The following is a 55831-nucleotide window of genomic DNA, read 5'->3' as shown; positions in this document are numbered from 1 at the left end:
TGTCGCCCGCGTGTCACCGAGCGGGCGGGCAGGGCTCGCTCCATCGCCGTCGGCCCGCACCGGGTCACCGCGGACGAGCCGGTCCCGGTCGGCGGCGACGTCGGGCCGAACCCCTTCGAGTTCGTCCTCGCCGGCCTGGGGACCTGCGGCTCGATGACCCTGCGGATGGACGCGGACCGCCATGGGTGGCCGCTGCGCGACGTCCGCGTACGGCCCCGGTCCGACGGTCCGGCCGTCGTCGAGGTCTCCTGGAGGGGGACCTCGACGACGAGCAGCGACGCAGGCTCATGTCCGTTCCGAGCGCTGTCCCGTTCACCGGCTGCTGAGCTCGGCGGTGCCGATCACCACCGTGTCCGCCCGGATCGGCAGACCGCCGAAGCGGCGGACACCATGCAGAACCAGCGGCAGCCGGCCCGGTGCTCCGCGGGGCCGCCCCAGCCGCACCCCTTGGAAGGCCGACGCCCATGATGCGCCGGATCGTCCTCGTCCGGCACGCGGCGACCGCCCGGAACCGGTCCCGCATGAACTGCATCGGACATCACGACCTGGCCTGACGCCCGGGTGAGAGCGAGGCCGCCCGTCACCGCACGGGCTGACCGCGCTGGCTCCCGGCGCCTGCTGAGGCAGGGATGTGGTGCCGGCGACCCACGGCGATCTGATCCGAATCCTGACCGCCCGGTGGCTCGGCCTGCCCGCCGTCGCGGGCGCGCACCCGGCTCGGCGCACCGCCTCCATCGGGCGTCGCGCGATGTACGACGCCAGGCCCAGCCTGCTGGAACGGGACTTCAGCCCGGCATACGACGTGCTGTCCGCGCCCGGACGTTCGCCGCGCCGATGAGGGTCGGCGACCTGGGTGAACTCCTGGGGCCTTTGTTGAGTTGTTCCCCCGTCAGCCCGGTCTCCTCGGCGTGGAGGCCCATGGGACCGACGCGCAAAAGCGTCTTGTCGAGGCGTACCGGGCCGGTTACAGCCGACCGCGCGGGCGAGGACAGCCGTGCAGGGGAGCCCTCACGTCGGGGTGGTCCCCGCACTCCGCGCACTCCCCCGCTGGACGTCACCAGGGCGGAAGGCCGCAGGTCCCCATGACTCCGTGCTCCGCGATGGGGGGGTGGCGACGCGTGGCGGCGCATCCGTCCGCCGACGGCCTCCCCCCAGTGGTGGATCCAAGGCTGGATCCAGGTGCTGGTCCGCGTGGTGCGGGCGGGCATCCACGTCGCCGAGCAGCCGGTCCGCCAGCCCGGTGAGCATGACGACGCGGCGTACCGCGGCACTCGCCGGTGCCACGTGGAAATCCCGTCCCTGCCTGTGGCAGAGCGCTTGCGCGTCCGCAAGCGGACGGACTCCCGCCGCGTCGATGAAGTGAAGTCCGGCCGCGTCCACCGTTATGCATCCGGGCTGCCCGACGCACAATGCCAGTACGGACGTCAGGGCGGGAGCCCCGGCGACGTCGAGCTCGCCCTCAAGCCGGACCAGGGCACCACTGTTGCCGCTCGACAGGGTGATCCGCAAATGGTCCGGGATCTGGACCGGGACCGGCGACGACTTTCCGTGCACCAGGTGTGAGGGGTGCGGAAAGCCCGGGAGCAGGCCGGGGAAAGTGTCGATCGCGGTGGGGCGCACAGAAAACCTCTGGGTATGTCGGCTTGTTCGGCGGCGCTCTCGGGTGTGGCCGCGCACCTGTCCCAGCCTTCTTGCTCTCCGACCGCCAGGCATCGGCCGCTCCGCTGATTCACCGGTTCACTCGCGAGGATGAGGGCCGTTCAGCGCCTCCGCCGGGGTGTCCTGCCGGGCGGTCATCCGATGGCGACGCGTTCCCCCAGGGGAAGCATCGCGCGGACGACGAAGCCTCCTTCGGGACGTGGGCCGACGTGCAGGGTCCCGCCCACTGCGGCGACGCGCTCGCGCATCCCCGCCAGGCCGTGCCTGCCGCCGACCGGTAGTGCGGTCGTCTCTCCACCGGCGGATCGTCCGTCGTCGCTCACGGTCACCGTCAACGCGTCGTCTCCCCAGCAGAGGGCAACGGCCACGCGGGTGAACCCTGCGTGCTTGAGGCTGTTGGTCAAAGCCTCCTGCACGATCCGGAAGGCGGTGAGTCCGATTCCCGCCGACACCGGACGGGGTGTGCCCGCCGAAGTCCACTCCACGCGCAGCCCGGCCTCGCGCACGGCGCCCAGCAGGCATGGAATGTCCGCGATCCCGGGTTCCCGCGTCTCCTCCGGTCCAGAACTCTCCTCGGCGCGAAGAACATTCAGCAGACGGCGAAGTTCGACGACGGTGGACCGGCCTGTCTCCTCGATGGTGTCGTGCAGTGCGCGGATCTTTCCGGAGTCGCGCTCCCGGACCCGCCGCGCGGCCGCGGCCTGGATCACGATGAGGCTGACGTTGTGGGCCACGATGTCGTGCAGCTCTCGGGCGATCCGGGCGCGCTCCTGCGTGACGGCCGTGCGCGTCCTCGCCCGCTGCTCCCGTTCCGCGACGGCGTACGCAAGCGCCCTCGCCGTCATGGCCCGGCGCACCCGCAGTGGACATCCTGCGACCCATCCCGCCGCCGCGCCCAGAGCCGTCACGATCAGGCCCAGAGACGTGGTGGCGTATCCGAGCGGTCGAGACAGCACGAGCACGGCGGCAGCGCCCGCCAGGGACAGGGCGAGCAGTGCGGCGACGGTGGGAGGGGGCACGCGCCACCGTGCGAGCGCGGGCCGGCCACTAGTCTCGTCCGGCACGAACGTGGTCTCGGAGTCGGCCGTGGACCCCGCCGTGGAGTCGGTCATGGTGACGTTTCCTTCCCGCGCCGGAGCTTGTCCCGGTCGAATTCCGGGCTACGCCTCGCACCGCTCGGCACTGTTCGGGAAAAGCCTCGACGAACTCACCAGATTTCCAGACAGAGGCATCTCTACCGGATCCGAGGCAATGACGGCCGGATACGTGTGGCAGTCCCCGATCCTCAGCCTCCGGGGCCGGTCCCGCGCTCCACGGTGTGGGCGGTGCGTGTGGTGCGGAACCGCGCACGGTAGGCACCCGGGGTGACACCGAGTCCGCGCTGGAACGCGCGGCGCAAGGTCTCCTCGGAACCGAACCCGGAGCGCCGGGCGACGACGTCCAGAGGGTCGCTACCGGACTCGAGCAGCGCCTGGGCCGCCTCGATCCTGATCTGCTCCACGAAATGAGTGGCGGACGTGCCGAGTTCACTACGGAAGAGGCGCGTGAGCTGGCGCACGCTCACTCCTGTGCGACGGGCCAGGGCGTCCAGGCTGTGGTCGCCGGCCGGGTCTGCGGTGACCGCGTCCAGAGCCGCCCGCAGCGTCCCGTGCCGGGGCTGCCGCGCCGCTTGGCGGACGCTGAACTGGGACTGCCCTCCGGGGCGGGCCATGAAGACGACCAGATACTTCGCCGCCGCTCGTGCCACCGCGGGCCCGAAGTCCTCCTCGACGAGGGAGAGGGTGAGATCGATGCCGGAGGTGACGCCCGCCGACGTGATCGTCTTGCCGTCCCGGACGAAGATCGAGTCGCGATCGACGTCGATCGCGGGGAAGTGTTCCGCGAGTTCCGCCGCGAGGCACCAGTGCGTGGCCGCCCGGCGTCCGTCGAGCGCTCCGGTGGCGGCGAGCGGGAACGCGCCGGCGCACACCGAAGCGACCCTGCGGGAGGGCTGCAGCAGGCGGCCGATCCCGGCGATGAGTTCACGGTCGGCCACGGCCGCCCGCCAGTCGAACCGCCCGGGGACGATCAGCGTGCCGATCCGGCCGGAGACCTCTTCGAGGGCCGTGTCCGCGACGAGCCTGGCCCCGGCCGTGGTGTGCACGTCCATCCCTCGGCAGGAGGCGGTGAGCAGCCGGTAGTCCGCGCCGTGATCGTTGGCCGAGGCGTAGACCTCCAGGGGGCCGGTGACGTCGAGCAACTGGACCCCGTCGAAGAGCACCATCACCACCATGTGCGGACGACGCCGTCCCGCCCGACCTTCCATGACCACAGCCTCCGCCCGCTGCCTCCTCGGGGCAAGGCGGGCACGGCTGCCGCAGCCAGGCGTGCCGTTGCCGACCGTCAGGAGCCAGCGGCCGGGCGTGCCAGGCCGGTGTCGTAGGCGAGGATCACCGCCTGTACCCGGTCTCGCAGTTGGTACTTGTCGAGGATGTGCGCGACGTGCGTTTTCACGGTGGCCTCACTGACGTGCAGTTCCCGGGCGACCTCGGCGTTCGACAGCCCCCGGCTGAGTGCCCGCAGCACGTCCAGTTCCCGGGCGGTCAGCGCGTCGAGGGTGGGCGGAACGGCGGGCGGGGACTGGTCGGCGAGGCGCGAGAAGCGGTCGAGGAGCCTGCGGGTGACCCGCGGGGAGATCACCGCGTCGCCCCGGGCGACCGTGCGGATCGCCTCCACCAGGGAATCGGCGGGACCGTCCTTGACGAGGAAGCCGCTCGCACCCGCCCGCAGAGCGTCGTGAACGTGTTCGTCGAGGTCGAACGTGGTGAGAATGATGATGTGGCTGGCCGAACCTGATTCGACGATGAGCCGGGTCGCCTCGACACCGTCCAGACGCGGCATGCGGATGTCCATCAGCACGACGTCGGGCTGAAGCGCACGTGTGTCTTCGACGCCGGCCTGTCCGTCCCCTGCCTCTCCTACGACGACCATGTCGGGTTCGGCTTCGAGGATGAGCCGGAAGCCGGTCCGGATCATGGGCTGATCGTCGACCAGAAGCACGCGGATGGCGGTCATGGGGCCTGTTCTCCTTCAGTGGTGCCACAGTCGCCCTCGGCGGGCACCGGGACGGTGGCGTGAACGCAGAATCCGCCGCCGGGGCGCGGCCCGACGTGCAGGGCACCGCCGACGGCGGCGATGCGTTCGCGCATGCCCACCAGTCCGTGGCCGGCGTCTTTGACCGCCACTGTGGGCGTCGGAAGGGTGTTGCCCGGTCGTCGGCCCTCGTCGCACACGCGCACAGTCAGCGAGCGGTCCGGCCCCCAGTCCAGGCTGAGGCGCGCGCGGGTGTGCCCCGCATGCCGGAGTGTGTTGGTCAGCGCTTCCTGGGCGACACGGTAGACGGCGAGCTCGGAGCCGGCCGGCAACTGCGCCGGCTCGCCTCGGGCCGCGAAGTCGATGTCGAGCCCGGCCGTGCGCACCGACTCCACCAGCCGGGGGATCTCCTGCAGCGTGGGCTGCGGCAGCTGCCGGCTCGGGGCGCCGTCCTCGTTCTCGTCCGCCCGCAGAACGTGCAGCAACTGGCGCAGCTCGCCCACGGCAGCCCGGCCGGTCTGTTCGATGATGTGGTGCAGCTCGTGGGTCTTGGCGGCGTCCCGGTCCTGCACCCGGTCGGCGGCGATGGTCTGCACGACCATGAGGCTGACGTTGTGGGCGACGATGTCGTGGAGTTCACGGGCGATACGAGCACGCTCCTGGGCCACGGCAGCGCGGGCGTTCGCATGCTGTTCCCGCTCCAGGGCGGCGGCTTTGTGCACCGCGTCCCGGGCCTGCGCCTTGCGAGCCCCGGAGAGCCGGCCCAGCGCCCAGGCCGCGACCAGCAAGATCATCATGGTGGTGGCGTTGGCCGTGCGGAAGCCGGGCTCCGTCAGCGCCGCGACGACGGCGACGGCGGGGATCACGGCCGTGACGACGATCGTGGAGACGCGCCGCGAGGACCGAACGGCGGTCAGGAAGACGGCTGCGGCCGCGCCCAGGTGAGGAATCCCGATCCAGGTGCCCGCCGGCCCCACCAACGGAGGAAAGTAGTAGCAGGCCTGAAGCGCTGCGACGGCCGCGACAACGGTCAGCAGCGCGGGCAGCGGCCACTTGCGGTGGACGGCCAGCGGGAGCCCCGCCAGCAGGGACAGCAGCAGCCGCCACGTATCGGGATCTCTCAGCGGCGGCCCGGGCGGGAGGCGATCCGGGCCGGCCAGCACCGCAGACGCGACCAGCACGGCCAGGACCATGTCGACGACAGCCTGCGGCACTCGGCGCCGCGCCATCGAGTCGAGATAGGTCATGTATGTCACCGTAGACGCGCTTCGTGCCCACGCCCTCTGCCACGAGAGCGAGCCCTGAGCGGCTCCCTGGTCCTTGTGGCTGTCATCCCGGATGAGGAGGGCCCCGCTGTCAGCGGCGGCGCTGACCTGCGAGTCCTCCGCCCACCGGCCGATGCCCGCGCGAAGGCTCGCTCCGTCGGCGGATCCGCTGTGTCACCGCCTCGGCCGAGGAATCGGCGATTCGTCCGGCATCCACTGGAAAAGCGGTCCCGCCCGGCGCCCGACCGCCTCCCGACCGGATGAGGAGACGACCACATGAACGGCTGGAAGCGACAGCTGCACAGGACCACGAGCGGCACCGCGACCGCGGTTCGGCTGCACGAGGTGACCAAGCGGTACGGGAAGGGCCCGCAGGCTGTCCTGGCCCTGGACCGGGTCAGCGCGGACATCACACGCGGCACCTTCACCGCGGTCATGGGACCCTCCGGGTCCGGCAAGAGCACCTTCCTGCATTGCGCGGCCGGGCTCGACCGGCCCACCAGCGGCTCGGTGCGGCTGGGTGCCACCGAACTCGCCCGGCTCAACGAAGCACCGCTGACGCGGCTGCGCCGCAGCAGCATGGGGTTCGTCTTCCAGGCCTTCAACCTCGTGCCGTCGCTCACCGTGGAGCAGAACATCACCCTGCCTCTGCGGCTCCAGGGCCGCAGGGCCGACCGGGCGTGGTTCGGGGAGATCGTCGCCAGGGTGGGCCTGGCCGACCGTCTGCGTCATGTGCCCTCGCAGCTGTCCGGCGGTCAGCAGCAGCGTGTCGCCATCGCCCGCGCCCTCGTGAACCGCCCGGAGGTGATCTTCGCCGACGAGCCGACGGGCAGCCTGGACCCCGACACCGCGAACGACATCCTCGGACTGCTGCGCCAGGCCGTCACGGACCTGCACCAGACCGTGGTGATGGTGACCCACGACCCACGCGCCGCGGCCCGCGCCGATCGGGCCGTCTTCCTCGCGAACGGACGCATCGCGTCCGGCATGACCTCCCCGACCGTGGAGCGCGTCACCGCCACCATTGCCGGGCTCCGCGGGGCCGCCTGATGCTGCGTCTGGCCCTGCAGAGTCTGAGGGCGCGCAAGGGCGGCTTCGTGGGTACCTTCGTGGCCCTGCTCCTGGGCTCCGCCGTCCTCAGCGTGTGCGGCGTTCTCCTGGAGTCGGGGCTGCGTGCGTCCCAGCCACCCGAGAGGTACGCGTCCGCGGACGTCGTCGTCGCCGGCCACCAGCAGGCCAAGAGTTCGGGCGGCGTCCGGGGGTCGACGGCCGCCCTGCCGCAGCCGCTCGTCGAGCGCGTGCCGGTGCCGGCGGACGTCGAAGGTCGTATCACCGCGGTGGACGGTGTCGCTGCCGTGGTCGCCGACATCGGCGTTCCGGCACAGGTGATCGGTCCGAGCGGAGGCCCCCTGCCCGGCGCTCACGGCGTCCCGTCCACGGGGCACAACTGGTCCAGCACCCGCATGGGCGCCTACCGCCTCGCCCAGGGCCGCGCGCCGGCCGGACCTCACGAGGTGGTGCTCGACGCAGGTCTCGCCGCGCGAGCCGGGGCGACGGTCGGCGACTCCGTGTCGCTGACGACCGGGTCGTCCCCCGAACACTTCCGCGTCGCGGGGGTGGTCGCCCTCGCGGGAAGCCCGTCGCCACGCCGGTCGGTGGTCTTCTTCTCGGACGAGCTGACCCGCCACATGGCAGCGCGAGACAGTGCCGTCGACGCCCTCGGCGTCCTGGCTGTTCCCGGAACCGACACGAGGAAGCTGGCCCGGGACGTCGCACAAGCGCTCGGAAAGCGGGGACTCGACGTGCGCACGGGTGACGGCCGGGGCGAGGCGGAGTTCCTCGACGTGGCCGCATCAGGCTCCACGCTGCTCCTCCTGGCGTCGGCGGTCGCCGGGAACGTATTGCTGGTGAACGTCTTCGTCGTCGCGAGCACCATGTCACTCGCCGTCTCACAGCGACGGCGCGAAACGGCGCTCCTGCGCGCCCTTGGGGCCACCCCGGGCCAGGTGCGCCGCATGCTGACGGCGGAAGCCCTGATGGTGTCCCTCGTCGGCGGGGCGCTCGGCTGGCCACTGGGAGTGGCGGTCACAGGCGCGTTGAGAGACCGGCTGGCCGGCTACGGTCTCCTCCCGGCCGACTTCCAGCCGTCGATCGGGCCGCTGCCCGCGGCCGCCGCCGTGCTGACCGCTGTGCTCACCGCCTGCACGGCCGCCCTGGTCTCGGCCCGTCGCGCGAACCGGATCAGGCCGACCGAGGCACTCGGCGAGGCCGCCGACGAACGCACCGCGCCCGGCCGGGGACGCCTGATCACCGGAATCCTCCTCGCGCTGGCGGTGGCCGGCATGTTCGCCACGGGCCTGACGCAGGAGGGTGACATCGCCCTCCTGACGGGGCTCGCCAATTCCCTCGTGCTCGTCACCGTGATCACCGTGGCCGTTCTGGGCCCGTTGCTGTCGCGGCCTGTGATGCGCGTGCTGGGCCCCCTGCTGCGTACGTCCCGGGCCACCGGGTACCTGGCCGCGGCCAACCACACGGCACACCCCCGCCGCCTCGCCGCCGCTGTCACTCCGCTGATCCTCGCCGTGTCCTTCGCCGCGACGGTGGTCTTCGCCCAGACCACCGTTCAGCGTGCTTCCGACGACCAGATGCACCAGGGCCTCAGGGCCGACCACGTCCTTTCGGCAGCGGGAGGCCTGGATCCGGGCGTCGCGGCGGAGGTCCGCGGTCTGAACCAGGTGCGGCACGCAGCCGGCGTGGTCACATCCACCGTCGTCGGCACGGCCGGCACCGACGGGGCCGGCCGCGAACAACTGGTGTCCCTCAGCGCTCAGGGTGTGGAACCCCGGCGTCTGGACGACGTCATGGATCTGAAGCCCTCGCGAGGCAGCCTGGCGCGTCTCGGGGCCGGCTCCGTGGCACTCAGCGCCGACGCGGCGTCCCGACTGGGACGTGGGCCCGGCGACACGGTGCGTCTGCGCCTGGGGGACGGATCCCCGGTCACCGCGACCGTCGTGGCCGTCTACGAACGCGGCCTGGGATTCGCGGACGTCACCTTCGAGCACCGCACGCTGCTCGACCACACGACTTCACGTCTGGACGCGTCCGTCCTCATCCGCACCGCGCCGGGCGCGGTGGGCACCGACGCGGCGCTGAAGGAGCTCGTCCGGCGCCATCCCGGCACGGTGCTGCACGACCGGGCAACAGTGGGACCGCACCGACAGCAAGAGGCCAACGCCTGGGTCAACTACCTACTGGCCGGCCTGATCCTGGCGTACGCCGGGGTGACGGTCGCGACCACGCAGGCGATGAACACCACCGCACGGCGCAGGGAGTTCGCTGTGCTCCGACTGGCGGGCACGACGCCGGCCCAAGTGATGCGGATGATGCGCTGGGAGAGCCTGGCGGTGGTCATGGCCGGGGTGGGCGGCGGCTTGCTGGCCTCGGCGCCGGCGCTCGTCCTGGTCTCCCTGGCCGTGACCGGCAGTCCCTGGCCGGCTGTTCCGCCCCTCGTCTGTCTGGCGATCGCGGGGGCCACCGCGGCGCTCGCGGCGCTCGCGGCACTGGTTCCGGCACGGATCGTGCTGCGCGCCCGTCCGGTCGAGGCGATCGGCACCAGGCAGTAACGCTCAGCGGCCACGGTTCGGCGGCGGACAAGCTCCCCGCCGAACCGTGGCCGACGCATGCGGTCAGGGGCAAGCGGACCTCCGCCGCGAGACTCCTTCACCCAGCCCCTGCCGCGGGGGGCACGGTGAAGGCCTGTCAGCAGCGATTCCGCACGCCTCACCGACCGAATCCCCGCGCGTGGTACCGGATCCGGCGAAGCGCCGAGGCGACGCCCCGTCGTCCCGCGGCGACATGGACTGCAGGACGGGTTTGTCCCAAGCACGGTTGCTGCTACGTCATGGATGCTGAGGACGGCTCTGCGGCGCAGTGGTTTCGGTCCGCACCGCACCCCTGCGACCGCGCACCCCGGTGATGCCGGTTGTGCAACAGCACGGGGGCGTGGGACGACGGGAGCCAGGCTCGGGCCGAGTGGGGAAAGAACCGTGCGCGGCAGCCGCCTCGAACAGTGGAGCCCGGCTCCCTCGGTGAGGGAGCCGGGCTCGGTCGCGGGATGCCGAACGGCTTGTGTCACCTGCGGACGGACTCGGTGTACCGGTCCTGTTCCGGAAGGTGAGTCGCCACCGCGGGACCGGCGCTCTCGCCTGCCCCGTGCAGCTTGCGGCCCTCGACATCGACATCGGGCAGAACCCTGCGCAGCCACGACGGCAGCCACCAGGCCGCCTCGCCGAGGAGCGCCAGCACAGCGGGCACGATCGCCATGCGCACGACGAAGGCGTCCAGGAGTACGGCGACCGCGAGTCCGAGACCGATCATCTTGACCGAATCCTCGCCTGACGCGATGAAACTGCCGAAGACCACTGTCATGATCACCGCGGCCGCGGTCACCACCCGCCCGCCGTGGTGGAATCCGGCGACGATCGCCTGGCGTGCTGTCTGCCCCGCCGCATGAGCCTCGCGCATCCGCGTGACCAGGAAGACCTCGTAGTCCATGGCGAGACCGAAGACGATGCCCACCATGAAGATCGGCATGGTGCTCACGATGGGCCCGGTCTGCTCCACACCCAGGGCGTCGGACAGCCAGCCCCACTGGAAGACGGCGACGACCGCGCCGAGTGCGGCCCCGATGGACAGGAGGAACCCGAGTGCTGCCTTGAGCGGGACCAGTACGGATCGGAACACCAACATCAACAGCAGGAACGCCAGGCCGACCGTGATGCCCAGATAGGGCAGCAGGGCCCCGTTGATCTTCGTGGAGAAGTCGACCTTCATGCCCGTCTGCCCCGTGACGAGCACCGGGGCACCCGTGGCGTCACTCAACTCCGTTCCCGCATCGCGGATTCGGTGCACCAGGTTCTCGGTCCTGGCGCTGCCCGGCTTGGTGCTCGGCACTACCGTGATCACCGCAGTGTCGTGGGCCGGGTTGAAGGTGGCCCTGCCTACGGTGGCCACACCGTCCAGGGCCCGTACCGTGGCCCTGACCTGCCGTGCCGCCGCGTCGGCATGATGGCCGCGGTGGGCGTCGACGACCACCGTCAGGGGGCCGTTGACCCCGGGTCCGAATCCTTCGGAGATCAGATCGTAGGCCTTGCGCTGCGTGCTGGCGGTCGGCATGGCACCCTCGTCGGGCAGGCCGAGCTTGAGGAACGCGGCCGGTACGGCGAGAGCGCCGAGGCCGATGACCGAGGCGACCAGCACCGCTACCGGCCGCCGCAGCACGAACCTCGCCCAGCGAGCACCGACGGTCGACCGACCACCCGCCTGCTGCGCCAGCGCCCGGTGGCCCGTCTGCTGCGCCAGTGCCCGGCGGGCCCGCCGGCCGACTATCCGCTTGCCCGCGATCGCCAGCAGTGCCGGGAGCAGGGTGAGCGCGACGATCACGGCGAGGGCGACCGTACCGGCCGCCGCCAGACCCATTTTCGTCAGCACCGGGATGCCGACCACGGACAGGGCCGCGAGGGCGATCACCACGGTGAGGCCGGCGAACACGACCGCCGAGCCCGCCGTCCCCGTGGCACGGCCGGCGGCCTCCTCCCGGTCCCGCCCTTCGGACAGTTCGGTCCGGTAGCGAGTGACGATGAGCAGCGCGTAGTCGATGCCGACCGCCAGGCCCAGCATCATCGCCAGGGTGGAAGTGGTGTCGCCGAGATCGAGGGTGTGGGCGAGCGCACTGATCGTGGAGACCCCGATCCCCACGCCCAACAGCGCGGTGAGCAAGGGCAGACCGGCTGCCACCAGCGACCCGAAGGTGAGGACCAGGACGACCGCGGCGATCGCGATACCGATGGCCTCTGCCCCCGAGTCCTCCTTGTTCTGCTGCACGGCACTGCCTCCCACCTCGACGGCCAGGCCATGGGTACGGGCCTTTTGCACCGTGCTCAGCAGCGCCTCCTTGTCCGTCTCGCTCAGAGCGGCCGCGCCGACCCTGTAGGTGACCGGCGCAAAAGCGGTGGACCGGTCCTCACTCACGGTTCCGGCTCGGAACGGGTCGGCGACAGCCGCCACTTGGGGGGAACTCCGCTTGACCGCGGCAAGGGTCTTCTCGATCGCTGCCCGGGTGCCCGGTTCGGTGATCTTGTGGCCACCCGATGCCTTGAAGACCACACGGGCCGTCGCGCTGTCGGCCCTGGCATCGGGAAAGCGTTCCTTGAGCAGATCGACGGCCCGCTGGGCCTCCGTCCCTGGCATGGAGACCGAGCTCGGGGTGGGGGGCGTTGCCGCGGACGCCCCGAGGCCCCCCAGGACGAGAAGCGCGATCCAGGCCACGACCACGCCGAATCGGTGCCGGAAGGCGAACCTGCCCACTCTGTAGAGAAATGTAGCCACGCGGCTGTGCTCCGCTCGCAGTCGATGTACTCAGGAAGGGGAAATGCCCGCTGGTCAGGGCACTCGTTCAGTCTTGGGCGCCTGATCACCCAGTCCTTCCGCACTCACGACGAACTTCGGCCTCAGCCTTAGGAGTGAGCTGCCTTCGAGGTCATCCAGCAGGCCGACGTCGTCCCCGGCAGCCCGTGGTCAGCGGGGCGCTCGCACAGACCTGGACGGCACTGCACGGACGCCATCCGTCTGCCATCGTCTGAGTCACATGCCCCACCCCATGAAGAGGGGACGCGGGATCGCACTCCTGACGCGGTGGTCTGCAGCGCGCGGCGCGGGTGTGGGGTGGCTGACTGATGGCGCGAGTGAGCCGCATGCTCTGCGGAGGCCGGTGTCTCAGGTAGGCCGCGGCCGACGCATTCCGTCATGACACCGCAGTTCGTGGCTTGACACCGGCACGGTCGCACCCCGCCTTCGGGAGACAGCCGCGCGATCGCATGTCAGCAGCCCGCCGGGCCGTCGCCGAAGGCGAGGAGCACACCGGTGCAAGGTCAAGCGCCGGAGGAGCTAAGAAGGTCCGCGAAAGTGCGGTGGGACGGAGCGCAGCGGGCAACGCCCGCTCCGGCGTGCCTCTCGGCCTCGCGGGCGCCGCAACGTGCTCGAATAGGGCATGGCATCGTCCTGGATCGGCAGACGGGTGCGCCTACGCGCTATCGAACCCGACGACTGGACAGCGTTCGCGCGCTTCGCCGACGAGGGCGGGCGGCGAGGGAACCGGCTGGATCTGCCGCGGTCCGCCGAGAGTTACCGCGCTTGGGCGAAGGAGCAAACCGTCGCCAAGTGCGACGACGACCGCTTCCGGTTGGCCATCGAAACGACGGACACGGGAGAGCTGGTCGGCACGATCGGATCACATCGCACCGGCCTTCGTTCAGGCTGGTTCGAGTTCGATGTCACGGTCGGCGCCGACCACCGGCGCAAGGGCTACGCGACAGAAGCCCTCGTGCTGGTGCTGCGCTTCATGTTCGCCGAGCGGCGCTATCACAAATGCCTGGCAGTGATCTTCGCTCACAACGAGGCGTCGCTGGCGCTCACTCGTCGGGTCGGCTTCACCGAGGAGGGGCGCTTGCGGGAACACGTCTTCTTCGCCGGCCGGCATCACGACCTCGTGATGATGGGCATGCTCGCCGAGGAGTTCGACCAGAGACACACGATGAGCCAGTCATGAGCCGGTCGTCCGAGCGTGTGCGCAAAGGCAATCGAACTTGATCGATGCTCGCCGTTCGCGGGTGAGGCAGCCCATCACTGAGATCAGGATTGCCCTCAACCGCGTGAAGTGGCACGCAGGCGCAAGCCGGCAGTTGCGAGACCTTCGAAAGTGGTGACCTGGAAGCTGGGTTCCGGTCCGGGCGGCTCGCTCAATCGGTAGCGGCGGGCGGTGTGCGCAGTCAGGAGGGTCAGCATCGCCATGGCCAGAGCGACTCCCTCGCAGCCGTGCGGCCCGGTACCGAAGGAGAGGAAGACCCCGGGTTTCGCCGACGAGCCCGAATCGTCGAGCCAGCGCTCGGGCTGGAACCGGTCCGGCTCGGAGTGTTCCCGTGCGTCGCGGTGGGCGGTGTAGGGACAGACGAGAACAGTGGAACCGGCGTCGATGGTGTAGCCGGCGAGCTCAGTCCGTCGCGTGGCGCGCCGGGTCAGCAGCCAGCTCGGAGGGTGCAGTCTGAGCACCTCGCGCACCAGTGCCTGGGTGTACTGGAGGCTGTCGAGGTGGGTGTTGGTCGTCGCGGCCGGGTCCGCGGGGAGCATGGCGGCTTCGGCCGACACGCGGTCCGCTGCCTGGGGGTGCCGGGCCAGGTGGAGCAGGATCCATCCGGCTGCCCGGGAAGGTGTCTCGAAGGTGGCTACGGTGATTCCGGGCAGGGTGTCGAGGACGGCCTCTTCCGACAGCAGGCCGTAGCGGGATGCGGGCCGGAGCATCTGTCCCAGCAGGTCGTCACCGAGCAGCCCCGATGAACGGCGCCGGCGGACGATGGGCCGCAGAGCGTTCGTGAAGGCGACCTGCTGCCGTGTGCGGAACCGCCGGGCCGGTGTGGGGATCCAGCGCGGCAACACCCAGCGCGACGGGCGTACGAGTATCTCCCGGGCCAGGAAGAGCTGTGAGGCGAAAGGCAGCAGGGTGGGAGCGTCTTCGGAGAAGAGGTAGTGCACGCCGATCTCGGCCAGGGCATGCCTGACCATGGGCAGAACCTCGACGTCCTGGCTCGTGGGCCACTGGTCGGCGAATCGAGCGGCCCTGGGAGCGATCTCGCCGATCCGGGCTGCGACCGCATGTGCGCGTAGCCCACGCATGCGGGCGGTGTGAGCGTGGGCGCGTTCCTCAAGCGTCGGTGCGTTGCTCGACCCCTTCAACGGTGGGAAGAGAGGCGAGGGCGCCTTGGGGAACTTCTCTGCGTTGCGCAGGACCTCTTCACACGGCCCGGCCGCGGCGGCTACGTAGACGCCTGGCTCCAGCTGCCAGACGTCCCCGCACTCGTCAGCGCCACGGCGCGCCACGGCCAGCCGGTCGCGGCTCCAGGCCGCGAAGCCGCCTTCGGGCAACCGCGGCGGCTCGTTCGTTCGGCCCATGAGTTCGTCCCTGGCTCTCGTACCGGCCACACCCCCGATGTCGTCGGCGGTGTGGCTGGGAGTCGGCGGGCGCCCGGGGGCTCCCGCCGACAGAGTGGTCAGGCTGAGTCGGCGCCGGCGTACGCGTCCCATTCGTGTTCGCCGTACGCACCGTAGTGGCGGGTGAAGGACAGCTTCCCGAGCAACCTGGCGATCATGATGTACTCCTCTCGCCTGTTTGGGTTCTCCCCGCTGAGGGTTCGCTGATGAAGCTCCCATCAGCATTAAATGCCACGTTTTCCATGGTGCCACATCTGTCAATTCGGCCTACTCATGCTTCAGTCGCGCGCATGGATATAAGGCGCGCCCTTTCGGGCCCACCGCCCGCGGCAAAAGCGTTTGCCAGTGCGCCGGGGATGTGAACGTGGAGGGCCTGACGGTATGGGGCACCGGGCCGGGCCATGGGTGAGCACCGTGAAGAGTCGAACTCTTGTGTCAATGCCGAACGTTCAAATTTCGACCATGAATGGCCGGGACTTTGCGGCAAATCATACGCAGTTCATTTGGTGACGCACAGCCTCTCTTTGCGCGATATTTACCCATCGGTTGGCCGCAAAGAATTGGTCAAGGATGTGTCGACGTCCGCTGCCCTCGGGCCCCACGTTTCTCCGTGACCAGTCGGTGACGCTCAACCAGTCATCTTTCGCCCTTCCCCGGAGAAGGAGATATTCGTGGAACGTCGCAACTTGCTGCGCGGTGCGGTGATCGGTGCCCCTGCCGCCGCCTTCGGCGGCACCCTCATGCACGGCGCGCGGCCTACGCGGCCCCCGCTCCCAGAACGGCACCAGCCCCTGCGGTGGCCTGCCGGCCGCCGACGGGATCGTGCCGCCGTCCGGCTTCACCAGCCGCGTCATCGCCCGCTCCGCCCAGACCGTCGCCGGCACCTCGCACACCTGACACAACGCCACTGACGGTGGCGCCTGTCACCCGGACGGGTCGGGCCGGATCTACCTCTCCAACTCGGAGATCAACCCCTCCGGCGGCGCGAGCCAGCTCGGAGTGTCCGTACGCGGCGGTCCTGTTGCGGGGGCGCTTGGGCCACTTGGGATCGTCGCGGTCGAGGGGCCGCCCATGCGGTGGCCGGCGCTGCTGACGGTGACCACGCGCGACGCGAGTGCGGGCGGCAAGAGATCCCGCGGCAGTGCGGTGAGGGCGAAGTGCCCGAGGTGGTCGGTGCCGAGTCGCAGCAAGTCGAAGCCGTCGGCCGTGGTGCGGTACGGGGTGTACAACACAGAGGCGGCAGCTTCTTGCCGGTCGGGCCGATTTGTACGGCCGTATCCAGCTGCGGGCAGGCTGAGCCGCAAACCGCTTCGGTCACCAGGGGCCTCAGACCCTTTGGATCAGGCTGTTGAGCTACCTCCGGTTGGTCCGAGGCGCTTGCTCGACAGTCTTCGGGAGTCGGATGCCCGGAGCGCGAAGAGCGAGTACTGCCATGTCGTCGTGTCCGTCGCTGGGGTGCTCGTCGATCAGCACGCGAACGAGGTCGGCCAAGGGCAGGTCAGCGTGAACCTGCGCGACGGCGGCGAGGCGTTGCAGACCCGCCTCTAGCGAGTGGTCTCGGTGCTCGACGAGCCCATCGGTGAAGAGGACAACCGTGGCATCGACGGGAAGGGGACGAGTGTGGGTGTGGCGTCGTGCGGTGGTGTCGATACCGAGGGGCAGGTCGGGGTCGGCGGGCAAGTAGCGGACCTCGCGATCGGGGGTGATCACCAGGGGCGGAAGGTGACCCGCAGTGCTCCAGCGCAACGTCCAGCCGGCCGACGGAGCGGGTTCGATCCGGGCAAGGCACGCGGTGGTCACGGGGTTGTCCGTGATGGCCTGGAGGGTCCGGTCGAGGTGAGCGAGCACGGCGCTGGGCGAGGTGCAGCGATCGTAGAGCAGGGCGCGCAGCATGTTGCGGGTCTGGGCCATGGAGGCGGCCGCCTGGAGGTCGTGTCCGACGACGTCGCCGATGACTGCGACGCAGGCCCGGTCGGGAACCAGCAGGGCGTCGTACCAGTCCCCGCCCACGTGGTCGGGGGTGCTGGCGGGACGATAGGCCGCAGCAGCGTCGAAAGGCTCCAGGTGATCGGGCAGCCGTGGCAGCAGGAGGCGCTGGAACCGTTCGGCGTCACACCGGGCCTGCTCATACAGGCGAGCATCGTCGATGGCCAGGGCCGCGGCGCCCGCCAGGGCCACGATCAGATCTTCGTCGCGGCCGTCGAACGGGCGCCCGTCGCTTCGCTCGGAAAGATACAGATCCCCGTAGATCTTCCCGCGGATGGTGATCGGGGCGCCCAGCAGGGTACGCATGGGCGGGTGACCGGGCGGGAAGCCTGCCGAGTCCGGGTGGCTGGAGATGCCGTCGACGCGCAGGGGCACAGGATGGCTGATCAGATGCCCGAGCAGGCCGCGCCCATGAGGAAGCTCCACCCCGGCCAGGTCGGCCCTCTCCTGCTCCGACAGGCCCACCGGCAGGAACAGATCGAGGCGCTCGCCCTTCCCGTCCAGTACCCCGAGCGCACCATAACGGGCACCGACCAGTTCCATCGCGGTGGAAATGATCAACTCCAGGACGACGGACAGGTCCACCTCCCGGCTCAGGACGGCCTCGTACAGGTCGTGCAACTCGTCCTGGGCCCGGGCCAGGGCCCTGAGCTGCTCGGCGATCCGCTCCAGTTCGACACCCAAGCGCAGTCTGGGCGCAGACTGGAACTGGGGTTGTTGAATGTGCTCGCTCATCACGGCCGCCCGACAGTGCACGGTGCACCTCACCGATCATTCTCCCCCAAAGCGGGACACCGCACCCCGGCGCAGCACGGTTGCCGACCGCGGGCGCCTGCCAACCCGCATTCCGCCGTGGAGGACGAGTGTCGAGGTCGCTACGCGCCGGCACGGCTGCTGATGGCCGCTCAGTTCGCCATCGACGCGGTCTCCGCACGCTCATGCCCTACCTGGCCGATCGCCTCGCCCACGGGCTCGGCCTCGCGGCCTGGACACGCCGGATGCCGGCCCCTTCCTGAGGCCGGCACCGGCGCTCGGCGTGGCTGGGATCAGTGGCCGCCGCCACCTCCACCGCCGTGGCCGCCGCCACCGCCACCGCCGTGACCACCGCCGCCACCGCCGTGACCGCCACCGCCACCGCCGTGACCGCCACCGCCGTAGCCGCCACCACCGTGGTCGCCGCCGTAGCCGCCACCACCGTGGTCGCCGCCGTAGCCGTTGTCGTTGTCATAGCCGCCGTGGCCGTATCCGCAGTCGCCGTTCCAACCGTTGTCACAATCGTCGTCGTTCCAGGAACTGCTGTAACTGGAGTTGTGGTTCGAGCTCGCCGAAGCGGTGCCCGCCGTACCGATCGCGGCACCACCGGCCATCAGCAGACCGGCAGCCGACATCACGAAGACGCGCCTGGCGCGTTGTGATCGCATGGGAAAACGCCTCTCCATCGTCTCTCGCGGCGCCACATAGGACTGACGCGAGGTGGATGGCCGCCGCCGCAGAAGAAGGAAGAAGGTGCGGCGCGGTCTATGGGCTTACCGCGGCATTCTCATGAGCACCGCCCTGCCGCCGATGTCTCCAGAAACCCCTGCGCCAGGTTGCGCAGTGGCCACTGTGACCGGGTTCCCGCGGTGACGGAACCTCGTCGGACGCTATGCCGCGCATCGCGGCATTTCATCCATAAAGTGTAGCGCGCCACGCAACATCTCCAGAGCGACTCAGGCATCCCGCGCCGCGGCCGCCGGAGGGTCTCGTCGGTGATCGTCGACGCACGGTCCGTGGCGCCTGCGCTCGATGCCGCGCTCGAAGAGTGAGTGCTCGGTCTGTACGGCGGCGAGCGGGTGGAGGGCGTGGGCCCGCCGGATCTTCCGGGCGGACGTCTCGCACACACCGGTGTGGCGACCATGGTCCTCTCCGCGACCCAGGCCTGGTTCTGGGCCGACGAGAGCGGGCAGTCCTGGTCACCGGAGCGGCTGGCTCAGCACCGCTCGGCGGTCATCGAGGGACACCCACCCGTGGCCCGGGCGACACACACTTCGCGTTTTCAGCATGCGGTGCCACTACTCGGGCCAGTCGGAGTCCTTGATGACCTCCACGAAGTCGCCGCGCACGAAGCCGGGGGAAAAGTGGGCCAGCACGTCCGCCTTGACGTTGCCGAACGTCGTCCCGGCGCGATCCTTGATGCCTTCGGTGAAGGCGGCGAGGATCCGGTTCTTGAAATCCGGGCGGGGGTGGGCCGCGACGACGGCCGCGCGTTGTTCGTCGGAGATGGCGTGATAGCCGATGCCCAGGACGTCCAGTTCCACGCCACGGGTGACCAGGGCCACTTCGGGTGCCATGTGCAAGGGGATCTCCGGGGTGGTGTGCAGGGCGACGGCCGTCCAGACCCGGTCGGCCGGCTCGCCGGTGATCCCGTGGGCATGCAGGAAACGGCGGGCCTCGTCGGCACCGTCGATCTCGAAACGCTGGTCGGTACGGCGCAAACGCTCGGTGAGTCCCAGGTCGTGGAACATCGCGCCCACGTACAGCAGCTCCGGGTCGAAGTGCAGCCCCTGTTCCCGGCCCCGGAGCGCCCCGAACAGAAACACCCGCCGGGAGTGGTCGAACAGCAATGGCGAGGCAACATCCCGTACCAGCTCGGTCGCCTCCCGCGTCAGCACGCTGTCCGGGATCCGCACGCCCGCAATCGATTCACCCATGATGACCGCCTTCCTCTCCATGCTCGGTCACTGACCTCCTACAGACTCGTCGCGTGGCGTAGGCTGATGCCATGTCCTTCCTGCCACACAAGCCACAGATTCAGACATGACACATCGTGTCGCCTTCCTGGTGTTCGACGGTGTGACCCTGCTCGACGTCAGTGGTCCCTCGGAGGTGCTGCATCAGGCGGGACGCCTCGGCCACCCCTACACACCGGTACTGGTCTCCCCCAGCGGCGGCTACGTCACGACCTCCTCGGGCTTCGCGCTGGCCCAGACCGTGGCGGCGGCCGACGTCGGGCCGGTTGACACGCTCGTGGTCGCCGGAGCCGACCGGCTCGCCGAGCGCCCCCGGGATGAGGAGCTGCTGGGGGCGGCCGCCCTCCTCGCCGAAGGGGCCCTGCGGGTCGCATCGGTCTGCACCGGCGCATTCGTCCTCGCCGAGCTGGGCCTGCTCGATGGGCGCAGGACGACCACACACTGGCGGCACGCCAAGACGCTCGCCCGCCGCTACCCCCGGGTCCACGTCGAGCCGGACGCCCTCCACGTCCGGGACGGCCGGTACGTCACCTCCGCAGGTATCAGCGCGGGCATCGATCTGGCCCTGGCACTGGTCGAGGACGACCACGGAGCGGCCGCGGCCCGGGAGGCCGCCCGCGAACTGGTCGTCTTCATGCAGCGGCCAGGCGGGCAGTCGCAGTTCTCCACGGCTCTGGCGACCCCACCGGCCCGCAGCGACCTGCTGGGCTCGCTGACCGCGTCCGTGCTCGCCGACCCGGCCGCCGACCACAGCCTGCCCGCCATGGCCGCGTCCGCCGCCGTCAGCACCCGGCACCTGACCCGGCTGTTCCAGACCGAACTGAACACCACACCCGCACGCTGGGTCGAGCGTGTCCGCCTCGACCGCGCGCAGCAGCTGCTTCTCGACGGGCACAGCGTGACCTCGGCCGCGCAGCACAGCGGGCTCGGCAGCGACGAGACCCTTCGCCGCGCCTTCGCCCGTCACCTCGGCACCACCCCGACCGAATACCGCAGACGCTTCGCCACCACACGTCCCCAGGATTCACCGCAGTGATGCCGAACCCGTGGTGCAACGACCCTGCGCTGCGGCTGCCTTCGCTTGAGGCCGACGCCGGACCGCTCCCCTGCGCATCACACACTCGGGCACTCGCACACGACATCGCCGGCCTCGGCCCCCATGTGCGGCGCGAGCGCCGCCCTTGTCGGGAGCGGCTGGCGGGCCGGCAGCGCGCAAGACCGGGCTGAACCTCCAACCGCCGAAACGGCCACCGACTTTCCCACAGGGTCGGTCGGCTGGCGTTTCGTCAGCTCCATGCTCGCTTGCTGTCCCGTCATAGGCCAACTGGGCGTCCGCGAGGCGGGTGGTGGGAATCGAGAAGATTACAGGCCCGCCGCGTCGCGGACTCCGTACGGCATGACCGGTTCGATACTCATCTGCATGCGCGTCGAATACGACCCCGAGGCCATGGGCAGGGCCACCTTCTACAGGTTCCTGACGTCCGTCGTTATTCCTCGCCCGATCGCCTGGGTCTCCACGATCACCTCGGACGGAAGCACGGAGAACCTCGCCCCTCACTCCTTCTTCAGTATCGCCAGCACCGACCCCCCGATCGTCCAGTTCACCTCGATAGGGCGCAAGGACTCCCTGCGCAACGTGGAGGACACCGGAGAGTTCGTCGTCAACTTCTCGTCCGAGCCGCTACTGGACCTGATCAACGCCACCGCCACCGACTTCCCCCGGTCCGTCAGCGAATTCAACATCGCCGGCATCCAGCGCGAAGCCAGCAGGTGCGTGCGCCCACCCAGGGTGGCCGCATCTCACGTGGTCCTGGAGTGCCGTTCGCACACCACCTTGCGGATGGGCAACTCCACCCTCGTCTTCGGACGCGTGGTCCACGCCGCAGCGGACCAGGAGTACCTCGCCGACGACCGTCCCAGCAGCAGCCTACTGCGCCCTCTCACCAAGCTCGGCGGCGACGAGTGGGGCACCCTGGGCGAGGTCATCCACCTGAGCCGCATCCCGTACGAGGAACCCGCCCCCGACTGACCCCGCCTCCCCTACGACCCAGGCACCAGCAGACGGCTTCGCACGCAAGCCTCCGCGCACCGGTTCGACTCCACTACTACGACCCGCACCATGGTCAGCGGACATCGTCCGGCAACATGCGGCGAGGGTGTGCGTCGAGGAGGGCGCCGTCGTGTCCCGGCCTTCGGCTGGTCCGTCAGCCCGTGCCGAGCGGACCTTGCGGGGAGATCAGGCCGCTCTCGTAGGCGAGTACGACGGCCTGTACGCGGTCCCTCAGATCGAGCTTCGACAGGATGCGGCCGACATGTGTCTTGACCGTGGTCGGGCTGAGGAAGAGGCGGTCCGCGAGTTCGGCGTTGCTGAGGCCGGTCGCCAGCAGGCGCAGCACTTCCAGTTCGCGCGGCGTCAGCCCGGACAGGTCGGCGTGGGCACCGACCCGCGGGGGCTCCTGGCGGTGGGCGAAGCGTTCGATCAGTCTGCGGGTGATCGTGGGTGCGAGCAGGGCGTCACCGGAGCGCACGAGGCGTACAGCGGCCACCAGGTGCTCGGGGGTGACGTCCTTGAGCAGGAAGCCGCTCGCTCCGGTGGTGAGCGCCGCGTACACGTAGTGGTCGAGGTCGTAGGTGGTGAGGATGATGACCCGGGTGCCTTCGGAACCGTCGGGTCCGCTGCCGAGAATGCGTCGGGTGGCCTCGATGCCGTCCATCCGCGGCATCCGGATGTCCATGAGGACGACGTCGGGCCGGGTGCGCCTGACGGCGTCGACCGCTTCCGCGCCGTCCGCGGCCTCGGCCGTCACCTCGATGCCGTCGGCGGCGAGGATCATGCCGAAGCCCGTACGGACCAGGGCCTGGTCGTCCGCGATGACGGCGCGCAGCGCGGGCGCGTTCACACCGCCTCCCACGGGATTCGGGCCGTGACCCGGTAGCCGCCGGTGAGGGTCGGTCCGACGCTGAGCTCGCCGCCGTAGAGCGCGAGCCGCTCGCGCAGCCCGATCAGTCCGCGGCCGTTGCCGCCCACGGCCGGCGAGTCCCGGACGGCCCCCGTGTCGGTGACCTCGATCTCGAGCCAGGATTCGGCGAAGCCGATCGCCACGGTCGCAGCGGCGCCCGCCGCGTGCTTGATCGTGTTCGTGAGTGCCTCCTGGACGACGCGGTATGCCGTGAGTTCCACCCCGGGCGGCAGCGGTCCGGCAGGCAGCGACACCGTCAGGTCCACCGGTGTCCCGGCGGCCCGCACCCTTTCGGCGAGGGAGTCGAGTTGTCCGAGGCCGGGCTGGGGTTCCAGGCCGTCCGCGGGAGTGTCGGCGCCCGTGTCCGGGCTCGCGAGCAGGCCCATCACATGGCGGAGTTCGGCCATGGCGGCGCGTCCCCCGGCCTCAACCGCCAGCAGTGCCTGCTTCGACCGTTCCGGGGCCGCGTCCATCACCTTGCGCGCCGCGCCCGCCTGAATGACCATCACGCTCACATTGTGGGTGACGACGTCGTGGAGTTCGGCGGCTATCCGGGCGCGCTCTTCCTCGACGGCCCGGCGCATGGCCTTCTCCTGGGCCTGTTGCAGGTCCGTGAAGCGTTTTCGGCTGGCTTCCAGGCGCAGGCGCCCGAATCGGACGAGGCTGGCCAGCACCCCGACGACCAGGAGCACGACGGCGGGGCTTGACCAGCCGGGGAGCACGGGGTCCGAATCCCGGAAGGCGACGCCCGCCAGCACGGCGGCGACGATCAGCGCGGCCATCGCCCGGGTCCGGTAGCGGCTGTGCGCGACGGCTCCGTACGCGCCGATGCTGCAGGTCAGTACGTTGATCCAGGAGACGCTGTCGCCTATGGCCAGTGCGGCGGCGGCGACCACCCCGAACGCGAGCAGCGGGTACCTGCGCCGGGCCCCGAGCGGCAGCGCCGAGAGTACGACCAGGACCCAAGGTGCGGAGCGCGCCGGTTCGTACACCACCCCTGGACGGGGAATGGCCGGCGGGGACGGGATCGTGCCCCGGTTCTCTGTGACGGCTCTGGAGCTGATGCGTACCGGCCCGTCGCCGGGATAGCGCGCGGCCACGATGAGCGCGACGACGGTCAGCAGAACCGCCAGCACCACGTCCACGCGCACCGCCCGCCGTGACAGCGGGGCGGGCTCCCCCTCCGGCCGCATCGCGTCGCGGGCGTGTGCCCACCACGTGCCCGGCCGCAGCACGTCGCCGGCCCGCTCTCGCCATGTGCCCGCCCACGACGCGTCGCGCGGCCGCCCGTACGGGTCCTCCTTCTCCATCCGCACATTGTGTGGCCCCCCGGCACACCTCCGCGTCCACCTGTGTGACCGCGCACCTGTCCGCCAGGAGTACTCCTCGAGGACGACCCCGCCGCCAGGTCCTCCGCGAGGAGGGCCGTATGTCGGTGCCACGGCCGACGCGCCGCCGCGGCGTTCGCCCGTACGTTCACCGGGCCCGCACAGGCATCGGCTTCCCGACCACGAAGGACGGACTCATGACTCAGGTGATCGAACTGGAGGGCGTGGCCAAGCGGTACGGCGGCGCCGACGCCGCGGCGCTCGGCCCGGTCGAACTCTCGGTGGCCGAGGGCGAGGCCCTCGCCGTGACGGGTCCGTCGGGCAGCGGCAAGTCCACGCTGCTGAACCTCGTCGCCGGTTTGGACCGGCCGACCGAAGGCGCGGTGACCGTGGCCGGGCAGCGCGTCGACCGGTTGAGCGAGCACGCGCTGGCCCGGTTCCGCCGCGAACGGATCGGTATGGTCTTCCAGTTCTTCAACCTGCTCGACGACCTCACTGTCGCCGACAACATCCAGCTTCCCGCCCAGCTGACCGGGACCGCCCGGCGGGCGGCGGTATCCCGCGCCGGGGAGCTGATGGAGGTGCTGGGAATCCAGAAGCACGCTCGCGCCTACCCGGGGCGGTTGTCCGGCGGCGAGCGCCAACGGGTCGCTGTGGCACGGGCCTTGGTGAACCGGCCCGCTCTGCTGCTCGCCGACGAACCGACGGGCGCGCTGGACACCGCCTCGGGGCAGGAGGTACGTGATCTGCTCGTCGACTTGCACCGCGGCGGCCAGACCGTTGTCCTCGTCACGCACGACCTGGAGCTGGCCCGGGCGTGTGCGCGGCGCACGATCCATCTCGTCGACGGCCGCGTCGCGGTCGACACGCACGTGGAGGCCGTCCGATGAGCCGTTTCGGCAGCGGTGCCTTGGGGAGGGTGGTGCGTTCCGGGGTCGGCAGGCGACGCGTCCAGACGCTGGTGATCGCCGTGGCGACGATGATGGCGGTGGCCTCGGCCGTGGTCGCCGGGTCGCTCATGGTCGCCACGAACGCTCCCTTCGACCATGCCTTCGCGCGGCAGCACGGGGCGCACCTCACCGCGGAGTTCGACCCGGACCGCGTGAGCGCGACACGGCTGGCGAGCACCCGTCGCCTGCAGGGGGTCACGGCGAGCGCGGGACCGTTCCCGTCCACGACGATCAGACCGGTGGGCCCGGACGGCGGGCACCTGCCCGCGTTGACGCTGGTCGGACGGCCCGGCCCGGGAAAGGACGTGGACGAACTGGACCTGAGGTCGGGCCGGTGGGCGCGCAAGCCCGGCGAGATCGTGTTGTCGTCCGAATTCTCCGGCCAGTTCCTCAAGCTCGGTTCGACACTGAGGAGTTCCGACGCCGCAAACGCGCGGACGCTGACCGTCGTCGGCTTCGCGCTGTCGGCCGGCAGCAGCGCCGAGGTCTGGGCGACCCCCGCCCAGGTCAGGTCCCTGGCCACCGGGGACACAGGCCTCACCAGCCAGATGCTCTACCGCTTCGACTCCGCGGCAACGAAAGCCCAGATCGCGGACGACCGCAAGAAGCTCACCGCCGCCCTGCCCAAGGGGGCGCTGGTCGGTACCCAGTCGTGGCTGGACACCAAGCGCGCCGCCGATCAGGGTGCGGCGGCGACGATCCCCTTCCTGTTCGCCTTCGGAGTGCTCGGCATCGTCATGTCGGTGATCATCGTCGGTAGCGTGATCAGCGGCGCGGTCGGCACGAGCCTGCGCCGGATCGGCATCCTCAAGGCCATCGGATTCACCCCGGGCGAGGTCGTACGGGCCTACGTGGCCCAGGCGTTGATCCCCGCCGCGGCCGGCATCGCGCTGGGGGTCGTCCTCGGCAACCTGCTGGCCGTACCGCTGCTGGAGGACACCGAGTCCGTGTATGGAACGGTCTCGCTCTCGGTGGCCTGGTGGGTGGATGTCGTGGTGCCCGCCTGCGCGCTGCTCGTGGTCGGTATCGCGGCGCTGGTGCCCGCGCTGCGGGCCGGGAGGCTGCGGACGGTCGAGGCGATCGCCGTCGGCAGGGCACCGCGCACCGCGCGCGGTCAGTGGGCGCACCGCGCGGCCGGGCGGCTCCCGCTGCCCAGGCCGGTGACATACGGTCTTGCCAGCCCCTTCGCCCACCCCGTGCGCGCCTTGGCCATGGTGCTGGCAGTGACCTTCGGAACGGTGGCCGCGACGTTCGCGGTGGGACTGACGCAGTCCCTCGACGCCGTGGCCGGCGCGCAGGATCCCGAGAACCGCGCCGATGTCACCGCCATCATCGGCGGACCCGACTCGGGCCGCGGGCCGCGCCCGGTGGAGCAGAGGCAGAAGCCGTCCGCGGCCGGCTCCGAGCGCGCGCCCGCAGCATCGGCGGCGAACCAGGAGCAGCCGTCGGCCGACCCGGACAAGGTGCGTGCCGCGATCGCGGCGCAGCCCGCCACCGCCACGTACTACGGCACGGCGATGGGGGACGCCAGGGTGTCCGGGATCTCCGGCACCGTCCGCGCCATGCTCTACCAGGGTGATTCACGCCCCGGCAGCTACGAGATGATCCACGGGCACTGGCTGTCCGGGCGGGGCCAGGTCGTGGTGCCCACCCGCTTCTTGGAGAGGACGGGCACCAGGGTCGGCGAGAGCGTGCGGGTGACGTTCGAGAAGGAGACCGTGAGCCTGCGGATCGTCGGCGAGGCATTCGACACGTCGGACGACGGCATGCGGGTCCACGCGGATCTCGACAGCTTCGCCGAGGCGCAGCCGGAGGCCTTCCACATCCAGGTCGAGCCGGGGATCTCCCCCGCCGACTACGCGCAGAAACTCAGCCAGGCGATCAAGCCCCTGGGCGGCGACGCGTTCGCCGAATCCGCCCCGGAGGGAGAGAACATGATCGTGCTCCTGGAGGCGATGGCCGCGCTGCTCACCCTGATGCTGGTCTCCGTGGCGGGCCTCGGAGTACTCAACTCCGTCGTCCTCGACACCCGCGAGCGCGTCCACGACCTGGGAGTGTGCAAGGCACTCGGCATGTCCCCGCGCCAGACGGTGGGGCTCGTACTCGCCTCGGTGGCCGGGATCGGTGTCGTCGGCGGGCTGATCGGCGTCCCGGTCGGGTTCGCGCTGCACGGCTACGTGCTGCCGGTCATGGGAGAAGCCGCGGGCACCGGCCTGCCGCCCTCCGTCCTCGACGTCTACGACCCCACGCAACTGCTGCTGCTCGGCCTGGCCGGCGTACTCGTCGCTGTGTCGGGCGCGATGGTCCCGGCAGGATGGGCTGCCAAGGTCCGCACGGCCACAGCGCTGCGCACCGAGTGACCGGCAGGCGATCGGCACCCTGCGGTGCTCCGAGACATGCTGGGTGGTCCGCACCGCGCGGTGCGCGCGGAGACGCGCTGTGTGCTCCGCACCGTGCGCTGCCTGCCGGGACGCCGCCGCCTGAACCGTACCGGTCCTGTTGTCGGTGCCCGTGCCGGAACAACTCGGCCACCCGGACCCTCAGCTCGTTCTTCGTCCCCAGCCGGCGTCCAGGAGCGACCAGCGGCGCAGCCGAACCCGTCGGAGCAGCCGCACCCGGCAGAGGCACAGCCTTGGCCGTAGTGCAGCTTGTAGTAGGTGATGGCGTGGAAGCACACCGGATCATGGCACCGAGCAGTCCTTCAGACAGACCACCCGTTTCCGTGCGCCAACGGTCCGCCGCCAGAGTCCTGGGTGACCGCACGTTTCGGCTGTCCTCGGGGCAACGCGGTCGAGGCGAGGAAGTCGTCGAGCATCGCGATCTGTACGTCCTCGGGGAATCGGCCGGGGTCGAAGAGCGCCTGGACCACCAGTCCGTGTGTGAAGGCGACGGCTGCGGCCGCGAGTTGCTCCGGGTCCACGGTCGCGGGGAGTTCGCCGAGATCACGTGCGGCCTCGATGTGCGGGCGGATCGTCGAGCGCAGCCGGGTGTAGCGGTCGGCCTGTTGGGTGGTCAGCTCGCCATCGGCGAGAGAGAGGTCCCAGGAGCTGACCCAGATGCGATTGCGGGCGATGTCGCCCGGCGTCAGCGGCAGGATGTCCAGGAGCATGGCGCGCACCGTGGCGAGGCCCGCGCCGGGACGCGCGCGGCGGGGCCTGTCGGCGGTGCGTTGCTCCAGCAGGTGCAAGGCGTGCGTGATCAGGGCCCGTTTCGTCGGGAAGTAGTGCATGAGCATCCCGGTCGAGACGCCCATCCCTGTGGCGACGGCACGCAGGGTCAGCCCGCCGAACCCCTTCTCGGCGAGGACCTGCCATACGGCCTCGGATACGTCTTTGCGACGGGCTTCACGGTCTCCGGGCGCGGGCGGCATGGTGCTAGCTTACGTACCGAACGCTTGTTATGCACCTAGAGAAGGGGCCTCCATGTTCATCCTGCCGCTCGGCGCCCATGCCCAGCTCCGTCCGCTGGAGCCCTGGCAGGCACCGGAGTTCCTCGCCCATATCGATCGCGCCCGGGCCACGGTGGACCCGTGGATCCCCTGGGCGACGTTCAGTACCGACCTCGAATCGGCCACGGCCACCCTGCAGCGCTACGCCGACCGTCTGGCCGCGGACACCGGCCGGATCTACGGCATATGGCTGGACGGCGACCTGGTCGGCGGCGTCATGTTCACCCGATTCGACAGCGCCGCCGGCGTCTGCGAGATCGGCTGCTGGCTGGAGCAGTCCGGGGAGGGGCGAGGCCTAGTGACCCGAGCCTGCCGGATGCTGATCGACTGGGCTTTTCGGGAACGCGGAATGAGCCGCGTCGAATGGTGGGCGGCCGCGGGCAACACCCGCAGCACCGACGTCGCACGCCGGTTGGGCATGACCCGCGACGGCGTGCTCCGGCAGCGTTATCCGCATCAAGGTGTGCGCCAGGACAGCGAGGTCTGGTCGGTCCTTTCCGAGGAATGGCCCTCTGCCGAGGAAGAGTCCAGGTCAGACGTCCTGGCCGAGTTCGACCGGCTGATGAGCGTATTCATCGGCGCCTTCACCAACACCGGCGACCGCGACCCCGACCTCAGCGTCATCCGCGACGTCTTCGTCCCACAGGGAAGGATCATCGCGAACGTCGGGAACGAACCAGTGATCTACGACCTCGACGCGTTCATCGAGCCACGGCAGAAGATGCTCACTGACGGAACGCTGACAGAGTTCTCCGAATGGGAGGTCTCCGAGCGGACCGAGATCTTCGGATCGATCGCGCACCGGTTCAGCGAATACCGCAAATCCGGCTACCGGCACGGCAAGCGGTTCGAGGGCTCCGGCTGCAAGACCACTCAGTTCCTCCGGACCCCGTCAGGATGGAAAATCTCCTCGCTGGCCTGGGACGACGGGCCCACCACCGTCACCGGATGACCGGACCGCTGCCCCGGAAGACGGGTGTCCGGCAGGTCGAGCGTCGGCGTCCTGCGCATGACTCAGGGGGCCTTCTACGAGGAACGGCCGGGCCCGGCCGCCGGTGGCCGTGTCCAAAGCTCCGCGAACGCCGGCAGCGGGCTGTCGCCCCCCAGGCCCGATCGTCTGATCCTCAACGGCGTCGCGACACGGCCTGGATCGCTGCCGGGGTCAGCGCGGGGCTCAGGAGCTGAGGACGCCGACGATCCGAGCGGAGCTGGGCCTCAACGGCCGGATGGGGAGGGTGAGATGGGAGGTTCGGGAGGAGGAGTGAGCCGTATCGTGCCGCCTGGTTCGGTGCAGCCGTGCGCGCCGGACGTGAGGACGGTGCAGGCCTTCGCGTCGGACGGGGTGTCGGCCGCGACCATCGGGCTGTAGACGTCGGTGTCGTAGTGCACTGTGCCCTGGCGGATCGCGCCTTTCGCGGGCACCACGCGTGCGATGTCGCCCACGCCTCCCCAACTGATGCGCGCCCAGGCCGCCTTGCAGGAGTCGCTGTAGCGCAACTCGACGTATACGCCTTGGACCTTGGTGAGGGCCGAGGTCCAGGGGTCGCCGCATCCCTCCGTCTTCGGATCCTTGCCGGCACAGCTCTGCTCGAAGCAAGTGATGTCGAGCTGATTCCCGCCGGAGCCGCCTGTGCTGGAAGGCCGATGTGTGTCGGCCGAACCCCTGAGAGGGTGCGTCACCCGGAGCGCGACGGTGCCCCCGCCGATGACGAGCGCCATGGCGGCGGACAGCACGATCCAGCGGCGGGCGGCCCAGCCGGTCCACGACTCAAGTGGGAGCCTTCGGCGCCGCAGGCCCGTGGTCGTGTCGGTCGGCAACCGCGCGTCATCGGTCGCCGCCGAGGTCGCGGAGGACGGACCCGACTCATCGGGCTGAGGGGATGCGACGTGCTCGCGAGCCTTGGCGGGCTTGGGTGCGGTGCCGGGGGCGGGCCCTTCCCGCTGCTCCGAGGAGCCCTGTCGGCTCCAGGCTCGTGCCGCCAGCTCCCACAGCGCGGCAAGCCGCGCCTGATCCGCGCTGACCATCCGCGCCAACGCGTCCGCGGCCTGCCGGGGTGGCAGAGACTTGCCGTTCAGATAGCGCTCCCATGACGACTTGCTGTACAGCGTGCGCTCGGCCAGCGCGGCCAGACTCAGACCGCTGCGGTCCTTGAGGCGCCGCAACTGTTCGACGAGGGCGCGCACGTCCGGTTCGAGCGTGTCGGGAAGCGGTTTCCGGTCAGCCATGTTCCACCTCGGTGGCTCTCACCCGTCATGGCTCCCCACCCTGCTGGAAGCGCAGTCCCGAGCAGACCCGCTGGGGGCCGGATCGAGCCAAAACGATGACGGGGTGTCAGGGATCGGGGTATGACGGGTTTATGAACTCGCCTGGCTGCGTCGGCCGACGGGCGGCCCTGTCGGCCGCCGTCTGCTCGGTCGTCTTCGCTGCGACCTGTGCCGCGAGCGCGCCGTCCGCCGATCACGCGACGTATGTGACCGGTTCCGGTGCCTTCGCCGACGACTGGAGCGAGGAACCTCTCTTGGAGGCGGGACGGACGCCTCGCAGCGATCTGGTCGGGCTGTGGCAGGCCATCTTGTGGGCGGACGGCTATGTGTCCAGCTCTGGGATCACATGCGCGTTCGACACCGCCACGAGCAGGGCGACCCAGACATGGCAGACCAACCACGGCCTCGGCGCCGACGGAGTCGTCGGCGCGGCAACGTTCGGCTTCGCGGCTCGAAGACTCGTCTCGGCGCCGCCGTGGACGGCGTACCGCGGCGAGAAGTACACCCTGCCCCTGCTCCGTGGCCGCGGTGGGCTGTACGAGGTGTATGACGGGGGCCGCCTCCACGGGCTGCGGACGAATGAGGTCACCCTGACGAGCTGCCGCCGCTGACCGGTCGGGCCCAGCTGTCGTGCTCCGTCACACAGAGCTGGTGATCGAGGGACTGATCGGCCGCGCCGTCCGAGCCGTCCCAGCGGTCCGAACGGTCTCGATTCGAGACGACGACGCAGGCCAGCGCTCCCCGCGGAGTTGCGACCGTCATCGCGGTGCGCGAGGCGCCGGGACGTGTGTGCTGGGTTGCGACGCCCTGGGCGGCGACGAGCAGCCGCTCCGTTCCACGGGCCGGTCCCGCCTCGGCCCAGACCGCGTGACAGGCCTGGCTGTACCGCAGGGTGAGGACGGTCCCGTAGGTGCGCAGCGCGTGCACGACCGTGCTGAAGCGGTCGCACCGCTCCCGGTAGGGGTCCTGCCCCTGGCAGGAGCGACCATGGCAGCCCACTCCCGCAGACCCCGCGTCCGACGACCGCAGCGGCCACGGCCACGCCGGCGCGCCCGGCGGTGCCCCACGCGGCACGGGCGCTCTGCCGGGACCGCCGCTCCAGAGGTGAACGAGGGCCAGAACGGCGATCAAGGCGCCGGCCCCGATGACGGCACCGACAGCCACCCCTCTTCGGCCGACGACGACGGCGGCTGTCCCAAGACCGCTGCCTGAAGGAGGCGTGGATCCGGGCGGGCCAGGGGGTGCCGGGCCGCTCTTCGGCGGCCCGGGAGGAGGCACGTCCCCTTCGGACCCAGCGAGTTGCATGGTCCCGTCCTGCCAGGCCACCGCAGCCGACTCCCAAAGGACGCGTAACCGCCCCTCGTCCGCGTCGGCCAGCCGGCCGAGCAGCTTGACCGCCCGCCACGGGGGCAGCTTGCGTCCGTTGAGGTAGCGGTGCCAAGACGTCGTGCTGTACGCGGTCTCGGTAGCGAGTGAGGCCAGGCTCAGCCCCGCACGATCCTTGTACAGCCGCAGCTCTTCGACCAACCGGCTTGCCTGGTCGGGGAGCTCAACCCGCAACGGCCGCCATCGGCTCATCAGCATCCCTCGCCCCGACCTCGTCCTCCCTGCCCCGCCAATGTCTCACCGCGCGTCCCACGCCGTCCCGGCACCGTGTCAGACCGCACCGTCTTTTCACAGGTCAGCACGTGGGGCGTCCCGGTCTTTTCCCCACTGCCCGGGCTCTCTTGTGAGATCCAAGGCCGGCCCGGCACGGTCGATGACGCAAGGACACGAGCCGGGCGGCAGGGTGCACACCCGACACGGGAAGCCGGACCGCCTGCCAACACGGGGAGGTAGGCACCAACATGTACTCACGGAAGAACACCGCACGAAAGAGGATCGTCCTCGCCGCAGCCGCCACGGCGCTCGGCGCCGGCCTGGCCCTCGCCCCCTCGGCGAGCGCCTCGACGGACGGCATGAATCCGCACGCCGCTCCGTTCAGCGGCCCGTTCAAGGCGTGGACCGCCTCGCACCACGCTTCGGACATCGCGGGGGCGTGGGCACACGGCCACAGGGGCCCCCTCGACAACGGCCGAATCATGGTGGACGGAACGCTGTACGACACCAAGTACGACCACAAGGCGGCCTGCGTGCAGATCCACGCCAAGTACGCCGACGGCGGCACTCGTGACGAGTGGGTGTACACGAGCAGCAAGAACGGAAAATCCATCGGTCCCGGTGGTGGCTACACCTTCGCGTCGAGTGTACGGACGATCTGGGTGCGTGAGGGCCTCGGCAACGGAGGTCACTGCACGAGGATGGCCAGGGGCGTGCACACCATCTATCAGCGCTGAGGATTCAGCAACGGACGCTGAGCGCGGCGTGCCGCCAGGCCGAGGCGACGAGCCGCCCGGTGCTCTCAGGTGACACAGTCGAGAGTGCGGAACGGGGCTCGCGGTGGAGGGGGAAGCCGCGAGCCCGTTCCTCGCAGCAGTCGGATGCTCCGGCCCTCGTCGGTCACGAGGGCCGGCCACCCCCGAGCCCGGTGACCGGAGATGGGCCCGGCCACGTCCATCCCCGCACCGGCGTACGAGAGTTGCCGGCTCCACCGTCGACGACCCAGTGCCGTCTCCTTTGCCGTAGGCGTACTCTGCTTGGCAGTGGGTGCCGGGGTCCGAGAACATCGACGACGATCAGTGACCGGGGGCGATCATGAGCGTCGGGTCCGCGCAGCGGCCTATGCGTGTTGCCGTCATCGGAGTAGGCGTCCTCGGCGCCTGTGTGGGCTGGAACTTGTCGCGGCACGGGGCCGATGTGATCTTCATCGACGCGGGCCGGCCAGGCGAAGGCGTCACCAACTGGTCCTTCTCGTGGGTCAACGCCAGCAACAAGACCGTGCGCAGGTCCTACTTCGACCTGAACGTCGCGGGCATGGCGGCTCACCGTGAGCTCGCGGAGACCATCGGGCCGGACTCGTGGTGGTATCCCAGCGGCCATCTGCGCTGGGCCGGCGATCCCGCAGCGGAGGCGAAGTTCCTGGAAACAGCCGAGCTGCTGGCCAGTTGGGACTACAGGGTCGAGGTGCACACGGGAGACGAGGTGCGCCGTCGCCTCGAACCCGCTCTCACCGTGCCCGGCAGGACTCCGGTCCTGTTCTACCCCGACGAAGGGTGGGTACACGGTCGCCATCTCGTCGGCCGCCTGGTCGACCGAGCCGTCGAGTCCGGTTCCGAACGCCGGTCCGGCGCCGCGGTCCGCGACATCGGCATCCGCGCCGATGGGAGCATCCGGACAGTGGCCCTGTCGGACGGGAGCCGTCTCGACGTAGACGCCGTCGTGAACTCAGCGGGACCCAGCGCCTCCCAGGTCGCCGGGCTCATCACGCGTCCCCTGCCAATGCGCCGGGAACCGGGCGTCGTCACCCGGATCGACTGTGCCCAGGTCCCGGTTCACCGGGCCCTGCACGCGCCCCACATCGAGATCCGCCCTGACGGAGATACTTCGATGGTCCTCCACAGCCGCGAAATCGACGCGCTCATCGACACAGGTGAAGACCCGGCGGAACTCTCCCGGATGCTCCACGAATCGGCGCAGCGCGTCATTCCTGAACTCGGCAACTCCCGCATCGCACAGGCACGGGTGGCCCAACGGCCCATCCCGGCCGACGGATTCCCCTCGGTGGGAGCGGTGCCCTCTGTGCCCGGCTATTACGAGGCCGTCTCCCACAGCGGCATCACGCTCGGGCCGGTGATCGGCCGACTGCTCGCTTCGGAGATCCTGACCGGGAAGAGAGACACCCTGCTTGCGGACTTCCGCCCGGAGAGATTCTCCCCGTGACTGCGTCGAAAGGCGCCGGGCGTATCTGGTACGAACAAGACTGCCTGTCTCTCCTCGCCATCGCGGACCGGGAAAGGAACGAGCCTCGCCACCGTGCGTCTGGCAGTGCTCCAGAGGAACGATGTTCCCCTCCCGGCCGAGCCCTGTCCCGGCCACCCGAGAAGAAGTTGACCCCGGACGTGCCATGTCCGCGGTCGCTCAGGGCCTCGGTCCTGACCTCGTAACCGATGGACACGACGGAACAGGGACGCGATCGGCGTGTGGCGCCCTGCGACCGGAAGCCGCCGATCGCCAGTTCCGGATTGTCGGGCATCCCCGATGCGGAAAGACCTGTCACGCATGGATGCTGGTGCAGGCCAACAGAAACGGAGCGTCAGTGGAAGCGAGCACAACCCGCAGCGTGGTACGGGCACGGACGGGATCGGCTTTGGCCATCACTGTCCTTCTGCTGCCCCTCTGTGGGTACGGACTGGCCCGGACCGGGGCAGTCCCCCAAAGCACACCGATCATGCTCGGCCTGCTGTCCGGGATCGTCGGCTTCGTCCTCCTCCCTGCACTGTGCGAGGAACGAGCCCCGTTCCGGCACTCGTCGTCGCGTCTGGCTGCGCGCACCCTGACCGGCGAACGATCCATCGACCTGAACCGGATCGCCACCGTCCGACTGATGACGACCTTTTCGTACGGCAAGACGTACCGCACCCTCGTAGTACGTGACACCCACGGTGTTCGCCTGGGCATCACGACCGAGAGAAGCCGCAGGAAGCTGCGCCGGGCGGTCGAGAAGGCGGATGCCGACGCCGCGCACGGTGCCCCGGGACCCCGAGTCAGCCGTGCGGCCCGGACATATCTGGGCCTCGCGCCCGAGCGAGGGCTCATCGTCCACACGGTTCTCGCCTTTCTGCTGGTGACGGCGTCCGCGAGTCTGTACGTGATCGTCGCGCTCCGACTCGGCGGACAGTGAGCCCACCCGTGATGAAGGACCACCCCCTCACAGCCTTTGCCCCAGGCTCAACCATGCCGGGCACCTGTGGGCCTTCGCCTCGTCGAAGGCCGCTCCGGGCGCGAACGCCCACTACCGCCGACGGCGCGAGCGCGGTGACTGGCATGCGCATGCCCAGCGGCATCTGTTCAGCGCCGAATGACCGGCCAGCTCTTCCACTGCCTCCACCGAGGGGAACTGTCCGACGAACAAACGGCGTTCCCCTCCCTTCTCGCGGAGTCAGCTTGACGCTTGGCTCCGTGAGATGTCTTTGTCAGGGCTTCTTGTGCGGCTCTTCGCCCACACGGTCCACCACGGCGCGCTGGAGTACCGCGGTCGTCTGTATCACGCTGCCGGCCTTGCCGATCACCGTGTCCTCCCGCGTGACATCGCGGAAACCGAGGAAGGCGTACGTCGACTTGTCGAAAATCCACTCCTGGCGGTCTTCGGCCTGACCGTCCAGCGTGATCGCGACGCCGTGCCGGCCTACGGCGTCCACCGCGTCGGGGATCACCCTGGTGCCCGGGATCTGGGCGGCGGCACGGTAGAGGAACGCCGTGGTCTGCGGGTCCACGGACTCCTGGAGCATGCCGCCGAGATACTCGAAGACCCACGGCATGCTCACGGCGGGGCGCATGTTCCCCTTGGTGTTCTCCGCGTTCTCCATCTGCCTTCGCCAGTCGGCCTCGATCGCCCGAATCGCCGCGGCCGGGTCGCGAGGCAGGCCGGCCAGGTCCTCGAAGGGGCTCTGCGTGTGCCCGGGGCCTCCGACCGTCCCCTCCCCGGGGCCGGGGAAGTCGAAGCGTTCAGGGGCCTTGTCGCCGTACGCCTGGGCGCCGCCCTGGCTCCGGGACCAAGGAATCCACTCCCGAAGAGTCTGCAACTTCGTGAGTTTTCCAGCGGTCTTGGAGTACTTCTTGTGCACATGGCCGTGCTTGTCGGTCCACATCGCCTGGAGGGGGTTGTCCCTTCCGGCAGACACGCTGCGGATGTACACGTACTGGTGGTGGCCGACCTTGACGGCGGGTTCGCGGGAGACCACGGCGGCGGCGTTCTCCAGGAGCGTCGACGCCTTGGAGGGGGCGGACTGCACGGTGTCGGGGTGCCGGCCGTGGTGGTCGACGCCGGTGATGAGGACCGCGGCCGCTACGGCGGCCGCGGCGAGCGGGGCGACGACCGGCACCCAGCGCCTACGTCGACGTCTCGGCGCCGTCACGGCGTCCGCGGCGGCCTCGGGGGCGGTCGCGGGTACGGACTGACGGATCTCGCTCAACAGGTGCTCCTTGAGGACGCGCAGGCGGTCATCGGGCAGATCCCGGGCAGCCGGGGTCGGCAGCATCCGGGCCGCGTCCGCGCGCTCGGCGGACTCTGTTGCGTCGAAGCCGTCGTGAGCCGTCTTGGCGTTCATCGGTTCTGCTCCTGGATCGACCGGGCCGCGATCGTGCGGCCACCCTGTTGCTGTCCGGAACCGGGCGCCGGTTCCGTCCTGCCGGAAGCGAGTTCCTCGTCTGTCAATTGCCGCAACCGGCGCCGGGCGCGAGAGAGGCGGGAGCGGACCGTGCCGATCGGCACGTCCAGCGCCTCCGCTGCCGCCGCATAGTCGAGGTCCGCCCACACGCAGAGCGCGAACACCTCCCGCTCGCCGCGACGGAGCCGCCGCAGTGCCCGTTGCGCTGCGGCCAGTCGCCCGGCGTCCTCCATCCGTTCGACGACCTCGTCCGCGAAGTCCGGCGCGGTGTCGTGCGGCGGGACGCGGCTGAGTGCGGCCTGGTGGCGGCGAGCGGCCCGCGTGGTGTTGCGCAGCACATTGGTGGCGATGCCGAGCAGCCACGGCAGCAGGCCGTCGCCGTCGGGCCGCACCGTCGCGCGCAGCCGCCACGCCTCCAGAAAGGTCAGCGACACCACGTCCTCGGCCGTCGCCCAGTTCCCGGTGACCCGGACCGCGTACCGGTGCACTGTCCGAGCATGTTCGTCGAATATCGACCCGAAGGCTTCCGGATCACCGGAGCGCAGCCGGGCGCGCAAGGAAAGTTCCACACCTGATCCTGTCCGCACGCGCCACCGGGTTCCCGGAGATCTCCGTGACTCAGGTCACAACTGTGGACTGTAAGAAGGGCGGTGCAACTCCGGTCACCAAAAGTGCGCTTGTCACCAGTGCGGACTTGGCGATGGGGGCGACGGTTCATCGAGGAGTTCGTCTCCGGGGCCCGGCCCGAGCGCCTGGAGGTCTCCGGCCTGGCCCCGCACCGTAGACGTCTGCACAAGCGGCTACCGGTGGGCCCTGCTCGCCCTCGCCGCCGCCTGCGGCCGGGCCTTCGTCGCCTCGGTCAGCCGTGGCCCCGACAGCTCGTCAGCTGACCCCGTTCAACGCCAGGAGGGGCATTCCTTTTGCAGCGGAGGTCTTCGCGCAGCCGTAGTCCGCCGTTGGGATGTCGGTATTGCCGTAGCGGCGCAAGGGGGACACGGGCCCATCGCACGTTCGCCGGTGGATTCGGATCCCCGGCCCGCGCGTCGAGCGCACGCACACGATCCGTTTCGATGCGCGCCGGCACGAGGCCCACCACGCGGATTCCGCGCGGCCCTGTTCGTCAGCGAGGATCTCGCGTAACCGGCCGGAGCGGGCCGCAGGCATTCGAGAAGGTGAGGCCCGGGATCGGCTCGTTTCGGTTCCCGGGGTTTCGCCGGTGCGATCAAGGCCTGGCCGCGCGATCCGGGCCTGCCAAAAACGACCTGGTCGACCCAGAGACGACCTGGTCGACGCCGCAGTGGCATGCGCTCCAGCCTGGTGGGCCGAATCAGGCGCCTGCCTTGAGCTGCGTGCGTGAAACTCCCACCCGTGTGGAAGCCGGCGGATGAGGGCGTATCGGCTCACCGTCTGCGAATCCTCCGGCGCGCCGTCGATCAGAGATCGCCGGCTGCCGGCACTTCCTGGATCCCGACCGGGCGCTCGGGCATGAGGCCGAGGAGGCCCACCTCCAGCTCCTGCCCCGCATGAACGAGGGAGTTTCTCGCCATGCGGTGGGGCTTCGCGACGGACCGAACCGGCGCACAGGACAGGTCCGGGCCTGGTCCCGCAGGAGAGTGCGGTCACGACGGACCTACGGGGACCCAAGGCCCCTTTCGGTCCCGTTCCCGCTGGTCAGAGCTTTCCGCCGATCTCGCATGCCTGGCACGGCGGCCGGCCGCAGGTGCACTGCGTGATGGCCTCAAGGACCTCACGGTCGTGGTAGAGGCACTCGTCCTTGCAGGTATGGCGCGGGATGAATCCCGCCGGGATCTCACCGGGCCACGGCTCGTGACCGTCCCTGCAGCGGACGAACCGCTCGGGGTCGTTCGAGTGCAGGTCGTGCATGCTCGTCCGCGCCTCGTCCTCCAGCTCCCGCACTCGCTCCACCAGGCTCTTCAGCTCGGCGGCGATGCTGGAGTACCGGTCGGCGCCGGTCCGGACGTGTGCGGCCCGCAGCGCCATGGCTGCGTTGCCCAGAAATCTGCCGGCATCCTGAAGATCGGTCACGTGATGCATCTGAATGCCGTTCACGCCCCGTACCCACACGGCGTCCATGCTGCTCACTGAACCACCTTCCCGGCATTCGCCTTGGTCAACTTGCGAAACAGTATGCGCGGCGCCAGCGCCTCCGCATAGGAAAATCTGTCTATTAAGCAAGCTAAAGGTCCCGATCGCTCCTTGCTAGCAGATTCGGAGTGAATCGGGTCACGACAGGCGTGGGCTCTCATCAGGCATGACACAGCCGAAGGTCCATTGCTCCACTCATGGATCTTCGGCTGAATCTTCCAATCGATCTTCTGTTGATTTCTTGTCCGCTGTCCGACGACTGCTACCAGCCGGAATTATTGGAGTGCCGACGGTCAGGCCCGGGGCGAACTGTCACCGTCGTCCGGCGGCAGCCAGCCGCGCCGTTCCGACTCACACGCGCTATCCGGCGACTGTGTAGGAACGCGCTCCCGTTCCGGCAAGCCCTCCGCCGTCGACGATCAGGTACTCCGAACGGATGGGGCGCCCGTCGAACCAGCATTCCAGAATCTCGCGGGTACCGGCCGCGTAACGGGCCTGTGCCGAGAGGGTCGAACCGGATACGTGCGGAGTCATCGCCTCGGACGGCATGGTGCGCCAAGGATGATCGGGCGGGGGCGGCTGCGGGTACCAGACGTCGCCCGCGTAGCCGGCCAGCTGGCCGCTGTTGAGGGCCGCCACCACGGCGTCCCGGTCGACGATGAGCGCGCGTGCGGTGTTGACGATGTACGAACCGCGCCTCATGGCCCCGATCATGTCTTCGTCGAAGAGGTTCTGCGTCTGCGGATGCAGCGGCGCGTGGATCGACAGCACATCGACCGAGGCGGCGAGCGAACGTGCGTCAGGATGCCAGGTCAGCCCAAGTTCTTCCTCGACCTCCCTGGGGAGCCGGTGCACGTCGGAGTAGTGCAGATTCACCTCGAAGGGCTTGAGGCGGCGCAGTACGGCCTGACCGATGCGGCCGGAGCCGAGGACGCCGACGTCCATGCCTTCGATGTCGTAGGCGCGCGCGACGCTGTCCGCGATGTTCCAGCCCTTCTTGCCGGTCACCCAGTCGTGGGCGGGCACGAAGTTGTGCACCAGGATGAGGATCTGCATGACGGCGTGTTCGGACACGCTGATGCTGTTGCTGAAGGTCACCTCCGCCACCGTCATGCCGTGGGCGATCGCGCTCGGCAGGTCGACATGGTCCGACCCGATCCCCGCGGTGATCGCGAGTTTGAGCCGGGGTGCGGCGGCGATCCGCTCAGCGGTCAGATAGGCGGGCCAGAAGGGCTGCGAGATGACCACGTCACTGTCGGGCAGCTCGCGGTCCAAAGTGGATTCGGGTGGTTCCTTGTCACTGGTGACGACATAGGTGTCGCCCCGGTCTTCCAGGAACCGGCGTAGTCCCAGTTCTCCCGAGACGCTGCCGAGGAGCTGCCCCGGAGTGAAATCCAGGCCTTGTGGGGTCGGCGTCGTCTGACCGCCCGGATAGCCGGTGATGGCCGGGATTTCGTCGCGGGCGTAGTCCGGAGGATAACCGTCCACGGGGTCGGGATAGAGCACCGCAAGGATCTTTGCCATGGTCGTCCTCCATCGGTGGTTCCGCTGTCTCCGGCGAGACCGGTCGGGTACCGATGATCTCCAATTTTAATTGAGCTGGCGGTGATGCTGCAATCCCCACGCCTGATGGGGGGTTGGGCCAATGGATAGGGATGCAGCCATTTCGATGAGGCCTATGTCAGGAGTCCGGGCGACAGCGTCCACGCAGCCGAACTCCCGTAAGGAGGAGCCGAACCCTGCTGCCGTGCTGACGTTATGCGCACGGATGGCGCCGGGGTGTGCCGCCCCTGAGGTCGCACCCGTCCGTGTGGTCCGCCGCCCGCGGATCTCCGTGGGCCGGTCCGCAAGCGGCGGCGGCCGATCTTGTCCGAGCGGCTCGACGGCTTGTCCGATGAGGGTCGTTGCTCGCCGGGCGCACGAGGCCGGGCTGTCCGGAGCAACCTGCCGGCTCGACGACCCCGTCCCACCAGCAGTTGTCGCATGTGAGAGCTCGTCAGGCGACAGAGTGGAGCGAAGTCATCACAGCCTCCCAAGGGTCGGAAGCCGATCAGGGCCTTGCGGATACTCTCCCGGACTTGACACGCGGAATTACGAGACGAATCCTTGAAGTTAGGAATCATGCTGTGGCATCGGCCCGTCCGGGCGCGCCACAACATAGCAGGGTTGGCTGGCGTCCACCGAAATCCGGAGGCTGCTGATGGCCACCTACGAATATCTATGCAGCCGTTGCGGGTCGTTCGATGTGAAGTTGCAGATCGGGACGGCTCCCAAGGTTTACGGTTGCCCTGTTTGCGCCGCCGTCGCGAGACGCGTGTATTCCTCGCCCGGCCTCTCACTGACCTCGAATTCGGTCGCCGCCCTCCATGTGCAGGAGGAACAGGCACGCGAGGCCCCGGCAGTAGTCTCCGAAGTGCCGCCACGCACGAGGGCGCCAAGGCGTCCTCACCCCGCACTCTCGCGGTTGCCGCGTCCCTGAGGGCGGTGGTGGACAAGGCAGAACGTCTCGTACGACATCGAAACGACGTCGTCCCGTAGTGGTGCGCAGAATGCGGCATCACGCCATGCGGGCCCATGGATGACGCACATTCGCGGCAACTCATCCGCGGCCCGCAGTCCAGGAATTACCCGATTCCGCCCCGGCCACGCGGACCTAGGAGGTGCGTCCCGTGGGAAACGTGGGACTGCTCTTTGTCGGCGCGGTGCTCTTCATGAACGGGTTGCTGCTCCTCGGGAAGGTAGATGCCCGGTCGGGAGCAGTGTTCAACCTCTTCGTAGGCGCACTGCAGGTACTGACGCCGACCTACCTCATCTTCACCGCGAACGGCGACAACACGAAGATCCTGGCCGCGTCCGGCATCTTCCTGTTCGGCTTCACCTACCTCTACGTAGGTATCGGCCTGCTCATCGGTCTCGACACCAGCGGTGTCGGCTACTACTCGCTGTTCGTGGCGGTCGTCGCTCTGGGGTACTCGTACGTCAGTTTCCATCTCTTCAAGGACTATCCCTTCGGGGTCATCTGGCTCTACTGGTCCTTCCTGTGGTTCCTGTTCTTCTTGCTGCTCGGTCTCAAGAAGGAGAGCCTCACGATCTACACCGGTTGGGTCACGGCGATCGAAGGCTGGGTCACCGGCGTGATCCCGGCGGGCCTGCTGCTCTCCGGCTACTGGAAGCACCCCGACGAGACCGCCATCGCATTGGGCGCCTTCGGCGTGGTCGTGTTCGCGGCCCTGTGGCCACTCACCCGGAAGTCGCGCCAGGCCACCTCGACCGCCCCGCCGGCCGGAAGCGTGGACGCACCGACGTGACCGGATCAAAGAATGAGGAGTTCTCATGCCTGAAATTCTCTTCAGCGTGGACCATGCCAAGTCGATGCGTGACCAGGATGTGCCCGGCCACAACAGATGGCACCCGGACATCCCGACCGTCGCCATGGTGAAGCCAGGAGCAGAGTTCCGTATGGAGTGCCGCGACTGGACCGACTGCCAGGTCGGCAACAACGACACCGCGAACGACGTACGCGACATCGATCTGACCATCCCGCACATGCTCAGCGGCCCGATAGGCGTGGAGGGCGCCGAACCCGGCGACCTGCTCGTCGTCGACATCCTCGACCTCGGCCCCGTGCCGCAGCAGACCGGGGACGCGGCAGGACAGGGCTGGGGCTATACCGGCATCTTCGCCAAGGCCAACGGCGGAGGCTTCCTGACTGACTACTTCCCGGACGCCTACAAGGCGGTATGGGACTTCCACGGGCAGCAGGCCGTCTCCCGCCACCTTCCCGGGATTCGCTTCACCGGAATCACCCACCCCGGGTTGTTCGGAACCGCCCCGTCCGCCGAGATGCTCGCCCGTTGGAACGCTCGCGAGCAGGCACTCATCGACACGGACCCCAACCGTGTCCCGCCCCTCGCCGTACCGCCGGACAGCACCAACGCCCTTGCCGGCACGGCCACCGGAGACCTCGCACAGCGCATCGGCGCGGAAGGCGCGCGCACGGTGCCGGCCCGCGAGAACGGAGGCAACCACGACATCAAGAACTTCACCCGGGGATCGAGAGTCTTCTACCCCGTGCACGTCAAGGACGCCAAGCTCTCCGGAGGCGACCTCCACTTCAGCCAGGGCGACGGAGAGATCACCTTCTGCGGCGCCATCGAGATGGGCGGCTTCATCGACTTCCACGTCGACCTGATCAAGGGCGGCATGGAGACGTACGGCATTTCCACCAACCCCGTGTTCATCCCGGGCAACGTCGAGCCGAGGTACACGGAGTTCCTCACGTTCATCGGCATCTCCGTGGACCATGACACGGACACGAACTACTACCTCGACGCGACGCTGGCCTACCGCCGGGCCTGCCTCAACGCCGTCGAGTACTTCAAGAAGTTCGGCTACAGCGGAGAGCAGGCGTACCTGCTGCTCGGCTCCTCGCCGATAGAGGGACGCATCAGCGGCATAGTCGACATTCCCAACGCCTGCTGCTCCCTCTACGTACCCACCGCCATGTTCGACTTCGACGTCCGGCCGACCGCCGCGGGCCCGAACAAGGCCGACCGCGGCCAAGCCGCGCTGACCACTGCCTGAACCGGACAACGAGGGGTTCGCGAAAGTACATCTGCCGATCGACACACAGGCGTCACCGATAACCTCGGTGGCGCCTCCTCTGTGGCTCTGGTGGACGCGGCGCGGGCTCTAGTGGACGCGGCGCGCCTTGTGCCTGCCGACGTCGAAACGAGCTCGGGCAGGTAGGTGGGCCACTCCGGTGCAGTCGCGTGCACGCGCGACCGGGCCCGTACACAGCGCCTGCAGCACGGGGCCGGGTGCGCCGTGCTCGGTCAGTGTGAGGGCCACTCGGAGGCGCGGGTGCGCCGGCCGTCCGCTGATGTGGACATGCGCGTGCTCGACATCGGTCAGCGCACGTGTTTCGGTGGTGATCGCGTCGCTGAGGGCACTGGCTCTCAGTTCGACGTTGTCGGGTGGCCGCGTGCCGCCCAGGTCCACCGAATCGGGACGGTGGCGACGTACTTGGGCGAGCAGCCACAGAAGGGCCAGGACGACTGTCAGGAAGAGGCCGGCGATGACAGCGGGCCACCACCAGCCCTGGTCGCTCCAACGGGTGCGGTCGGCCCTGCTGAGCAGGACGTCGTGGGGCGTGGCCCACGGCCAGTCGGCGGGCGGTGCCAGGTGAAGCCGACGGTAGAGGTCGAGGCCCGCGGCCAGGACCAGCAGGCCGCCACCGAGCAGCACCAGGCCGCTGACGGCCAGCAGGAGACGGTTGAGTGTGGATCGACCGTTCATGGCACGCTTCCTGGGGTTGGGTCAACCGGTGGGTTGCCGTGTGCGAACCGCCAGCCGCGGCGTGTGTGCCAGAGCGAGCTGACGGCACTGTTCGTGCAACGCCTGGGCGAGTTCTCCGCGGACGGTCTCGGGATCACGGAAGCGGACGTCCGCGCGGGCGCTGACGCGGTGGCGGCCGACCCGGACACGGGCTCGGCTGACGCCCGGGACCCGCAACGCCGCATCCCGCAGCAGCAATTCGGCGCCACGCCGGTTCAGCCACGCCCCCACCTCCGCGCAGCCCTCAGGCGTCCGTAGCGGCAACAGCCGTCGCATGCCGGGGGTGAATGCGAGGACCAGTAGCCACAGACCGAGCACTGCGGCGACGGCGCCACCGATCAGCAGCCAAGGGTCGTCCACCGGCCGGGTGGCGAACTCGTCGGCGAGGCGGGTGCGCCACGCCCTGTCAGGCTGTCCGGCGCGCGCGGCGATCACGTCGTACAGAAGCGTCCCTGCGACACAGAGCGTCACCACCGCGACCAGTGCGGCTGGGACGCGGCGCGGCGACCACAGGCGCGGTGACCTCGTACCCCCGCCGTCGGGCGGCTGGGGCTGCGCCTCGGGAGCGTGCCCGCCCGGCCGTGCGGTGTCAGCAGCCCCCTGGGCGTCGAGTGTCATGACGACCCTCCTTTGCCGGTTCTGTGGCGCTCGGACGGCGGCGTCACTGGACGCGGCCCGGCCGGTCTGCAGTGGCCAGCCGCCGAATGATCAACGTGACGGCGCTGATGTGCAGGCCTGTCAACTGGGCCACCCGGTCCGCTACTTCCCGTTGCAGGTGCCGGCAGGCGCCCGCGATGTCGGTGGGGTACGGAAGGTCCACCGACAGTGCGAGGTGCGCCGTCCCCTCGTGCGTGCTCACGCGAACACCAGGTGCGGCCATCTCCGTGAGCGGCTCTCCAGGCCCGCCGAGCCGGTGCAGTGCCGTACTCGCGACACGGGCGGCGATGCGCGCCACGACCCGATCCGGTATCACCGTCGCGCCACGCTCGGCAGGCGGCGGGGGCCGTCGGGTGTCGGGCGCGTGCCCGCCCTGCGCGTGCGCCGGTGAGCGGACGCCCGGGGTGGTGCTCACCCTTGCCGCCGGGTGGACATGTCTCGTTGCCGCCGGGTGAACACGTCCATGTCGCCCTGCAGGACGAGACCGACGACCAGGCCCACCGCGCCCAGGGCGGCCACCAGGAGGAAAGCCCAGAAGCCGCCGAAGTAGCCGGCGAAACCCAGTGCCATTCCGGCCGCCAGACCCACTGTTGCTGTATTCATCGCTCACTCACCTGTCCCACCGACAAATCATTGGACGCGCCCCTGAGCCGACTCGCTCTCTTCTTCCTCGTCGGGAAGCTTCACGTCGTCGACGACGAGGTTGACCTCGACGACCTCCAGGCCGGTCATGCGCTCCACGGCGGAGATGACGTTGACGCGGACCTCGGCTGCCACGTCGACGATGGAGTAGCCGTACTCCACGACGACATCGAGGTCCACAGCAGCCTGGCTTTCGCCCACCTCGACCTTCACGCCGCGGCTGACGCCGCCGGCCCCCCCACCGGGGACGCGTTCGCGCATGGCGCCGATGGCGCGGGCCATGCCCGCACCGAGGGCGTGGATACCGGGTACTTCTCGGGCCGCCATCCCCGCGATCTTGGCCACGACGCCGTCGGCGATGGTCGTTCTGCCCCGTGTCTCGGGTGAGGTGCCGGCGCCGGTGGGCCCCTTCAGCATGGTCGCGGCCCCACGGGAGCCGTCCTGTCCGGTGGAGGGCCGGTCGGTGGTGTCCGTCATGACAGTCGCCTCGATCCATCGCTGCGGGCACCGGCACAGCGCCCGTCACATGGTTGGACACACCTGTCGGACAAATCGTCACGAACTCGAATCACATCCCTCAACACGGGAACACGTAACACCGCCAGAAGGAGGTGCAGACGTGACACGCAACGCCAGCGCCTCCCCGCGCCGAACGGAAGCCCCTGCCCGTCCCGGACCACCCCCACAGCCCCCTCCCCCGAGCCCGAGCCCGACAGACAGGCTGCTCGGCACACCGGACGACATACTGGCGACCCGGGCCGGCGAAGGAGACGAGGAAGCCTTCGCCACTTTGGTACGCCGCCACAGCCGCCCCCTGCTCGCCATGGCCTTCCACACGCTCGGCAACGCCCAGGACGCCGAAGACGCCGTGCAGGACGCATTCATCAGCGCCTGGAGGCGCCTGCCCGAATTCCGCCACGCCTCGGCCTTCAGCACCTGGATGTACCGCATCACCGCCAACCGCTGTCTCAACTCCCTGCGTCGCCGGCCGGCCCCGGTACCGTTGGACTCGGTGGCCGCACTCGCCGCCCCCGGCATGCGCAGCTCTCCCGTCCGGTCAGCCGAACAGGACGCACTCACCGACGCCCTGGTCCACGCACTCGGCGCCCTGGAACCGCGGCAGCGGCTCTGCTGGATCCTGCGGGAACTGCACGGCCTGTCTTACGCGGAGATCGCCCAGGTGACCGGCACCACCGAGCAAACGGTCCGCGGGAGACTGTTCCGAGCACGTCGATCGCTGAAGGAGGCGCTGAGCTCATGGCGCTAGGCGACCATCCCCCTCAGCCTCCGGAACCCGCACATCGACCGAGGCCGTCGCACAGCACACCCCTCGACGAGATCGGCCGGGGCGTCGACGACGTACTCACCTGCGGGCAACACCTCAGCCGCGCCTGGGAGCACGCCCGCGACAGCTTCGCGCCCGCCGACCCTCACCTGGCCGAGTGTCCCTACTGCCGCGCCGCCGTCCAAGGACTGGCCGCGTTGAACGCCGCGACCACGGTCCTGCGCAAGCGCTCGCCTCCGAGCACACAGCGCCTCGTGTCCCGTGTCATGGACATCGTCCGGCACGAGGTACGGCCGGGGACGGGACTGCCGCTGAACGACCCCACGCGCGGCCTGCAGATCACCGAACACACCGCCGCCGCCGTGCTGCGACGCGCGGCGGACGCGATACCGGGTGTCACCGCCGCGAGCTGCCGCATCACACGAGCCGACGATGACGTGGGAGTTCGTGTGAGCATCACTCTTTCCGCAGGCCTGGACCGCTCTCTGCCCGAGACGGCCGAACGGGTGCGCTGCTCGCTGACGGACGCCGCCGAGCAGACCCTGGGGCTGGCGGTTACAGCGGTCGACTGCACAGTGATCGACGTGCAGCCCACGACAGCACCGGCCGTGCGTGCAAACACCATCCGCGGGTGGTGAGCCGGACAGCCCACCATGACCGCGTGCACCCCTCGGCGGTGACGGCCATGCGATCGGGCCGAGCCCGGGAGGGCACCGCCGCCCACCGTCCGGCGTTACTCCCTGGGCACCGAGGGTGAGTCCGCGGAAGTGTCTCGGTGACGGCGGCCGCGGGAAGCTCCACCGCGCGCCCGGGGGCGCAGGCTGTGACGCGACGCGAGTGGCAGGCGGCTATCGCCGCGAATACGAAGCCAGGGCCGTCCCAGCGATGAGTCCGCCCGCGACCGCAGGTCTACATTGCGACCGAGACGACCGACTCACCAGGGGCACGCCATGGGTCTCATCCACATCGAACTGTTCGCAACCCTCGACCTCGTCGGACAGGCACCCGGCGGCCCCGACGAGGACCCGGTGGGGTTCCCGTTCGGCGGCTGGCAGGCACCGCTGCTGAACGAGGTCACCGGGGCGCAGATCAGTGCCGCGTACGAGGGTACGGACGCCCTCCTGCTCGGCCGGCGGACGTATGACATCTTCGCCGCCTACTGGCCGCACCAGGAGGGCGGGAAGGGCAACGAGATAGCCACGCTCTTCAACAGCGTCCCGAAGTACGTGGCCTCCCGCGGCAGGGCCGACCTCTCGTGGGCCGGGTCCACGCAGCTCGGCCCGGATCTGGGGGGCGCGGTGCGCGAGATCCGTGACCGGCACGAGCACGTGAAGGTCGTCGGGAGCCTGGACCTGGTGCAGACCCTCCTGCGCGAGAAGCTCTTCGACCGTCTCGACCTCTGGGTGCACCCGATCATGCTCGGCGTCGGGAAGAAGGTGTTCGACGGCGGCGTGGTGCCCACGAGTGTCACACTCCTCGAACCGCCGGTAGCCGGTCCGCAGGGCACCGTGTACCTGCGCTACGGACTCGCCGAAGGCACACCCACCACAGGGGACATGACCGCCCCCGACCACGGTGCCGGACGCGATGACTGAAGCCGCCTCGCACCAGGCTCCGTGAAGTCGACCGTGATTCGCGAAAGGCCGCGGAGGCACGGCGCGAGGTGCTCGGCGACGACTGCCTCGTCCGGCGTTCACCCGTCCTGGGGCAGTGACAGGCGTGAGAGGTGCTGCCTGGAGCCCGTCCGTCAGGTCGAGCCCTGGCACAAGGCCAGGGCTCGCCGACTGTTCGACCTCCGCTGGTCTCACCCGTCGATCGGCATCCGAGTCCGAGGCAGAAACCCTCGGGTCCACCCGCGCCCGGGTGCCAAGTGATGGTCAGGCGACTGCCGCCGCGACGGCGGATCTCAGCGGCCACGGACTCGACCGCGAAGCGACCATGGCCCCGGCCCTTCGCCATCTGCGATGTCGAGTCGCCAGAGGTCGGTTCTGGAGCTTCGGCGCAGCGGCCCTCCGCAGGCGCTCCCCCTCAGGTGGGCTCGGCTTCTGCCCGGGCACCGAGACGCATGTCGTATTCGGTTGCCTTCAGCCGGGTCGGAAGAACGCGAGCATTTTCCGGCCCGCGTCGGGCGACGCCAGGATCTCCTGGATGTGCGCGGACTGCCGGCCGGCGACGCTGGTGCGTTCGAACATCTCGCGTTCGTATTCCTTGACGGCGGCGGGAAGGTCGTCCGGGTGCGCTGCCAGTGCGAGGCCGAGCAGGGCGCCGTCGAGCAGCGCCATGTTGGCGCCCTGCCCCACCGGCGGCATCAGGTGTGCGGCGTCGCCGAGCAGTGTGACGTCCGGTCTCGACGGCCAGGTCAGGCCGACCGGGAGCGTGGTGATCGCCCGCGGCAGGACCGTTTCGTCGCTGGCCGCGATCAGTGCGGTGAACCGTGGGTCCCAGCCGGTGAACAGGTCGCTCAGCCGCGCCCGGGCGCGGGCTGGGTCCCCGAACGGGATCCCACTGGTCGCGAACCAGTCCTCGGCGGTGTCGTAGAAGCTGAGGTAGATACGTACGCGGCCGTCGCCGTTGCGCTGCGCCGACAGGGATTGGCCGCTGCCCAGCGCCCAGTAGTTGCCGCGTCCGACCATCGCCGCGAGGTCGGGGTGGGTACGGTCGATGTCGGGAACACCGAGTTCGACGACGTTCTGGCCGGTGTGCACCGGCCGGGCGTCGGTGAGCAGCGCACGGACCCGGGAGTCCGCGCCGTCGGCTCCGACCAGCAGGTCGTACGTCGCGCTGCTGCCGTCCGCGAAGTGCAGCAGTCCGTCGTCGGCGGATTCGAGCGCGTGCCCCCAGCGCACCGCATGTTCGGGGAGAGAGGCCAGCAGCACCTTGCGCAGATCGGCACGGTCGACCTCAGGTCGCTCGAGGGGGGCGTCGTCGGGCGTGTCCTCCTGCAGCAGCAGGGTGCCGTCCGGCTCGAGAAGTCTCAGGTCCTGGCCTGCGCGACGGGCGATCGCGTGGAACTGGTCGATCAGGCGGGCCTCGCGCATCGCCCGCTGCCCGGTCCCGGAGTGCAGATCGAGCATGCCGCCCTGACCGCGCGCGTCGCGCGACGCTTCACGTTCGTACACGACGGCGTCGATGCCGTGCATGTACAGCACACGGGCCAGGGCCAGGCCGCCCAAGCCGGCTCCGACGACTGTGATGGTCGCGCTCATCGAGCCCCCGCCCTCGCCTGCCCCACCGCCAGGCTCCGGCCGCTGTTCGGCCGGTTCACCGGCGGAACCGGGGCGCGAGCACCGTACGCACAGCCTTGGCCACATTGCTCGTGGCGGCGCCGTCTTCTTCGGACTCCGGTTCCAGCACGCGTTGGATCTGCAGCAGCAGTTGGTTGGCCGACCGCCAGAGCGGAACGAACATGCCGGCGACCGGCCCGAGACCCTGGATCGGGCCGTCGGACAGCTCGGTGACCTTCCTGGCGATCGTGACCGTCGCCGGGTCCCGCAGGATCAGGTGCACCTCGTCGTCGACCACCCGGATCTCCATCTTGCGCGCGGCGGCCTCCTCCGGGTTCGCGTCCGTGGTGGTCTCCGGATCCAGCTCGTCGATCTTGGCGGCGACCGCGTCCGGGTCGACCCCGAGTTCGCGCAGCGCCCTGGCCGCCATGCTGTTCTCCGCCTGCAGCATCGCCTCAAGCAGGTGATGGCTGCCGACCGGTGCGCCACCGGCCAGGGCACTGGCGGTGGACATGGTGTCCTCGGTCGCAGGTGTGCCGGCCGGCCATGGGCCGGCCGCGACGTCCTGCGGTCCCTCCAGCGCTGCCAGCACCGTGGCACGGATCTTGCTGATCGGAGTGATCCGCTCGGCCAGCACCTTCGCGCCGACGCCCTCACCCTCCCTGACCAGGGCGAGCAGGATGTGCTCCGTGCCGATGTCGTTGTGGTGCAGTTGCTGCGCCTCACGCAGGGCGAGTTCCAGCGTCTTCTTCGCGGGCGCCGCGAACGGGATGTGGCCGCTCAGTTCGCCGGTGCCGGGCTCGACCACCGCGGCGATATCGGCCTGTGCCGTCTCCTTGTCGTACCCGAGCCGGTTCAGGACTTTCGCCGCCATGCTGTCCGGCACGTCGAGCAGTCCCAACAGGATGTGCTCCGTGCCGATCTGATGGTGCTTGAGCAGCCTCGCCTGCTCCTGGGCCGCGACGACCGACCGGCGGGCCTTCACCGTGAACCTTTCAAAAGTCATGCTTCCATGGTCCCAACCATGTCAATACGCTGCTATTGCTAGGGTCACCGTGCTGAAAGGAGGGTGTGATGGAGACACCGTCGGACTGGGAGGACCGGCTCGCGCGCTGGCGGAACGAGCTGGAGCTGTTCGAGCAGCTGGACGAGAAACCCTGGGTCACGTTGGCCAAGGCGGAAGCCGAGACCGGCGTTTCCCGCTCGGCCCTGCGGTCCTGGTACCGCAACGGCGAGATCCAGTCCCGGCTGGTGGACGGCCCGAACGGGCCGCAGCGCCTGGTCCGGCTGGACGCGGTGATCGAGCGCGCCGCCGCGTCACCACGTATTCAGCGCAGGGCGGAGCGAGAAATCAGCCTGGAAGCCCAGGTCACCCTGCTGCGGCACCGGGTTGACCAGCTTGAGCTGCGGCTGGCGGCGCTGGAACGGAAGTGACCGGCGCGAGCGGCACCGTGCCGTCAAGCCGGACCGTGCCACCACTCCCCCGCGGTGACTGTGCAGTTGGATCAGGTGGGCAGCCGCTGCCGTACCCGGGGCAAGTCCGCCGTCTGCATGTCACGGTCAGCCGCTCAAGGCGACGTGGAGGGGTGGCCGGATCGGGTCGGTGGTGAGTGCCGGGTGAGTGAAGGGTGTGGTCCCAGCCTGTGATCGGAGCGCAGGCCCTGTGGTTGTCCGGCGTGTTCTGGCCAGGGAACCTGGGCCGTGTGCGTCGAGTGAGGGGTCGGCCCGTCCCTGTAACTCGATGGCGCGGGCGGCCCGCCGGGCCGGTACGGCAGCACGATCAGGGGCGGTGCACGGCACACCTTGGGGCATCGACGCGACGTCGTGGGCTGTCGCCGCGCGGATCGACGGTCACGACCTGTGGCGCCTGGCCGCGCCGACCCATCGATGGTAGGCGTCCACATCGACGTTGCTGCCACACACGATGGTGACGATGTGGCGGCCGGCGAAGCGGTCACGGTCTTCGAGGATCGCCGCGATGCCGAGCGCGGCCGACGGTTCGACGACGAGGCCCGCGTGGTCGTGGAGGATCCGCATGCCGGCGATGATCGACTTCTCCTGGACCAGTACGGCGTCGTCGGCGGTGAGCAGGAGGTCGTCCAGGACGGCCGGGATGGGGAGTCGGCCGGCGACGCCGTCAGCGATGGTGTCCGTCGAGTCGGTGGTGACGACGCGCCTCTCGTGCCACGAGAGCGTCATCGCCGGTGCGCCTCGCGGCTGGACGCAGATCACCTCGACCTCGGGCGCCAAGGCCTTCATCACATGCCCCACGCCGGTGGCCAGCGCCCCGCCGCCGAGGGCGATCAGGACCGTGTCGAACGACGGCATGGCGTCCACCAGTTCCAGGCCGATGGTCGCCGCACCCTCGCAGGTCTCGATGTCCAGGCTGTCCTCGACGAGACGGATGCCGTCGCGCTGTGCGACGGCCGCCGCCCGTTCGCGAGCCATCTCGTGGTCGCCGTCCACCAGTTCCAGCCCGGCACCCAACGCGCGGATGCGATCGAGCTTGGCCGCCGTCGCGAATCGGGATGCCACTACGGTCACATCGAGCCCGCGCCCGCGACCGGACCAGGCGAGGGCCTGGCCCAGGTTGCCGGCACTGGCGCACACCACGGCTCGCGAACCACGGTCCGCCAGCAGGCTCGCCACCACCTCGGTGCCGCGGGCCTTGAAGCTGCGGACCGGGTTGGCCGTTTCGAGCTTGATGCTCACGGCGCACCCGAGATGCGGCTCCAGTGCTTCGCAGCGGTACAGCGGGGTGTCGAGGAAAATCGGGTCGATCACCCGGCGAGCCGAGCGGATCCGAGCAGTGTCGAGGCGCGTCTCGTGCACGACAGGGCAGCATAGCGCCGCCCGCACGAACCCGGGGTGATCCCGATGGCCCGAGGGTGCTCCGGTGGCGGGAAGAGTGGCGCGCGCAGCGGATGGCGCCGACGGAGCCACTGTCGCATGTATGCACAAAGGGGGGCTTCTCCGACTCACTGGCCGGAGTCGGCTCCGGGCCGCGGCAGACGCAGCGTGAACGTGGTCGCGCCCGGTTCGCTCGCCACGAAGACGGTGCCGCTGTGGGCGGCGGCGACCGCGGCGACGATGGACAGGCCGAGTCCCGTACCGCCCCCGTCGTCGCCGCGTGGACCGTCACCGTGCACGAACCGCTCGAAGAGGTGCTCGCACAGAGCGGGTGGAATGCCGGGCCCGTCGTCGGTGACGGTGACCACGACAGAGTCATCGGCCACTGCCAGGCCCGTGGTGACCTTGGTGCCCGGTGGTGTGTGCAGGCGGGCATTGGCGAGGAGGTTGGCGAGGATCTGCTGGAGGCGGTGGGCGTCGCCGGTCACGGTGACGAGTTCCTCGGGCAGTTCCAGTGACCACTGGTGTCCGGGTCCGGCGGCGCGGGCGTCGGTGACCGCGTCCAGGAGGAGCCTGGTCAGGTCGACCGGCTCGTGTGCCAGGGGGCGGCCCGCGTCGAGACGGGCGAGCAGCAGCAGATCGTCGACCATGGCGCCCATCCGGCCCGACTCGGCGGCGATGCGTTCCAGCGCGCGGGTCACCTCCGGTGGCACGGGCCCTGGGTGGAGCAGCGCGAGTTCGGCGTGGCCGCGCACCGAGGCGACGGGCGTGCGCAGTTCATGGCTGGCGTCGGCGGAGAAGCTGCGCAGCCGTTCCTCACTGCGCTGGCGCTGGGTGAGGGCGTTCTCGACGTGGCCGAGCATGCGGTTGAACGCGAGCGTGACCTGGTCGACCTCCGTGCTGCGCGGGCGAGTGTCGGGGGCCCGTGCGGGCAGTGCCACCTCGCCGCTGGCCAGCGGGAGTTCGCTGATGTGCGTGGCGGTGCCGGCGATGCGGCTGAGCGGGCGCAGCGACCAGCGCACCCAGAGGGCGCCCGCGATGCCCGCGCCGGCCAGTGCCAGACCGAAGACGCTGCCTGCGACGAGTTCCAGACGGTGTACGGCGGCCTCGACCGGCTCCAACGGCAGGCCGGTGATCAGGACGTCGCCGTCGCGCCCCGGCCAGGCCATCACCCGGTAGTCGCCGGGCGTGGACAGCTCGACACTGTGGCCGTGCCCGTCGGTGGGCACGGCCGCCAGTGCCTGTGTGTCGCCGCTGCCGAGGTCGACGGCGACCAGGTCGGTCGTGTCGCTGCCCGGGCCAACCACGGCGGCGTTGGTGACGTGCCCGTCGACGAGGCGGACTCCCAGGGTGCCGGTGGTCTGGCGGCGGGTGTCGCCGCGCTCGTCGCCGTCGTGGTCGTCGCGGCCCGTGCCCTGGTGTTCCAGGCTCGCTGCGAAGACGCTGCTGGTTTCGGAGAGCTGCTGGTCGAGGCGGGCGGTGAGGAAGCCGTTCAGTTCCAGGACCGCGGCGATGCCGACGGCGGCGCAGCCGACGGCGAGCAGGACCAGCAGCCCCGCGGTGAACCGGGCCCGCAGCGTGTGCAGGCGGGGCCGCCTCACCGGCCGCCCGCCGGCTTGAGGACGTAGCCGGCGCCGCGCACCGTGTGGATCATGGGTTCACGGCCCGCGTCGATCTTCTTGCGCAGATAGGAGATGTACAGCTCCACGACATGGGCCTGGCCGCCGAAGTCGTAGGACCAGACGAGGTCGAGCAGCTGCGTCTTGCTCAGGACGCGGCGCGGGTGGCGCATGAGGCAGCGCAGGAGCTGGAACTCGGTGGGCGACAGCTCGACGGCGTCGCCGCCGCGGGTCACTTCGTGCGCGTCCTCGTCCATCTCCAGGTCGCCGACGATCAGGAGGGATGCCGCGGCCCGTTCCCTGGTCATGCCGGCGCGGCGCAGCAGGCCGCGCAGCCGGGCCACCAGCTCACCGAGGCTGAACGGCTTGGTGACGTAGTCGTCGCCGCCCGCCGTGATGCCGGCGATGCGGTCCTCGACGGTGTCGCGGGCGGTGAGGAAGAGCACACACACATGGGGCTGCTCCGCGCGCAGCTCGCGCAGTACGGAAAGGCCGTCGCGGTCGGGCAGCATGATGTCGAGGACGACCGCGTCCGGCTGGAACTCGTGGGCCTCGCGCACGGCGGCCCGGGCAGTGGCGGCGGAGCGCACCTCCCAGCCCTCGTAGCGCAGCGCGCCGGTGACGACCTCGGCGAGGTCGGGTTCGTCATCGACGACGAGGACGCGTACGGGTGTGCCGTCGGGGCGGGTCAAGGCCGCTGGGCGTGGGTTCATGGCTCTCCCAGCATCTCTCGGTCCGCTCTGAGTTTCCTCTGAGCGTGCCGCCCACGGCCCCGGCTCAGAGCCCGCTCAGAGATTGCCGCACCACAGTGGGCAGCCCGAACCCTCGTGAGGAGCCGCCGATGGCCGCCGCAACCCACAGCCCGCCGCCCGTGCGGCACCGCGCGCCGCAGCGGGCCGGCCGCCGGTCGCCCGCCGTGCCGCTGCTCGCCGCAGCCTGGGCCGGCGGCATCGCCGTCCTCGCCCTGTGGTGGCAGGACACCGGTTCCGTGGTCGGTGCGGACGGCTGGCTGACCGGCGCGGGCCGGATCACCGGGCTGCTGTGCGGGTACATGTGCGCCCTCCTCGTCGCCCTGATGGCGCGGGTGCCGTGGCTGGAGAACGGAGTGGGCAGCGACCGTACCGCTCGCTGGCACGCGTCG

At 69.9% G+C, this 55831-nt stretch carries 52 protein-coding genes and 4 pseudogenes (2 of these 56 cut by a window edge); 24 read left to right on the top strand and 32 right to left on the bottom strand.

Going from position 1 to position 55831, the window contains the following annotated elements; genetic code table 11:
- Nucleotides 1–468, top strand: the 3' portion of a protein-coding gene (locus H305_RS50400; RefSeq protein WP_234020694.1) for an OsmC family protein. Its footprint begins 18 nt before the window's first position; the window shows 468 of its 486 coding nt (coding positions 19–486); its start codon lies off the left edge, out of view; its stop codon occupies nt 466–468.
- A gap of 166 nt (nt 469–634) precedes the next feature.
- Nucleotides 635–838, top strand: coding sequence for a hypothetical protein (locus H305_RS0109460; protein WP_158690505.1), 204 nt, complete (start codon nt 635–637; stop codon nt 836–838).
- Between the two features lie 170 nt (nt 839–1008).
- Here H305_RS0109460 and H305_RS56340 read toward each other — a convergent pair whose 3' ends face one another.
- The 5 genes from H305_RS56340 to H305_RS0109435 form a co-directional block, all read right to left on the bottom strand.
- Nucleotides 1009–1713: an STAS domain-containing protein gene (locus tag H305_RS56340; protein WP_078628949.1), complete on the bottom strand. Its 705-nt coding sequence runs from the start codon at nt 1711–1713 to the stop codon at nt 1009–1011.
- An 80-nt stretch (nt 1714–1793) separates the two neighbouring features.
- Entirely contained in the window at nt 1794–2771 is a 978-nt protein-coding gene (locus H305_RS45155) for a sensor histidine kinase (RefSeq protein ID WP_051370472.1), read from the bottom strand.
- Between the two features lie 173 nt (nt 2772–2944).
- Nucleotides 2945–3964, bottom strand: a complete 1020-nt coding sequence (locus H305_RS45150) for a GlxA family transcriptional regulator (protein ID WP_051370471.1) — start codon at nt 3962–3964, stop codon at nt 2945–2947.
- Nucleotides 3965–4041: 77 nt separating this feature from the next.
- A complete protein-coding gene (locus H305_RS0109440) occupies nt 4042–4713 on the bottom strand; it encodes a response regulator (RefSeq protein WP_028800176.1) in 672 nt (223 codons plus the stop codon).
- Nucleotides 4710–5978 (bottom strand): sensor histidine kinase, encoded by a 1269-nt coding sequence (locus H305_RS0109435; protein WP_028800175.1) that lies wholly within the window; start codon nt 5976–5978, stop codon nt 4710–4712. Before H305_RS0109435 ends, H305_RS0109440 begins: the two co-directional genes overlap by 4 nt.
- A gap of 294 nt (nt 5979–6272) precedes the next feature.
- On the opposite strand from H305_RS0109435, the gene H305_RS0109430 reads away from it, so the two are divergent.
- Both H305_RS0109430 and H305_RS0109425 read left to right on the top strand, forming a co-directional pair.
- On the top strand, nt 6273–7046 hold the full coding sequence (locus tag H305_RS0109430) for an ABC transporter ATP-binding protein (RefSeq protein ID WP_051370470.1): 774 nt from the start codon (nt 6273–6275) through the stop codon (nt 7044–7046).
- Nucleotides 7046–9619 (top strand): FtsX-like permease family protein, encoded by a 2574-nt coding sequence (locus H305_RS0109425; RefSeq protein ID WP_028800173.1) that lies wholly within the window; start codon nt 7046–7048, stop codon nt 9617–9619. Before H305_RS0109430 ends, H305_RS0109425 begins: the two co-directional genes overlap by 1 nt.
- A 508-nt stretch (nt 9620–10127) precedes the next feature.
- Here the strand turns inward: H305_RS0109425 and H305_RS45145 are convergent.
- Entirely contained in the window at nt 10128–12383 is a 2256-nt protein-coding gene (locus tag H305_RS45145; protein WP_051370469.1) for an MMPL family transporter, read from the bottom strand.
- Between the two features lie 661 nt (nt 12384–13044).
- On the opposite strand from H305_RS45145, the gene H305_RS0109415 reads away from it, so the two are divergent.
- Nucleotides 13045–13602, top strand: coding sequence for a GNAT family N-acetyltransferase (locus tag H305_RS0109415; RefSeq protein WP_028800172.1), 558 nt, complete (start codon nt 13045–13047; stop codon nt 13600–13602).
- Nucleotides 13603–13697: 95 nt separating this feature from the next.
- Here H305_RS0109415 and H305_RS0109410 read toward each other — a convergent pair whose 3' ends face one another.
- Nucleotides 13698–14999, bottom strand: a complete 1302-nt coding sequence (locus tag H305_RS0109410; RefSeq protein WP_078628948.1) for a cytochrome P450 — start codon at nt 14997–14999, stop codon at nt 13698–13700.
- A 710-nt stretch (nt 15000–15709) separates the two neighbouring features.
- Between H305_RS0109410 and H305_RS54610 the strand changes: the two are divergent.
- Nucleotides 15710–16070 (top strand): annotated as a pseudogene (locus tag H305_RS54610) (translocation protein TolB); the annotation flags it as partial.
- Here the strand turns inward: H305_RS54610 and H305_RS49320 are convergent.
- The 4 genes from H305_RS49320 to H305_RS0109375 all read right to left on the bottom strand — a co-directional run bounded on the left by H305_RS49320 (nt 15986) and on the right by H305_RS0109375 (nt 19714).
- Nucleotides 15986–16270 (bottom strand): hypothetical protein, encoded by a 285-nt coding sequence (locus tag H305_RS49320; RefSeq protein WP_028800169.1) that lies wholly within the window; start codon nt 16268–16270, stop codon nt 15986–15988. The pseudogene H305_RS54610 and the gene H305_RS49320 overlap by 85 nt on opposite strands.
- Before the next feature lie 121 nt (nt 16271–16391).
- Complete coding sequence (locus H305_RS45135; protein ID WP_051370496.1) at nt 16392–17759, bottom strand: GAF domain-containing SpoIIE family protein phosphatase; 1368 nt, start codon at nt 17757–17759, stop codon at nt 16392–16394.
- Between the two features lie 311 nt (nt 17760–18070).
- Nucleotides 18071–18445: a hypothetical protein gene (locus tag H305_RS50385; protein ID WP_078628947.1), complete on the bottom strand. Its 375-nt coding sequence runs from the start codon at nt 18443–18445 to the stop codon at nt 18071–18073.
- Between the two features lie 630 nt (nt 18446–19075).
- Entirely contained in the window at nt 19076–19714 is a 639-nt protein-coding gene (locus tag H305_RS0109375) for an HD domain-containing protein (RefSeq protein WP_028800168.1), read from the bottom strand.
- Nucleotides 19715–19820: 106 nt separating this feature from the next.
- Here H305_RS0109375 and H305_RS0109370 point away from each other — a divergent pair, with 106 nt between their 5' ends.
- Complete coding sequence (locus tag H305_RS0109370) at nt 19821–20789, top strand: GlxA family transcriptional regulator (RefSeq protein WP_028800167.1); 969 nt, start codon at nt 19821–19823, stop codon at nt 20787–20789.
- 384 nt (nt 20790–21173) lie between these two features.
- Nucleotides 21174–21782, top strand: coding sequence for a flavin reductase family protein (locus H305_RS0109365; protein ID WP_028800166.1), 609 nt, complete (start codon nt 21174–21176; stop codon nt 21780–21782).
- 175 nt (nt 21783–21957) lie between these two features.
- Here the strand turns inward: H305_RS0109365 and H305_RS0109360 are convergent, their stop codons facing one another.
- Nucleotides 21958–22653, bottom strand: a complete 696-nt coding sequence (locus H305_RS0109360) for a response regulator (protein WP_234020692.1) — start codon at nt 22651–22653, stop codon at nt 21958–21960.
- Nucleotides 22650–24023: a sensor histidine kinase gene (locus tag H305_RS45125; protein WP_078628946.1), complete on the bottom strand. Its 1374-nt coding sequence runs from the start codon at nt 24021–24023 to the stop codon at nt 22650–22652. The genes H305_RS0109360 and H305_RS45125 overlap by 4 nt, the downstream gene beginning before the upstream one ends.
- 215 nt (nt 24024–24238) lie before the next feature.
- Between H305_RS45125 and H305_RS0109350 the strand changes: the two genes are divergently transcribed.
- Complete coding sequence (locus tag H305_RS0109350) at nt 24239–24931, top strand: ABC transporter ATP-binding protein (protein WP_028800164.1); 693 nt, start codon at nt 24239–24241, stop codon at nt 24929–24931.
- Nucleotides 24928–27351, top strand: a complete 2424-nt coding sequence (locus H305_RS0109345; protein WP_028800163.1) for an ABC transporter permease — start codon at nt 24928–24930, stop codon at nt 27349–27351. The genes H305_RS0109350 and H305_RS0109345 overlap by 4 nt, the downstream gene beginning before the upstream one ends.
- Nucleotides 27352–27692: 341 nt before the next feature.
- On the opposite strand, the gene H305_RS45120 is transcribed toward H305_RS0109345, so the two are convergent.
- Nucleotides 27693–28361 (bottom strand): TetR/AcrR family transcriptional regulator, encoded by a 669-nt coding sequence (locus tag H305_RS45120; RefSeq protein ID WP_078628945.1) that lies wholly within the window; start codon nt 28359–28361, stop codon nt 27693–27695.
- A gap of 52 nt (nt 28362–28413) precedes the next feature.
- Between H305_RS45120 and H305_RS0109335 the strand changes: the two genes are divergently transcribed.
- On the top strand, nt 28414–29391 hold the full coding sequence (locus H305_RS0109335; RefSeq protein ID WP_028800162.1) for a GNAT family N-acetyltransferase: 978 nt from the start codon (nt 28414–28416) through the stop codon (nt 29389–29391).
- A gap of 263 nt (nt 29392–29654) precedes the next feature.
- Here H305_RS0109335 and H305_RS53325 read toward each other — a convergent pair whose 3' ends face one another.
- Nucleotides 29655–30665 (bottom strand): helix-turn-helix domain-containing protein, encoded by a 1011-nt coding sequence (locus H305_RS53325; protein ID WP_051370467.1) that lies wholly within the window; start codon nt 30663–30665, stop codon nt 29655–29657.
- A gap of 131 nt (nt 30666–30796) precedes the next feature.
- On the opposite strand from H305_RS53325, the gene H305_RS49310 reads away from it, so the two are divergent.
- Nucleotides 30797–31315 (top strand): peptidoglycan-binding domain-containing protein, encoded by a 519-nt coding sequence (locus H305_RS49310; RefSeq protein WP_051370466.1) that lies wholly within the window; start codon nt 30797–30799, stop codon nt 31313–31315.
- Here the strand turns inward: H305_RS49310 and H305_RS54600 are convergent.
- Nucleotides 31290–31703 (bottom strand): DUF2690 domain-containing protein, encoded by a 414-nt coding sequence (locus H305_RS54600; protein WP_028800161.1) that lies wholly within the window; start codon nt 31701–31703, stop codon nt 31290–31292. The two genes, H305_RS49310 and H305_RS54600, sit on opposite strands and share 26 nt — an antisense overlap.
- Before the next feature lie 363 nt (nt 31704–32066).
- Nucleotides 32067–32282 (bottom strand): annotated as a pseudogene (locus tag H305_RS56335) (helix-turn-helix domain-containing protein); the annotation flags it as partial.
- 269 nt (nt 32283–32551) lie between these two features.
- Between H305_RS56335 and H305_RS0109315 the strand changes: the two are divergent.
- The 4 genes and pseudogenes from H305_RS0109315 to H305_RS54595 all read left to right on the top strand — a co-directional run.
- Nucleotides 32552–33040: a hypothetical protein gene (locus H305_RS0109315; protein WP_028800160.1), complete on the top strand. Its 489-nt coding sequence runs from the start codon at nt 32552–32554 to the stop codon at nt 33038–33040.
- 358 nt (nt 33041–33398) lie between these two features.
- Nucleotides 33399–34523 carry an NAD(P)/FAD-dependent oxidoreductase gene (locus H305_RS0109310; protein ID WP_199791366.1) on the top strand — a complete coding sequence of 375 codons (1125 nt, stop codon included), beginning with the start codon at nt 33399–33401 and terminating at the stop codon, nt 34521–34523.
- Nucleotides 34524–35031: 508 nt separating this feature from the next.
- A complete protein-coding gene (locus tag H305_RS0109305; RefSeq protein WP_234020682.1) occupies nt 35032–35484 on the top strand; it encodes a hypothetical protein in 453 nt (150 codons plus the stop codon).
- Between the two features lie 43 nt (nt 35485–35527).
- Nucleotides 35528–35751: pseudogene (locus tag H305_RS54595) on the top strand (IS110 family transposase); the annotation flags it as partial.
- A gap of 25 nt (nt 35752–35776) precedes the next feature.
- On the opposite strand, the gene H305_RS0109300 reads toward H305_RS54595, so the two are convergent.
- The 4 genes from H305_RS0109300 to H305_RS0109280 form a co-directional block, all read right to left on the bottom strand.
- Nucleotides 35777–36910, bottom strand: coding sequence for a CU044_5270 family protein (locus H305_RS0109300; RefSeq protein ID WP_028800157.1), 1134 nt, complete (start codon nt 36908–36910; stop codon nt 35777–35779).
- Nucleotides 36907–37539, bottom strand: coding sequence for an RNA polymerase sigma factor (locus H305_RS0109295; RefSeq protein ID WP_051370465.1), 633 nt, complete (start codon nt 37537–37539; stop codon nt 36907–36909). Before H305_RS0109295 ends, H305_RS0109300 begins: the two co-directional genes overlap by 4 nt.
- 1102 nt (nt 37540–38641) lie before the next feature.
- Nucleotides 38642–39064: a hypothetical protein gene (locus H305_RS0109285; protein ID WP_028800155.1), complete on the bottom strand. Its 423-nt coding sequence runs from the start codon at nt 39062–39064 to the stop codon at nt 38642–38644.
- 372 nt (nt 39065–39436) lie between these two features.
- Nucleotides 39437–40600, bottom strand: coding sequence for an NAD-dependent formate dehydrogenase (locus tag H305_RS0109280; RefSeq protein WP_028800154.1), 1164 nt, complete (start codon nt 40598–40600; stop codon nt 39437–39439).
- Between the two features lie 676 nt (nt 40601–41276).
- On the opposite strand from H305_RS0109280, the gene H305_RS56330 reads away from it, so the two are divergent.
- The 3 genes from H305_RS56330 to fmdA all read left to right on the top strand — a co-directional run bounded on the left by H305_RS56330 (nt 41277) and on the right by fmdA (nt 43660).
- Nucleotides 41277–41555 carry an FmdB family zinc ribbon protein gene (locus H305_RS56330; protein ID WP_078628942.1) on the top strand — a complete coding sequence of 93 codons (279 nt, stop codon included), beginning with the start codon at nt 41277–41279 and terminating at the stop codon, nt 41553–41555.
- Between the two features lie 190 nt (nt 41556–41745).
- Complete coding sequence (locus H305_RS0109275; protein WP_028800153.1) at nt 41746–42384, top strand: AmiS/UreI family transporter; 639 nt, start codon at nt 41746–41748, stop codon at nt 42382–42384.
- Nucleotides 42385–42409: 25 nt separating this feature from the next.
- The gene (fmdA, locus tag H305_RS0109270) at nt 42410–43660 is read left to right on the top strand and encodes a formamidase (protein ID WP_028800152.1); all 1251 of its coding nucleotides are present in this window, start codon (nt 42410–42412) and stop codon (nt 43658–43660) included.
- Nucleotides 43661–43768: 108 nt separating this feature from the next.
- On the opposite strand, the gene amaP is transcribed toward fmdA, so the two are convergent.
- From amaP to H305_RS0109245, 5 genes are all read right to left on the bottom strand, one after another.
- Entirely contained in the window at nt 43769–44374 is a 606-nt protein-coding gene (gene amaP / locus H305_RS0109265) for an alkaline shock response membrane anchor protein AmaP (protein WP_028800151.1), read from the bottom strand.
- A 21-nt stretch (nt 44375–44395) separates the two neighbouring features.
- Nucleotides 44396–45031 (bottom strand): DUF6286 domain-containing protein, encoded by a 636-nt coding sequence (locus H305_RS45105; RefSeq protein ID WP_234020680.1) that lies wholly within the window; start codon nt 45029–45031, stop codon nt 44396–44398.
- Nucleotides 45032–45074: 43 nt separating this feature from the next.
- The gene (locus H305_RS54590) at nt 45075–45272 is read right to left on the bottom strand and encodes a hypothetical protein (protein WP_051370464.1); all 198 of its coding nucleotides are present in this window, start codon (nt 45270–45272) and stop codon (nt 45075–45077) included.
- Between the two features lie 209 nt (nt 45273–45481).
- The gene (locus H305_RS0109250) at nt 45482–45673 is read right to left on the bottom strand and encodes a membrane protein (protein WP_028800150.1); all 192 of its coding nucleotides are present in this window, start codon (nt 45671–45673) and stop codon (nt 45482–45484) included.
- 27 nt (nt 45674–45700) lie between these two features.
- Entirely contained in the window at nt 45701–46189 is a 489-nt protein-coding gene (locus H305_RS0109245) for an Asp23/Gls24 family envelope stress response protein (protein ID WP_028800149.1), read from the bottom strand.
- 142 nt (nt 46190–46331) lie between these two features.
- Between H305_RS0109245 and H305_RS0109240 the strand changes: the two genes are divergently transcribed.
- The 3 genes from H305_RS0109240 (at nt 46332) to H305_RS0109230 (ending at nt 48592) form a co-directional block, all read left to right on the top strand.
- The gene (locus H305_RS0109240) at nt 46332–46979 is read left to right on the top strand and encodes a sigma-70 family RNA polymerase sigma factor (RefSeq protein WP_078628941.1); all 648 of its coding nucleotides are present in this window, start codon (nt 46332–46334) and stop codon (nt 46977–46979) included.
- A complete protein-coding gene (locus H305_RS45095) occupies nt 46970–47635 on the top strand; it encodes an Asp23/Gls24 family envelope stress response protein (protein WP_051370463.1) in 666 nt (221 codons plus the stop codon). The genes H305_RS0109240 and H305_RS45095 overlap by 10 nt, the downstream gene beginning before the upstream one ends.
- 312 nt (nt 47636–47947) lie before the next feature.
- On the top strand, nt 47948–48592 hold the full coding sequence (locus tag H305_RS0109230; protein ID WP_028800147.1) for a dihydrofolate reductase family protein: 645 nt from the start codon (nt 47948–47950) through the stop codon (nt 48590–48592).
- A 184-nt stretch (nt 48593–48776) separates the two neighbouring features.
- Here the strand turns inward: H305_RS0109230 and H305_RS54585 are convergent.
- The 3 genes and pseudogenes from H305_RS54585 to H305_RS0109220 form a co-directional block, all read right to left on the bottom strand.
- Nucleotides 48777–48987 (bottom strand): annotated as a pseudogene (locus H305_RS54585) (GNAT family N-acetyltransferase); the annotation flags it as partial.
- A 94-nt stretch (nt 48988–49081) separates the two neighbouring features.
- Nucleotides 49082–50203, bottom strand: a complete 1122-nt coding sequence (locus H305_RS0109225; RefSeq protein ID WP_028800146.1) for an FAD-dependent oxidoreductase — start codon at nt 50201–50203, stop codon at nt 49082–49084.
- 55 nt (nt 50204–50258) lie between these two features.
- Nucleotides 50259–51227, bottom strand: a complete 969-nt coding sequence (locus tag H305_RS0109220) for a Clp protease N-terminal domain-containing protein (protein WP_028800145.1) — start codon at nt 51225–51227, stop codon at nt 50259–50261.
- 68 nt (nt 51228–51295) lie between these two features.
- On the opposite strand from H305_RS0109220, the gene H305_RS0109215 reads away from it, so the two are divergent.
- On the top strand, nt 51296–51655 hold the full coding sequence (locus tag H305_RS0109215) for a hypothetical protein (RefSeq protein ID WP_028800144.1): 360 nt from the start codon (nt 51296–51298) through the stop codon (nt 51653–51655).
- A gap of 417 nt (nt 51656–52072) precedes the next feature.
- Here H305_RS0109215 and H305_RS0109210 read toward each other — a convergent pair whose 3' ends face one another.
- The 3 genes from H305_RS0109210 to H305_RS0109200 form a co-directional block, all read right to left on the bottom strand.
- Nucleotides 52073–53053: a threonine ammonia-lyase gene (locus H305_RS0109210; protein ID WP_028800143.1), complete on the bottom strand. Its 981-nt coding sequence runs from the start codon at nt 53051–53053 to the stop codon at nt 52073–52075.
- A gap of 146 nt (nt 53054–53199) precedes the next feature.
- Entirely contained in the window at nt 53200–54672 is a 1473-nt protein-coding gene (locus H305_RS0109205; protein ID WP_028800142.1) for a sensor histidine kinase, read from the bottom strand.
- A complete protein-coding gene (locus H305_RS0109200) occupies nt 54669–55403 on the bottom strand; it encodes a response regulator transcription factor (protein WP_028800141.1) in 735 nt (244 codons plus the stop codon). The genes H305_RS0109205 and H305_RS0109200 overlap by 4 nt, the downstream gene beginning before the upstream one ends.
- Before the next feature lie 128 nt (nt 55404–55531).
- Between H305_RS0109200 and H305_RS0109195 the strand changes: the two genes are divergently transcribed.
- A protein-coding gene (locus H305_RS0109195) for a ferric reductase-like transmembrane domain-containing protein (RefSeq protein WP_037763079.1) crosses the window boundary here: on the top strand, nt 55532–55831 show its start. It continues 1071 nt past the right edge of the window; the window shows 300 of its 1371 coding nt (coding positions 1–300); it begins with the start codon at nt 55532–55534; the stop codon falls past the right edge of the window.

This window comes from Streptomyces sp. 142MFCol3.1, assembly GCF_000424945.1.
In the GTDB taxonomy this organism is placed as follows: domain Bacteria; phylum Actinomycetota; class Actinomycetes; order Streptomycetales; family Streptomycetaceae; genus Streptomyces; species Streptomyces siamensis.
This window is presented reverse-complemented; position numbering and strand designations above follow the sequence as displayed.

Excerpts from the sequence above, each read along its gene's own strand:
- H305_RS56340 (WP_078628949.1), bottom strand. The coding sequence starts at position 1,713 with ATGCCTGGCGGTCGGAGAGCAAGAAGGCTGGGACAGGTGCGCGGCCAC.
- H305_RS45155 (WP_051370472.1), bottom strand. The coding sequence starts at position 2,771 with ATGACCGACTCCACGGCGGGGTCCACGGCCGACTCCGAGACCACGTTC.
- H305_RS45150 (WP_051370471.1), bottom strand. The coding sequence starts at position 3,964 with ATGGAAGGTCGGGCGGGACGGCGTCGTCCGCACATGGTGGTGATGGTG.
- H305_RS0109440 (WP_028800176.1), bottom strand. The coding sequence starts at position 4,713 with ATGACCGCCATCCGCGTGCTTCTGGTCGACGATCAGCCCATGATCCGG.
- H305_RS0109435 (WP_028800175.1), bottom strand. The coding sequence starts at position 5,978 with ATGACCTATCTCGACTCGATGGCGCGGCGCCGAGTGCCGCAGGCTGTC.
- H305_RS0109430 (WP_051370470.1), top strand. The coding sequence starts at position 6,273 with ATGAACGGCTGGAAGCGACAGCTGCACAGGACCACGAGCGGCACCGCG.
- H305_RS0109425 (WP_028800173.1), top strand. The coding sequence starts at position 7,046 with ATGCTGCGTCTGGCCCTGCAGAGTCTGAGGGCGCGCAAGGGCGGCTTC.
- H305_RS0109415 (WP_028800172.1), top strand. The coding sequence starts at position 13,045 with ATGGCATCGTCCTGGATCGGCAGACGGGTGCGCCTACGCGCTATCGAA.
- H305_RS0109410 (WP_078628948.1), bottom strand. The coding sequence starts at position 14,999 with ATGGGCCGAACGAACGAGCCGCCGCGGTTGCCCGAAGGCGGCTTCGCG.
- H305_RS45135 (WP_051370496.1), bottom strand. The coding sequence starts at position 17,759 with ATGAGCGAGCACATTCAACAACCCCAGTTCCAGTCTGCGCCCAGACTG.
- H305_RS50385 (WP_078628947.1), bottom strand. The coding sequence starts at position 18,445 with ATGCGATCACAACGCGCCAGGCGCGTCTTCGTGATGTCGGCTGCCGGT.
- H305_RS0109375 (WP_028800168.1), bottom strand. The coding sequence starts at position 19,714 with ATGGGTGAATCGATTGCGGGCGTGCGGATCCCGGACAGCGTGCTGACG.
- H305_RS0109370 (WP_028800167.1), top strand. The coding sequence starts at position 19,821 with ATGACACATCGTGTCGCCTTCCTGGTGTTCGACGGTGTGACCCTGCTC.
- H305_RS0109365 (WP_028800166.1), top strand. The coding sequence starts at position 21,174 with ATGCGCGTCGAATACGACCCCGAGGCCATGGGCAGGGCCACCTTCTAC.
- H305_RS45125 (WP_078628946.1), bottom strand. The coding sequence starts at position 24,023 with ATGGAGAAGGAGGACCCGTACGGGCGGCCGCGCGACGCGTCGTGGGCG.
- H305_RS0109350 (WP_028800164.1), top strand. The coding sequence starts at position 24,239 with ATGACTCAGGTGATCGAACTGGAGGGCGTGGCCAAGCGGTACGGCGGC.
- H305_RS0109345 (WP_028800163.1), top strand. The coding sequence starts at position 24,928 with ATGAGCCGTTTCGGCAGCGGTGCCTTGGGGAGGGTGGTGCGTTCCGGG.
- H305_RS45120 (WP_078628945.1), bottom strand. The coding sequence starts at position 28,361 with ATGCCGCCCGCGCCCGGAGACCGTGAAGCCCGTCGCAAAGACGTATCC.
- H305_RS0109335 (WP_028800162.1), top strand. The coding sequence starts at position 28,414 with ATGTTCATCCTGCCGCTCGGCGCCCATGCCCAGCTCCGTCCGCTGGAG.
- H305_RS53325 (WP_051370467.1), bottom strand. The coding sequence starts at position 30,665 with ATGGCTGACCGGAAACCGCTTCCCGACACGCTCGAACCGGACGTGCGC.
- H305_RS49310 (WP_051370466.1), top strand. The coding sequence starts at position 30,797 with ATGAACTCGCCTGGCTGCGTCGGCCGACGGGCGGCCCTGTCGGCCGCC.
- H305_RS0109315 (WP_028800160.1), top strand. The coding sequence starts at position 32,552 with ATGTACTCACGGAAGAACACCGCACGAAAGAGGATCGTCCTCGCCGCA.
- H305_RS0109310 (WP_199791366.1), top strand. The coding sequence starts at position 33,399 with ATGAGCGTCGGGTCCGCGCAGCGGCCTATGCGTGTTGCCGTCATCGGA.
- H305_RS0109305 (WP_234020682.1), top strand. The coding sequence starts at position 35,032 with ATGCTCGGCCTGCTGTCCGGGATCGTCGGCTTCGTCCTCCTCCCTGCA.
- H305_RS0109300 (WP_028800157.1), bottom strand. The coding sequence starts at position 36,910 with ATGAACGCCAAGACGGCTCACGACGGCTTCGACGCAACAGAGTCCGCC.
- H305_RS0109285 (WP_028800155.1), bottom strand. The coding sequence starts at position 39,064 with ATGGACGCCGTGTGGGTACGGGGCGTGAACGGCATTCAGATGCATCAC.
- H305_RS0109280 (WP_028800154.1), bottom strand. The coding sequence starts at position 40,600 with ATGGCAAAGATCCTTGCGGTGCTCTATCCCGACCCCGTGGACGGTTAT.
- H305_RS56330 (WP_078628942.1), top strand. The coding sequence starts at position 41,277 with ATGGCCACCTACGAATATCTATGCAGCCGTTGCGGGTCGTTCGATGTG.
- fmdA (WP_028800152.1), top strand. The coding sequence starts at position 42,410 with ATGCCTGAAATTCTCTTCAGCGTGGACCATGCCAAGTCGATGCGTGAC.
- amaP (WP_028800151.1), bottom strand. The coding sequence starts at position 44,374 with ATGAACGGTCGATCCACACTCAACCGTCTCCTGCTGGCCGTCAGCGGC.
- H305_RS45105 (WP_234020680.1), bottom strand. The coding sequence starts at position 45,031 with ATGACACTCGACGCCCAGGGGGCTGCTGACACCGCACGGCCGGGCGGG.
- H305_RS0109250 (WP_028800150.1), bottom strand. The coding sequence starts at position 45,673 with ATGAATACAGCAACAGTGGGTCTGGCGGCCGGAATGGCACTGGGTTTC.
- H305_RS0109245 (WP_028800149.1), bottom strand. The coding sequence starts at position 46,189 with ATGACGGACACCACCGACCGGCCCTCCACCGGACAGGACGGCTCCCGT.
- H305_RS45095 (WP_051370463.1), top strand. The coding sequence starts at position 46,970 with ATGGCGCTAGGCGACCATCCCCCTCAGCCTCCGGAACCCGCACATCGA.
- H305_RS0109230 (WP_028800147.1), top strand. The coding sequence starts at position 47,948 with ATGGGTCTCATCCACATCGAACTGTTCGCAACCCTCGACCTCGTCGGA.
- H305_RS0109225 (WP_028800146.1), bottom strand. The coding sequence starts at position 50,203 with ATGAGCGCGACCATCACAGTCGTCGGAGCCGGCTTGGGCGGCCTGGCC.
- H305_RS0109220 (WP_028800145.1), bottom strand. The coding sequence starts at position 51,227 with ATGACTTTTGAAAGGTTCACGGTGAAGGCCCGCCGGTCGGTCGTCGCG.
- H305_RS0109215 (WP_028800144.1), top strand. The coding sequence starts at position 51,296 with ATGGAGACACCGTCGGACTGGGAGGACCGGCTCGCGCGCTGGCGGAAC.
- H305_RS0109200 (WP_028800141.1), bottom strand. The coding sequence starts at position 55,403 with ATGAACCCACGCCCAGCGGCCTTGACCCGCCCCGACGGCACACCCGTA.